This is a genomic window from Agrobacterium sp. SUL3 (assembly GCF_001263295.1).
Classification (GTDB): Bacteria; Pseudomonadota; Alphaproteobacteria; order Rhizobiales; family Rhizobiaceae; genus Agrobacterium; species Agrobacterium tomkonis.
The window spans coordinates 1-55,906 of record NZ_KQ414508.1 but is presented as its reverse complement, the minus strand read 5'-3'; the positions used below and the strand labels follow the sequence as shown (position 1 = coordinate 55,906).

The following is a 55,906-nucleotide window of genomic DNA, read 5'->3' as shown; positions in this document are numbered from 1 at the left end:
CGGACGCAGCATGTGCTGACACCACAGGCGCTAGAAAGACTGTCGCAGAGCGTCGATATCATCGACATCAACCGCATCTGCGACTTTCACGATCCATCGATAAAAGACCAGCTGGAACGGACGGATATTCTCCTGACCGGCTGGGGCTGCCCCGATATTGGCGCACGGGAACTGGCGTTGATGTCACGGCTGAAGCTGATTTCCCATGCTGCCGGCACGGTGAAATATTTCCTCTCGCAGGCGGTCTTTGAGCGCGGCATTACCGTGTGCAGTGCGGCGGAGGCCAATGCGCAGCCGGTCGCCGAATTTACGCAGGCGATGATCCTGCTTGCCGGCAAGCGCGTATTCAGCTTCCGACGGTTTTATGGAAAAGACCGCGGGCGGGAAAACGTCGATCACCTGCAATCGCAGGCCATCGGCAATCTCGGCCTGACGGTCGGCGTGGTCGGCGCATCGCGCATCGGGCGTCGGGTCATCAATCTGCTGAAACCCTTCGATCTCGACATCATCCTTTTCGACCCGTTTTTAAGCGCTGCGGAGGCGGAGCGACTTGGCGTGCGGCTGGTATCGCTTGATGCGCTGATGGCAATGAGCGACGTCATTTCGCTGCATGCGCCGTCGCTGCCGCAGACCCGGCATATGATCGGCGCGGAAGCACTCGCCCGGATGAAAGATGGCGCAACCCTGATCAACACGGCGCGCGGCGCTCTGGTGGATGAGGAAGCACTGCTGACTGAGCTAAAAACCGGGCGTATCGAAGCCGTCATCGATGTGACCGATCCGGAAGTGCCGCCGCCGGACTCTGCCTTCTACAGCCTGCCCAACGTATTCCTGACACCACACATCGCCGGCGCCGTAGGCCTCGAACGCGCCAGGCTGGGCGACATGGCAATCGCGGAAATCGAACGCTTTTGCCAGGGTGCTGCACTTGAACAGCAGGTGCGGCCGGAACATCTGGAACTGATTGCATGAGAATTTTCGAGCCGGGCCTCTGCTCCGTCACCTTCCGCTCCCTGTCGCCGCAGGCGGTCATCGACCTTGCCGTCGCAAACGACATCAAGGCAATCGAGTGGGGCGCGGATATCCATGTGCCGCCAGGCGATCTCGAAAACGCAAGGGATGTGGCCGAGCGGACCGCTAAAGCGGGCCTCACCGTCTCTTCCTACGGCTCCTACATCTTCGCGCCGGATTTTACGCGGCAAGATTTGACCGCTGTTCTCGAAACCGCCAAAGCGCTCGGCACCGGCCATATCCGCATCTGGCCGGGCCAACGCAAACGGCCCTCCACCGACTACTCTCCCGCCGAGCGCCGCAGGGCCACCGAGGCGCTGGCAGAGATCGCCCGCCATGCGCAAGATTACGGCATGACGATCGGCCTCGAATATCACCCCAATTCACTGACGGACACCCTGCCCTCGACCCTGCAACTGGCGCAGGATTTGGCCGTGCCCAACCTGTTTTTCTACTGGCAGCCGGCACCCGGCCTGCCGCTCGAAAAGGCTCTCGCTGAAATATCGGCAATCGGCCCACGCATCTGCCATCTGCACGTCTTTGCATGGCTTGCCGACACCAGCCGCCTGCCGCTTGCCGACCGTGCGGATTATTGGCGGTCGTGCGTCGAGGGGTTGCCGGAGAGCGGCTGGACGAAGACGGCTTATGCGATGCTGGAATTCGTCAAGGGTGATGATGTCAGTCAGTTTGCGGAAGATGCGGTGGCGCTACGCGAGATTCTTGATAGGTTATAAACCCGACCGACCTATGCGCTCCTCTGCAGACAAACAGACCACGCCATGACGCCACGTATCAAAAACATTGTAACGAAGCGGCCAGGCATTCTTAAAATCAACTGGACAGATGGCGGCCAATCAACGGTCGATCTCTCCGGATGGATAGCAAGCGGCGGAGAATTACTAACTCCACTTCTTTCAACGGATGTCTGGAAAACCGCAACGATTGCCGATTATGGAGCGAGCGTGGAATGGGATAGCCAGAACCTAGAAATAGATGCCTATCATCTCTATCAAATCGTCAAGCATCAGCGACTAGCTGAAAACTAGAACAATCTCGCCCGATAAGCATCAATTGCATCCATCAAGGCTTGTTGCTTCTTCCTTGCCGCCTCGGGCCGGCCGCTCACTAGCATGGCTGCGATCCAGTACCAGCCGAAAACCCATTGCGCAGCTAACACGACTACTAAAAGGATAGGGAGACCAGCAATCAGCAGAAAAACTTTTGCGATATCGTCGGAGTATGATTGCAGCAAAATATACGGCAATACGAACGGCATTGCCATCATAAACCACCAGAATGATACTACCGCCCATATCGGAAAGACTGCTATGAATGGCGTCCGTTGCGCCTTATTGAGCGACCAAAACTCGCTGAGATGACGATAATATGTCACTCGTTGCCATAATCCGCGCATTCATCTCTCCAGCCCCAATGCCTCCAAATTGACGAGATTTGCCTTGTTTTGCAATCGGACTTTACAAGCGCATCTGTCATTGCAGTTTGCGGCCGTTCAAAGGAATGATGTCATCACCCATATTCCGTTACCCCGGACCTGCTCCGGGATCCAGGGTGAGCAAGCTTTTGATCGCGTGAGGCTTTTTTTGCTACACAGAAGCACTGGATGCGAGCTCAAGGCCGGCATGACGGAATAGTTTTTTTCCCCTTGCCGTCAACACGTTGATACAAGTGTCATATCCGCCGCCCATCCGCCCCGAACAGATGTGTCTTGGCCAGATCGAATGCAAAGGGAATGGTCTCGCCGATGCGGATCTGGCGCTGGCCGTCCAGCAGCACGGTGGCCGGTTGGCCGTCCGGGGTATTGGTGTAGACCACCGTCGAGCCGCCGAGATGTTCCACGAGCTGGATGGAAGCTTCGCCGAGCGAGGATTGCGCCTGCGGGTTGACGTGTTCAGGGCGCACGCCAAAGGTCAGCGGTTCGCCTTCGCCGGCCGCAACCGGCTTTTCCAGCACGATGCGCTGGCCGGCCACCTCGATGGTGCGGTTGGAACTATCGCCTGAAATCACTTTGGCGGAGAGGAAGTTCATCTTCGGCGAGCCGATGAAACCGGCCACGAACTGGTTGGCTGGATTATTGTAAAGATCGAGCGGCCGGCCGACCTGCATGATGCGGCCATCGCGCAGCACGACGATCTTGTCGGCCATGGTCATGGCTTCCACCTGGTCATGCGTCACATAGATCATGGTGCTGCCGAGCGTCTGGTGCAGCTTGGCGATTTCGACGCGCATCTGCACGCGCAATTCCGCATCAAGGTTGGACAAAGGCTCGTCGAACAGGAAGATTTTCGGCTCGCGCACGATGGCCCGGCCAATGGCGACACGCTGGCGCTGGCCGCCCGAAAGTGCCTTCGGCTTGCGCTGCAATAGCGGGCCGATCTGCAGGATATCGGCGGCCTTCTGCACCCGCGCCTCGACTTCCGGCTTCTTGTAACCCGCCGTTTCCAGCCCGAAGGCGAGGTTCTTGTAGACGCTCATATGCGGATAAAGGGCATAGGACTGGAAAACCATGGCGATGCCGCGCTTGGAGGCGGCTGTTTCGTTGACCCTTTCGCCATCGATGCGAAGATCACCCTCGGAGATTTCCTCCAGACCGGCAATCATGCGCAAAAGCGTGGATTTGCCACAGCCCGAGGGGCCGACAAAAACGGTGAACTCACCCGGCTCGATCTTCAGATCGATACCGTGAACGACCGGAAAAGCGCCGAACCGCTTGACGATTTTTTCGAGCGTAATGCTGCTTGCCATGCTGTTTCTCCCGACTGTCGCGCCGCATGCAGGGCAGCAGCGACAGTGTTGATGGTCTTATAAAATGCGTTCCCGATCCGGGTTCCGTTCAGCGTTTCATTCCCGTCGTGGCGATGCCTTCAATCAGCAGCCGCTGGAAAAACAGGAAGAACAGGAAGACCGGCACCAGTGACAGGTTGGACATGGCGAAAAGCGAGGTCCAGTCCGAGCTGCCGGTGGAATCCACGAAGGATCTGAGGCCGAGCTGCACGGTGTAGGTGTTGATGTCGTTCAGATAGATCAGCGGCCCGAAGAAATCGTCCCAGGTCCAGATGAAGGAAAAGATGGCGGCCGTCGCCAGCACCGGCAGCGATAGCGGCAGCATGATCTTCCAGTAGATGCGGAAGGGCGAGCAGCCGTCCATGACAGCCGCCTCGTCCAGTTCACGCGGGATACCGCGGAAGAACTGCACCATCAGGAAGATGAAGAAGGCGTCCGTCGCCAGATATTTCGGCACGATCAGCGGCAGCGATGTGTTCACCCAGCCCATTTCCAGAAACAGGATATATTGCGGGATGAGCACCACGTGATAGGGCAACATCAAGGTGCCGAGCATCAGCGCGAACCAGAAATTGCGCCCGCCGAACCGCAGCCGGGCAAAAGCAAAGGCCGTGAGCGAGCAGCCGACCACGTTTCCTATGGTGGCGAGCACGGAGATGAAGAAGGAGTTCCAGAAGAACTGCCCGAAACTCACCTGCAGCCCCGTCCAGCCGCGAATATATCCGCCGACATCGACCGCCGAGGGAATGAGCGAGGAAGAGCCGAACAGCTCATCCTGCGGCCGGAACGAACCTGATATCATCCACAGGATCGGATAGAGCATCGCGAAGGAGGCGATGATCAGCGCCGTGTGGAGCATCACCGATTTCAGCGGCGTGCGTTGCGGGCCTTGTCCCGGCCGGGGAGCGGTAACAGCATCAGTCATCGTAATGTACCCAGTATTTCGCGCTGAGGAACGAGAAGGCCGTGAACAGCGAGATGATGATCACCAAAATCCAGGCCAGCGCCGAGGCATAACCCATGCGGAAGAAACCAAAGGCTTCCTGATAGAGGTAGAGCGTGTAGAACAGTGTCGAGTTGATCGGCCCGCCGGTGCCTTCGGAAATGATGAAGGCGGGCGTGAAGGCCTTGAAGGCGTCGATCGTCTGGATCACCGCGTTGAAGAAGATCACCGGGGTCAAAAGCGGCAGGGTAATACGGAAGAACTGCCGCACCTTGCTTGCACCGTCGATTTCGGCGGCTTCATACATATCCTGCGGGATTTGTCTCAGACCCGCGAGGAAGATGATCATCGGCGAACCGAACTGCCAGACCGACAGGATGACCAGCGTGTAGATCGAATAATCCGGGTTGGAAATCCAGCTCGGCCCTTCATAACCGAAAGCCTGCCAGAGGATCATGTTGACGAGACCGTCAGAGGCGAAAAGCTGGCGCCACAGCACGGCAATCGCAACGCTGGAACCCAGCAGCGACGGCAGGTAGAATATCGCCCGGTAAAGCGTCAAACCCTTGATGCCGCGATTGAAGGCAAGCGCCACGAGCAGCGCGAAGATGAGCTTCAGCGGCACCGACAGCAGCACATAGGTAAAAGTCACCTGCATGGCGGCTGCAAATTTCGGATCGGCCGTGGCGATGCGCACATAATTTGCCGCCCCCACCCAGTCCGGCGACTGCAACAGGTCGTAATTGGTGAAAGACAGGTAAAGCGACGCGAGCGCCGGGCCCAGCGTCAGGCCGAAGAAGCCGATCAGCCAGGGCAGGAGAAACAGGTAGGCGTGAATATTGCGGTCGAACATCCGCCTCACGCTGCCCCGCTTCGGGAGAGCCGCGCCACGGCTCTCCCCCACAAGAGTTTCAGATCGAAATGCCATACGCCATCACTTCCGTTTGATAACGGTTTCAGATTCCTTGACGAGACGGTCACCGCCCTCTTCCGGCGAAATCTTGCCGAAGCCAACTTCTTCCGCCGTGCGCTTCAGGACGAAGGCGAACTCGCCCGCACCCGGAGGTGGCGCCGGCGGCAGATCGCCGACGCCGGGGGTAATCTCGGCAATATATTCCACCATGCTCTTGCTGACCTCATCGAGCTTGGGGGTCAGCGCGTTGCGCATGGCTTCCGAGGCCGGAACGCCACGTTCGACGCCGAGAATATCGATGCCCTGCGGGTCGGCGACCAGGAAGTTGATGAACCCAACCGCCTGCTCGATGCCGGCGCTGCCATTGGCGACGCTGATGAGCATGGAAGGCTTCAGATAATGGCCGGAAGGGCCATCCTTCGTGCTCTTCGGATAGGAGCTAATGGCAAGCTTGGCCTTGTTGAGCTTCTGATACCCGACGAACTGGTTGGAATGGGCGAATGCGGTTGCCGCCTTGCCCGTCGTCAGCGGGTTGGTTTCGATATTGAGCTGGTCGAGCGCCTGCACATCGGCCGGCACACAGGCGCCGCTCTTGCGCAGATCCGCCCACAGGGTGAACCACTTGGTCGCATCCGTCGGATCGAAACCAATGCCGCCATCCTGTGTATAAAGCGATTTGCCGTTCTGCCGCAGCCAGTTTTCAAAGCTCGGCTCCACGCCGCTGGCATCGGCCGTGGCGTAATAACCGGGCTTCGGCTTGTTCTTGCTGAGCTTGGCGGCGTTTTCGGCAAACTCCTCCCAGGTCTGGCCGATGGACGGCGGTGTTGCGCCGGATTTTTCCCAGGCCGCCTGATCGAAGAAAACGGCACTGGAATTGACGCCGAGATTAATGCCGTAAAGCTTGCCATCGACCCGACCGGAATCGATGTTCATCTTGCCGAAATCTTCGATCTTCAGGCCCTTGCCGATATATTCATCTAGGGGTGCCAGCGCGCCGCGACGGCCATATTCGAAAATGTAACGATAATCCATCTGGATCAGGTCGGGCGCATTGCGGCCCGCCACCTGCGTGGCAAGGCGCGGCCAGTAATCACTCCAGCCGGCAAATTCACCGGCAATGTCGAGATCGGGCTTGACCTGCTTATAGGCCGATATCGCCTTGTTGGTGCGATCGGCGCGCTCCTGCGACCCCCACCACAACATGCGAAGGCGCGCGGCCTGCGCCTGCGCCGACCCCCCTCCCAATGCTGCAAGCGACAGGGCCGCAAGCCCTGCTGAAAGCACACCTCTCCTGTGAAGCATCATGGGCATTGGCAACTCCTCCCTATTGACTGCCAATTGATGATGAACGTAAACGACACTTGCCGTTTTATAACTAATTGGTTACATGGGAACACTGATCGCAAACATTGTCAAGCGGGTGTTGAAATGGAAGAAACCACGAAAAACCATCAACCCGATCCGGCTCCGGAAAAAGCGCCTGCCCCCAAGCGCAAACGCGCCACCGCACAGGTTCGCAACCCGGAAAGAACCCGGGCCGCCATCCTTGAAGCCGCCCGCCGCGAGGTGGCCGCCAAGGGGCTGGCAGGCGCAAGAATAGATGTCGTCGCCCGCCGCGCCGGCACCAACAAGCGCATGATCTACCATTATTTCGGTGACAAGGATGCGCTTTATCTCGCCGTTCTGGAAGACGCCTATCGCCATATTCGCCACACTGAACGGCGGCTCGATCTCACCCGCAAGCCCCCATCGGAAGGGTTGCGGGAACTTGCGCTTTTCACCTGGCATTATTTTCTCGACCACCCGGAATTCCTGAGCATCCTCGCCACCGAAAACCTCAATAAAGCCCGCTATCTCAAGCAATCTCCGACGATTGCGGCCATGCACTCGAATTTCATTTCCGAGCTTGAGGACGTGCTGCGGCGCGGCAGCGATACGGGCGAATTCCGCGACGGCCTCGATCCGATCGACGTCTATCTGACCATAGCGTCGCTCGGCGCGTTCTATTTGTCGAACCGGTTTACGCTGTCGACGATCTTTCAGCGCGACCTGACCGACCCTGCCGAGCTGGAACGCTGGGGCCAGCACATCGTCGACACCCTGCTTGCTGCAGTGCGGCCGATCTGAACGAGCAGAACCGGATTATCCTTTAACAACAGTGACGACGCGCCATTCGCATCCGCGAAGCGCGTCGTTTCCTTTTGCGACGCGGCACAAAGCCGTTATTCCGGCCACCGCCACGGCATGTGATTTTCCTGCCAAAAACATCTTGACAGATCGCATCCTTCACGACCACAAATAACCAAATGGTTACAAATTGCCATGTTTGACGGAAGCGGCTTTCGGGAAAAGGCCGCCTTGGGAGGAAATTCATGAAACGTATCGGCGTCATCATGCACGGCATCACCGGCCGCATGGGTTACAACCAGCATCTCGTGCGCTCCGTTCTCGCTATTCGCGATCAGGGCGGCGTGCTGTTGAAGAACGGCGAAAGGGTCATGCTCGACCCCATTCTGGTCGGCCGCAATGGTGCGAAGATCGAGGAAATCGCCAGGAAGCACAATGTCGCCCGCTGGACGACCGATATCGATGCGGCGCTGGCAAACCCTGACGATACCCTGTTCTTCGATGCCGGAACGACGCAGATGCGCGGCAGCCTGCTGGAGAAAGCCATCAAGGCCGGCAGACACGTTTATTGCGAAAAGCCGATTTCCGACACGATGGAAGAGGCGCTGGCGATTGCGCGGCTGGCCGAAAGCGCCGGCATCAAGCACGGCGTGGTGCAGGACAAGTTGTTCCTGCCCGGCCTGCGCAAGCTGGCCATGCTGCGCGACAGCGGCTTTTTCGGCAAAATCCTGTCGGTGCGCGGCGAGTTCGGTTACTGGGTTTTCGAAGGCGACTGGCAGCCGGCGCAGCGTCCATCGTGGAACTACCGCCTGAAGGATGGCGGCGGCATCATTCTCGATATGCTCTGCCATTGGCGTTATGTGCTCGACAATCTGTTCGGCCCGGTGAAATCGGTAAGCTGCCTTGGCGCCACCCATATTCCGGAACGTTTCGATGAGCAGGGCCGCGCCTATAAGGCGGATGCGGACGACGCGGCCTATGCCACCTTCGAGCTGGAAGGCGGCGCCATCGCCCACATCAACTCCTCATGGGCGGTGCGGGTGCGCCGCGACGATCTCGTGACGTTCCAGGTGGACGGCACCCACGGCTCGGCAGTGGCTGGCCTGACCAAATGCTTTACCCAGCATCGCACCAACACGCCGAAACCGGTGTGGAACCCCGACCAGCCGCAGACCATCGATTTCTACAAAACCTGGCAGGAAGTGCCTGATAACGTCACCTACGACAACGGCTTCAAGGCGCAGTGGGAAATGTTCGTGCGCCATCTCGTCGACAACGACCCGTGGCCCTACGGCCTCATGGAAGGCGTCAAGGGCGTGCAGCTGGCGGAACTGGGGCTGAGATCGTGGAAGGAACGCCGCTGGCTCGACGTTCCCGCCATTTCCTGAGGAGGCTGACGTGAGCGAACTCAAGCTTCCGAAGGAAGACCACAGCATCGAGGTCTACAGCCTATCAGGCACGCCGGTCGCGGTTGAAAACCGCAGTGCGGCGGATTTCAACCGCATCGCCTTCGCCGCCGCCCATGTGGTGGCCGATCCGCTTGCTGATAACGACCCGTGGCTTAACCCCGCCATCGACTGGGACGCCACCCTGCGCTTCCGCCATCGCCTGTGGGACCTCGGCCTCGGTGTCGCCGAGGCCATGGACACGGCGCAGCGCGGCATGGGGCTGGCATGGCCGCAGGCGCAGGAACTGATCTCCCGTTCGCTGAAGGAAGCGGCTACCCGCAAGGATGCGCTGATTGCCTGCGGTGTCGGCACGGACCATCTGAATGGCAGCGGTTACGATCTAAACCAGATTATCGATTCTTACCTGGAACAGCTTGATTTTGTTCAGGGAGAAGGTGGGCGCGTAATCCTGATGGCAAGCCGCGCGCTGGCCGCCGCCGCCCGCTCGCCGGATGATTATCTCAAGGCCTATACCAGAGTTTTATCCCATGCCGACCAGAAAGTGGTGATCCATTGGCTGGGCGAAATGTTCGATCCGGCGCTTGAGGGTTACTGGGGTTCTGCCGACCACATGGAGGCGATGGAAACCTGCCTTGCCATGATCGAGGAGAATGCCGACAAGATCGACGGCATCAAGATTTCGCTTCTTTCCAAGGAAAAGGAAATCATCATGCGCCGCCGCCTGCCGGCAAGCGTGCGCATGTATACCGGTGACGACTTCAACTATGCGGAACTGATCGCCGGTGACGAAAAAGGTCACTCGGACGCACTGCTCGGCATTTTCGATGCCATTGCGCCGGCGGCCTCCAAGGCGCTCGCCAGCCTGAATCGCGGCGCGGACAATGAGTTCTTCGACATTCTGGAACCGACGGTGGCGCTTTCGCGCCATATCTTCAAGGCGCCGACCCGCTTCTACAAGACCGGCGTGGTGTTCCTCGCCTATCTCAACGGGTTGCAGGATCATTTCACCATGGTCGGCGGGCAGGAAAGCACCCGCTCCACGCAGCATTTCGCCGAACTTTTCCGGCTGGCGGACAAGGCCAATGTGCTGGCCGAACCGGATCTCGCCACACATCGCATGAAGGCATTCCTGGCCGTCAGAGGCATCGCTTGAGGCGAGACGTTGGAGCAAAGAAGGGGAGATACAAAGATGAGTCTTGAAGGCCTTTCCATCAATTTTGCCACCGTTCGCCAGGGCGGTGCTTTCGGTGCCATTGTTGATGCCTGCCTTGCGCATGGCATCACCGCCATTTCGCCCTGGCGCGAACAGGTGCACGGCGTGGGGCTTGCGGAAGCCGCCCGCATTGTCGAGCAGAACGGCCTGCGCCTTTCCGGCCATTGCCGCGGCGGCTTTTTCCCCGCCCCCGATGCGGAAGGCCGCCGCCGCGCCATCGAGGACAATAAACGCGCCGTCGATGAAGCCGCCGCCATGAAGGCCGATTGCCTCGTGCTGGTCGTGGGTGGCCTGCCCGCCGGCTCACGGGACCTCAAAGGCGCGCGACAGATGGTGGAAGACGGCATGGCCGAGCTTCTGCCCTATGCGCGGGACGCCGGCGTGCCACTGGCCATCGAACCGCTTCACCCCTTTTACGCCGCTGAGCGCGCCTGCTTCAACACACTGAAACAGTCGCTTGATCTCTGCGACCGGCTGGGGGAAGGCACCGGCGTTGCCATCGACGTCTACCACGTCTGGTGGGACCCGGAACTGGAGGAACAGGTGGCGCGTGCGGGCAGAAACGGGCAAATTCTCGCGCATCATATCTGCGACTGGCTGGTGCCCACCACCGATCCGCTCAATGATCGCGGCATGATGGGTGACGGCGTGATTGACCTGAAGGCATTTCGCGCCATGATCGAGGCCGCCGGCTTCCACGGCCCGCAGGAAGTGGAAATCTTTTCGCATCGCTGGCAGGCGCGGCCGATGGACGAGGTTCTCGCCACCGTGGTCGAGCGCTTCAAGACTGTTTGTTGAGATATCCGGGAGAGAGACAATGCCTGAAAGGGTGAAACGCAAACGTTATGCGCTGGTCGGAACCGGCAATCGCGGCACCACCATGTGGGGCCGCGAACTGCTGGCCGGCTGGAGCGACTATGTCGAGCTGGTCGGCATTTGCGACCTGAACCTGATGCGCGCCGAACGCGCCCGTACCATGATGGGATCGAGCGCACCGCTCTACGACGATTTCGACCGGATGATGCTGGAACAGCGCCCGGAACTGGTGATCGTCTGCACGCCTGACGACACGCATGACGACATCATCATCCGCGCGCTCGAAGGCGGGGCCGATGTCATCAGCGAAAAGCCCATGACCACCACCCCGGAAAAGATCGATCGCATTCGCGCGGCGGAGGCCAAAAGCGGCCGCCGGGTCGACGTTTCCTTCAACTATCGTTTCTCTCCCACCGCCGCGCGTATCAAGGAACTGATTGACGAAGGCGCCATCGGCACGGTCACGTCAGTCGATTTTCACTGGTATCTCGATAATCAGCACGGCGCGGATTATTTCCGCCGCTGGCACGCCTTTACCGAACATTCCGGCAGCCTGTTCGTGCACAAGGCCACCCACCATTTCGATCTGCTGAACTGGTATCTCGATTCCGACCCTGTGGAAGTGAAAGGTTTCGGACAGCTGCTGCATTATGGCAGGAACGGTCCGTTCCGCGGAACGCGCTGTCGCACCTGTCCGCACAAGGATGAATGCGATTATTTCATGGATCTCGGCGCCGATCCCTTCCTCGATGCGCTTTATGAAGATCCTTCGAGCATTGACGGTTATATGCGCGATGCCTGCGTTTTCCGCGAGGAGATCGATATCCCGGATACGATGAGCGCCTCGATCCGTTATGCGAGCGGCGTACAGGTTTCCTATTCGCTCAATACCTATATGCCGATCGAAGGTCATCATATCGCCTTCAACGGCCATAAGGGCCGCATTGAAATGCGCCAATATGAAAAGCAGCCCTGGACGGAGCCACCGGCAGACGAAATCCTGCTGGTGAAAAGCTTCGGCGGCGGGGTCGAGCACATCTGGGTGCCGCATGAGCCGGGCGGCCATTATGGCGGCGACAACCGCATGCGCGACATGATCTTCAAGCCGGGTTCGAACGACCGGCTGCGGCAGCGGGCCGGTTCGCGGGCCGGCGCGATGTCGGTTCTCTGTGGCGTGGCGGCGCTGAAGAGCGCCCGCGAGGGCGGCTCCGAAGCGGTGAAATCACTGCCGCTCTAGAGAATCTTCGGCGCGCGGCCCCTTCGATAGCGGGACGCGCGCTGCAACTGGCAAAAAGAACGGACGATATTCCGCAGATTACGCGCTTCTTCCTTACCGGTAAGATGATCACCGGGGGAAGAGAGAGTGAATTATGTCCAGTTTTGAATCCTTCGTTCCGCTTATCATCATCGGCGTCAGCCTCTTTGTTTTCTTCAAATGGGTTGGGCGCGACATGAACAGGGACGAGAAAAAACCGCGATCCCGCCGCTGACGGCTTAGCACCTGCCCACAGCCGGGCACTGCTGCGGAACCTCGCGCTTCTCCCGGCGTTTTCCTTGCAAAGGAGAACACGCCATGACGCAGCAGAAAAAGCCGAAAACAGAGGAAAAAGGCCCTTCCAAGGCCAGTGACATTCCGCCTGCCGGCCCACACGCCAAACCCTCCCTCACCGATTATGACAAGACGCCGGGCGCGGGCAGCCTGCCGGACAGCGACAACTCGAAGGATGTTTCGCCGGGCGCCGGTTGACACGTATTCCGTGCGGCGCGCGACGGCAAAGCATCGGAGAAAATGTTTTAAAATAATTACTTACAAGAAATACTAAGATGAACTAACGTATTTTCCGCCGCGCCCTCGTTGCAAAATTGAAAATTCCGGCTATATTTGCCCAATCGACCATTGCTTGTGACCGACGCTCCAGCCTCCGTGCTCTCGTTGGATTTCCTCTCAAATAATCGATCCAATCCCGCAAGGTATCGCGGGAACCACAACGATTGCTACGAAAGGAAATCGTTATGAACACTGGTACTGTAAAGTGGTTCAACGCCACCAAGGGCTTCGGCTTCATTCAGCCTGACAACGGCGGCACGGACGTTTTCGTTCACATCTCCGCAGTTGAGCGCGCTGGTCTGCGTTCGCTGAATGACGGCCAGAAGGTCACCTACGACATCGTTCAGGACCGTCGCTCGGGCAAAAGCTCCGCCGACAATCTGCGCGCTGCCTGATTTTTCATTCGCGCCGCTGGCGTCAATACGACAGCGGAGCGGAATGATTCTGAGAGGTCGGGTTCAGCCCGGCCTTTTACTTTTTTTGGCCATGGGAGGCCCTCATGCGCAAAAATCTTTACCGCTCCGGCGATGCGATTGTCCTCAAGGCGGGCGTCCTTGGCAGCAATCAGCCCAGCGGGCCTGGCCGGATCATTATGGTTTTGCCGGAAACGCAGGGTTTGGTTCGTTTCAGGGTTCGTTTTCAGAACGAGAACTTCGAACGGAACATTGCATCCGATGAAATCGATACCGCTTCGTCCTCATCAAAAGGACTGGACGCGGAAAGTTTAGCACCCCGTGCTTCGGGATCCAGCTGGATCAACTCGAACACGATCAAAGTCAGAAAATAGCAGCAACGGCTGCTTTAAGGAGATATTTTGCAGGTCATCGTCAGAGATAACAATGTCGAGCAAGCGCTTCGCGTCTTGAAGAAGAGAATGCAGCGCGAGGGTATTTTCCGCGAAATGCGTGCTCGTGAAGCTTACGAAAAGCCGTCGGCAAAGCGCGTTCGTGAAGAAGCCGAAGCCGTGCGCCGCCACCGCAAGCTGGCGAGAAAAAAGATGCAGCGCGAGGGACTGCTGCCGGCTCCTAAAAAGGCTGCCCGCACCCGCTAATTGCTAATCCTGCCTTCCCGCAAAGGAGAACGTCATGACCGAACCCAAAGAGGCTGTTTTCAAACCCGAAAAACTGTCCTCTCAGGATAAGGCGTCGATGACGGACAAGGCGGCAAGACAGATTATCACTGCCGAATCCGACCAGCGTGCGCGCAAGACGGAACGGCTTCGCCAGCTTCGCGAAGCGCAGGAGGCGGCAACCGCCGCCACTCCGCACCCACCCGCCAAAAGGCCATCCGGTAAAAAATAGCGCTGCTGCGCATTTTGCCGCCGTCCACTCGAAAAACCTCTTGAACCTTATACGCAACAGGCGCACCTTTCGCCTGTCAGCAACCTGTCGAAGGGCGCTGGTGATTGAGGGCAGACAGCCCTTGCCCCAAACGAAAGGAGGACGTCATGTCTTCCGAGTTTTATTCACCAAGTCTTTCACGCAACCTCGTCCGCACCGGCGGCACGGGGTATCGGGAAAATGCGTCGCTGCGCCTGCTGCTGAACGCGGCTGAAGAAACGGCCATTCGCCAGGATCGCGACGCTTATTTTGCAGCCTTTCCGGATTTCGGCGTCCAGACCGACGTGTCGAAGAGAACCGTTCCCGCGGGCCGCATCCGCCTGTCCAAACCGACCCTGTCCTTCGGGAAACAGTCACTCACGGGACCTTGCCTGTCCTGACGGTGAAACCGCTTCCCGACCCCTGCCCGCCTTGAGCGACGATGCCCAGGCGTCACATCAGATACTGCTTCAACACGAGGAGAACACCATGGCCAAGGGTCAATTGCGCAGCAACAAGGAAGTCCGCAAACCGAAGAAGGACAAGACCAAAGCCGCGGCGGCAGCGCCGACCGGTTCGCAGGTCAAGTTCGCAAATGCCACGACGGCGGACGGCAAGAAGAAATAACGAAGAGGTCTCAGCTGGCCGCCGGCAAATTATAGAGGGTAAAACATCCTTTTAACTGCCGGACTTGTTTTGGCCACATTGCCCACCTATATAGCTCATATGCAACTGCTGGTGAGCGCGAATAAAATTGTCGTTCGCAGTTGTTTTTGTCGCTTTAGACTTTTGACCACGGATGTACTGGCACTGGTGTTGAAAGCGATATGAGGAAGGTCGGTGCAATATTGCCCCGGCCTTTTTTGTTGCCCGCAATACCGCAGATTACAAATATCTCCGAACGGGTCACCGGCATTCGAATTAACTTGCCTATCAGCCCCAAAGGGCGCACGATTCCCCATCGGTAATTTATGGGCGTTACCGCCGTCAGGCTGATATGCCGTCCCAAAAGCCCCCCGTCCTGCGCATGTCGTTGACCGACAGGACCGTTTTGCAATTTTACACGACATGCACGGCAGCATCGTCCGGGACACCGGAAATGGTTTTCTTTGGAAGAGCCCGTCGTTTCAAAACGTTGAAGCGTCCTTTGCACAGCGTCCGGATGGACGCGTGACGCTCCGGCTTTGTGTACTCCACAGAAAGGAGGACGTCATGTCTTCCACATGCGACAATTGCATCATCTCATCAAGAGACCTGAAAATGCTTCAATCGGTGCTCGAAGGTCTCGGTTATGACCACCACCTCGTCGATGATGAGGCCCTTCTTTATAATAATGCGGCCCGCAAGGTGATCCAGCTGTTTCAGGACGGATTGACCGACCCTGCCGATCTTTCCGAGGAAATGCTTTTTCTGTTCGGCGTTCACAAGCATGAACGCGTGAAAGCCTGGAAGCCGCTGCCGCGTTACGCGATCCAGGGTTTGCCGCCGCTTTACCGGTGAGGAAAATGCTGTCTCGCGCCCTGCAGGAAAAGCAACCTTCAAAATCACCGATGAAAATAACGGCTTGGCAAATGCCTTATATCAGGCAAGACTGAAATGGAGCGTCCTGCGTGCGTTCAAGCGCAACACGGGACGCTCCCCGTATGGAATTTGCAGCATCGGACATCGGGGAACCGCGACTGGCTTGCGGCAATGTCCGAACGGGGTTTCATATCGGCAAGTTTTGCGTCTGCGTGGAGGGTGGAGTATGACGTATGACTGGAGCGGCCGCAGGATGCGGCGCATGCGAGCGGCGAAACTGACGATCATCAGCCTCGTCGCGGCTTTCGTGCTGACGGCTCCGATCTTTGCCCATTACTGACGCCGTAGAAATTTAGCCTTTGATCAAACCGTCCGGCTGATTTCGGGCGGCTTTTTTCAGACGGTTCTTCAGCCATTTTTGAACGGGCTGATCATAATTCACCGTCAGCCACCATGACAGGCAGGTCGTCCCGACCAGGAAAGCGATGCCGGCCGGCAACGCCATGTTTGTCCCATCGACCGCGGGCATCAGAAGCTCCGTCCAGGCCAGAAGCGGAATATGCAGAACATACACCGCATAGGACGCCGTGCCCAAAAACACCGACACCAGTGCTGTCCTGCGACCCGGAACCGTCTGGCTTGCGACGAACAAAAGCAGCGGCCAGATGAGCAGCACGACCGTAAGATCGAAAAACGGCCGAAGCTCCCGCGTCATCGGCACGGCGAGGATGAAGCAGACCAGCAGAAGACAAAGAGCAGCCTGTACCGGCCGCAGCTGCGGCACGCGGTTACGGTAACGATAAATCAGCACGCCGACGAAAAACGAGAAAAATACCCGTCCCATGCCGGCATACATTTCATGCCAGCGAAAACCCGCATGCAGCCGGCCAAACTCAGCGGCGGCCACCATCAGCACAATGGCGCTGACGGCCAGCACCGCAGCCGTCTGTTTCGTCGTGGCCCGCACGCCCCAGCGGGCATAAAACGCATTCACCACCAGCTCATTGAACAGCGACCATGCCGGGCTGACGAGAAACAGCGCGCCGTTGAGGGTGAGCGTGAAGGGAGCGGGCAGAAAAAGAAGCCCCGTCACCAGAGCGAAAGCCAGCTCGCCGGGATCGATATGGCGATGGAGATCATCGATCGGCGTTGGCAGACCCAGCACATAAAGACAGATGAAATAGGCAGCCATCAGGGCCAGCCCCAACCCGTAAAGTGGATAAAGACGCGCAAAGCGCGCCTTCATGAAAAAACCGGGGGCAATCGACCCCTCGAGCAACTTCCTGCTATAGGCATGCGCCAGCACGAATCCGCTCAAGGCAAAGAACAGATCCACCGCAAGATAGCTCGACGCCGTGCTTTTTCCGAAAAGCTGCTCGGCGTGACGGTGAACGATGAAGAGGGCAGCCACACCCCTTATGCCGTCGAGCAATATGAAGCGTTCCGGGGACGATTGGACCATGGCATTGAGGCTCGGTGGGGCTGAACGATGTTATTCCACAAAAACGAGGTTTATCGCGCAACGGTTCATCGCTTCCAGTCACAAACTGTTTAACGCAGCATACATTGCGCAATATTATGAAACACGTCCCCTTGGCCGACACTCTTCCGCAGACGTTAAAGGCATGCTACGTCCGGATGTCATCGATGCTTTGCCCCTTTGACTTTGCGCATCACGCCCCGCGAAAACCGGCTTCGATTTTTGTGAGGGATGCTCTGGCGCAAATTCAGATCGGGCGGATCGGAGACAGGCAACTTTCGCGGAGTCCCATTATGTCCAGCATTGCAGACCGTATCAGAAAAATCATCGTGGACCAGCTTGGCGTAGATCCCGCCACGGTCGTCGATGACGCCAATTTTGCTGACGATCTCGGTGCTGATTCCCTCGAAGTCGTTCAGGTCGTCATGGAAATCGAAGAGGAATTCGGCGTGGAAATTCCCGATTCCGCCGCAAACACCATCCTGACCGTGGGTGACGCCATCCGCTTTATCGAAAAAAACAAGGCTTGATTTGAGGCTTGGTTTTGGGGCCCGCCCGGCAGCGGCGGGTTTACCCCCCGCTAACAGCGCCGCAACGGGTCGAGTTTCGACGCAGGCGGCGCGGCCTGTGCCAGACCGTGATATTCACCAGAGCGACGTCTAGAAATACGGCCGGGCGTCATCCTCCCGGCGTATCTTTCGCTGGGCGCAAAAGATATATGATAAAATTAGTCATGTTTATTGCCACGGGGTGATTTTTCACCTATGCAGCCCGGGATCGCTCAATCCTTCCGACCGGGAACCCGCCTCATGTGGAGCAAGCCCACGTCCCGCGCACTCATCGATGATGCCGTACAGCTCTATTATGAGGAACTGTGCAAGGCCATGACCCGGCGTGGACACACGACTGCCATTTCGCAGGAGATCGTTCACGATCTCTACGTGCGGCTGACCGGCAAACCCCGGCTCCCGGAAAATACCTCGCTCATCCGCGCCTTTCTGGTGCGCGCCTGCGCCAATCTCGGCATTGACCGGCGTCGCCGCGAACAGTTCGAGCGCAGGCTGTTTTCCGGCAGCATGGAAGAAGCGCTTATTGCCCCGCAGCCGGTCACCGATGCGGACAGCCTGGCCGACCGGGAACATCGCCTGAAAGTGCTGCGCCGCGCCGTCATGTCCATGTCGCTACAGCGCCGGCAGGTCTTTCTTGCCAGCAGCATCGGCAACCTGAATTCGGTCGATATCGCCGCGCGAAGCGGCATCAGCAAGAACATGGTCGATCGTCATCTGCGCAAGGCCTATCTGCATTGCCTGGAATGCCTGGAGGAAACGCTGTGACGGGATTGGCAAAAAGCGCCTCGACGTTGCGCGAAGAGGCCGTCGACTGGTTCCTGCGACGGCGGGAAAGCCCGGACGACCCCATGCTCGCCGCGCATTTCGACGCCTGGATCGCCGGGGATGAACGACATGCAAAGGCCTATGAGCGTGTCCGATGTCTTATGGGCGACGCCGGCGCCCTTCTGGCGGGTGATCAGGCGTTTCTGGCAAAGGCAACGCGCAGACGCGGCGGCGGCAAAGCCAAAGCGGCGGCGGCCACCATTGCCGGCGTCTCGCTGCTTTCCGCCTTTTACCTCGCCGACATGCCCATGCGTCTGCGTTCCGACCATATGTCCGGCACGGCGGAACGGCAGGTCGTCACCACTCCAGATGGCTCGACCATCACCCTGAACGCCCACTCCGCCATTGCACTCCGTTTCTCCAAAGAGGAGCGGCGCGTTGTGCTGCTGCGCGGGGAAATCTTCGTGGAAGTCGCTCCCGATGCGGCGAGGCCTTTTTCCGTCGAGGCGGCAGGCGGCGCGACCACCGCGCTCGGGACGGCCTTCGACGTCGATATGCGCAATGAAGCGACGAGCGTGACGGTGCTGGAACACAGCGTGCAGGTGGAAACGGGCAAGCAGGGCCAGAATGGCCGAGTTCATGAAAACCAGCGCGTCGATTATTCGCCCGACGGCCAGCTTGGCAGCATCGAAACCGTCGACCCCTCCTCCGTTGCCGCATGGCGCAACGGCCGCTTCATCTTCGAGGACAGGCCGCTTGCCGAAGTGGTGGAAACCTTCGAGCGTTATCTGCCCGGCCGCATCGTCGTGACGCGGCCGAGCCTGCGGCAAAAGCGGCTGTCGGGCAATTTCGACCTTTCCAACCCAAATGCCGCTCTTGCGGATCTGGCCGCCGCGCTTGAAATCGGCGTCGTCAAAGCCGGCCCTTATCTGACGGTTCTTTATTGAGTGAAATTTCTTCGCCGGGGGTGTCCTTAAAAAACGGGCCCATTCGTTCGTGGAGCAGAACAATATCTGCCGCCCCGGAGAGGTGCCCGAAATGACCAGACCACAACCCGCTTTTCGCCACAGGACACGCGCCCGCGCATCGTTGTTTTCGCTTTTGCTTGCCAGCGCGGCCGTGGCGGCTATTCCCGCACAGGTCTCCGCACAGCAAACCCAGAAGGTTGCGATCAACCTGCCCGCCGGCAACATGGCGACCGCGCTCAATCGTCTCGCCAGCCAGTCCGGCCTGCAGATGGTCTATGACGCCTCCGTTGCCAGGGGCCTGAAAAGCGCTTCCGTATCTGGAACCATGACGCCGGCCGAGGCGCTGGAGCGGCTGCTTTCGGGAACCGGCATTCGTTACCAGTTCATCGGCGAAAAAACCGTCCGTATGGAAATGGCCAACCGTTCCGCCACAGCCTCCGAGAGCGGTGAAAGCACCGTGCTTCAGCCAATTACGCTCAAGGGCGGACGCGTCTTCAACGGCGATGCCCCAAGCGTGGTCGAGATCGATCAGGCCGCCATCGAGGCCGCACAGTCCAACTCCCTGCCGCAACTTCTTCAGAAAACCCCGGGCGTCAGCTCCAGCGGCGGCGTGCGCTCGCAAGGGCAATCCACGTCCATTCGCGGCTTTGCCCGGCAGTCCGATGTGCGGCTGCTGCTGGATGGCGCACCGAAGAATTTCGAGCGTTACGACCAGGGCACCGTCTTCATTGACCCGGAACTGCTCAAGCGCGTGGAAATCCAGAAAGGCGCGACATCCGTCCGCTACGGCAATGGCGGTTTCGGCGGCACCGTCATCATGGAAAGCAAGACAGCTTCCGACATGCTGAAGCCGGGCCAGAGCTTCGGCGCATGGGGCAAGACCAGCTTCCAGTCGGCCAACAAGCAGAAGCTCGGATCGGCGGCGATTTACGGCAAATCCGATTTCGGCGGCCCCGTGACCTATGACGGGCTTGCCTCGGTGATCTGGCGCAAGAGCGACAATATGCGCGTCGGCGGCGGTCAGGTCTATGACGCTTCCAACGACAAGATCACCTCTTTCTCCGCCAATGCCGGTGCTGCCTATGACGGCCATGAGCTGCGCGCTTCGGTCATCTACGGCAAATCTGGCGATTACGGCCCGCTTGCCGCCAATCGCGGTGATCTCGGCCTGACGGCCTATTCCATCAAGACCTATGGTTATGATCTGGCGCGGCTGAGGGCACTGGCCTGGCGTGACATGGAGGATTTTTCCTCAACGCTGAAATATTCCTATGACGGCGACAGCGACCTTGTGAATTTCAAGGCGATGGCGAGCTTTTCCGCCACCAGCCTCGACATGACCCGTCCGGCCATTCCGGGTTTCGTTCCGACAGGCTCGCTGGGCGGCATGCAGGACGACACGAAATATACCGACTTCAAGCTTGAGGCGGAAAACACGTCCAATTTCGAGCTCGGCGGCGTGTCCCACGTCGCCAACTACGGTGTGCAATATATGCGCCACGAGCGGGACTCGTGGATGTACGACATCGCCAACCGCACCAGCGCCCAATATAATTACGGTCGTTATGCCTCATGGATCAAACCGGAAGGCAAGCAGGAAACCATCGCCGCCTTCTTCCGCGACGAGATCAGCCTGACCGACACGTTCAAGGTGACGCCGGGCATCAGGTTCGACCATATCCGCTCGCAAGGCGTGCCCAATGCCGCGCCGCGCTACAACACGCCGGCCGCCGGTCACGATTATTCGGCCGTGTCCCACAGCGGCGCGACGCCGGCTCTCAGCATGCGCTGGGAAGCGGTGCCGGGCACCACCTTCTTTGCCGACTGGGCCTATGCCATGCGCGCGCCCGTCATCGACGAACTCTATTCAAGCCAGAGTTTCGCAACCACGGCGTCGGGAACCTCCCGTAACTTGAAGGTGGAGCGCAATAACAACTTCAATCTGGGTGTTTCCCAGCGTTTCGATGACGTGTTCCAGAACGGCGACAGCCTGACGGCCTCGATCGGCGGCTTTTATAACAACGTTACCAATCCCATCACCCGGCGGTTCGGCAGCGCCAACCTTGCCCGCGTCAAGAATGTGCCCTTCTACTGGAACACACCGTCCTACAAGATTTACGGCCTCGATTTCTCGGCAAGTTACGATTCCGACTACGTCTTCGGCAATCTCGGCCTCTCCTGGATGAACGGTTCCCGCAACGGCGCGATCAACGACGTCTATGGTCCCGATACCTATATGAATGACCTGTCGCCGCTGACCGCCAACCTTCAACTGGGTTACAAGCTGCCGGACTGGGATCTGGCGCTGAGCTGGAACGGGCAGTTCGTGGCCCATCAGGAGCGCACGCCCGTCAATCAGGGCACGGGCTCTTTTTATGCCCGGCCGGAAAGCCTTGGTTACGCCGTGCATGGCATCGCTCTCGACTGGACACCGAAGGAAGGCATGATGGCCGGGCTGGAAGTGCATGCCGCAGTCGAAAACCTGTTCGACAAATATTACTTCCCTTATCTCAGCGATGGCATCGCTGCCCAGCCGGGCCGCAATTTCAAGCTGTCGATCAGCCGCAAATTCTGATCCCCATAAGAGGCGGAAACCAAAGGGGCGGAAACCGTTTCCGCCCCCTCGCCCGTTTTTCAGTCCACAAGCAGACTTTCGGCGTAGGCCATCATCAGCGGCCCGACGCCTTTGGCGTCATCGGAGACAACCGGCTCGGTCAGGTAATAGTTCGGGGTGCCATCACGATAATTGCCCTCGAAGCCGCCAAGGCCCGCGACATGGACGATGCCGGCAAGGTGGGCGACACCCTCCTCGTCAGCCTTGAGCCGCGTCTCCAGCAACGCATCAAGCGCGCGACGGCCAGCCGCGCGGGCAACATCCGCCTCTTTACCTGATAGAAGCCGCAGCCGGCTCGCCCGCAGCAAGGCATAGGCGAACATAGCGGAGGCGGAGGTTTCCTCGTAATTGCCGGCAAGGGCCGGATTATCGAGCACCTGCATCCACAAACCGTTTCGCGTCTGCCGTGCAACAAGTCCGGTCAGAAGCAGACGCGTCTTTTCCCGAAGCTCCGCCGTCCTGTCATCATCCGGCAGGATGACCAGCGCATCCACCAGCGCCATGGCAAGCCAGCCCACCGCACGCGCCCAGATGGCCGGCGATTTGCCGCTTGCGGGATCGGCCCAGCGCTGGTCGCGGCTTTCATCATAACCATGGACGTAAAGTCCGCCGGCATCGGCCGTCAGCGCAAGCGCGGTTGTGAATTGCCGAAGCGCATCATCGATCAGTTCGGTGCGGCCAGTTGCCTGCGCATATTCAATCTGGAAAGGCAGCCCCATATAGAGCCCATCCAGCCAGACCTGATGCGGGTAACGCTTCTTGTGCCAATAATTGCCCGCCTTGATGCGCGGATGGCTGCGGAGCTGGCCTGCCAGATGTTCTGCGGCAGCCAGATAACGCGCCTCACCCGTTTCCGCCGCCAGCGGAAAGAGGACGCGCCCGGCGAGAACATGATCGATATTATATTCTTCCGGCGCGTAACCGGCGAGCATTCCATCGGCCGATATCTGCGCATCAGCCAGACGATGAAGATGCTCGCTCCAGCGCCGGTCACCGCTCGCCTGAAACAGAAGCTGCAGCCCCCGATAGATACATCCATCCTCGTAACACCAGCTACCACCCTTGTAGTGCCGGTATCGTTTCGAGAATTGGTCAAAATAATCAGTGGCTTTCATAAGTTTTCTCAACAAATTTCCATGGCGCACCGGGCCGGCATACGAAAAACCTTTCACTCAGGAAGGGACGGTGAAGCATCCCCGCCCAATCGTCCCCGACCGAAATTATGCCGCAGCGAATGGCGATAGCTTGAACAGGACTTCAGGATTATCCACCAGTGCACGTTGGCGCGCAGCCTCATCCGGCAGCCAGCCAAGAACCAGTTCTGCAAGCCTTGCATCATCGGGATAGGCTGAGGTTTCCCTGATGGAATTATGTGGCCAGTTGGTGCCCCAGACGATGCGTTCCGGCGCATGGGCCGCAATCACCCGTGAAAAGGCGGCGACGTCCTCATAGGGCCAGCTCTCACGCGAACTTTCGTAAACGCCGGCAAACTTGAACCAGAGATTGCCGCGATCGATGAGTTTTAGAAGTGCTGCCATTTCCGGGCCATCGGTTTTGATGCCCTTGAAGAACTTGCCATGGTGATCAAACACCCAGCGCGAGCGGATTTTCTGAAGGCGCGGCAGGTGATCGAGCAGCGTATTGCCATCAAACTGCACCGCCACCATCCAGTCCGCCGCCTGCGCGCGCTCATCCACCACTTCCAGTTCGGACAGGTTCACCGCACCACCCGGCAGGTCCATGATGCGCGCCCCGACGGTACCGGCAGCGGTGAGGATTTCCATGTCCTTTTCCGTGGTGCTCGCATCAATGATGACAACCGCGCGGGCCGCCTCGCCGATTTCAGCAACGCAGGCAAGCGTATTGGCATTGTCACGCTGATGGGCATTGCCCTGGGTGATGATGACCCGGTCGATGCCGAGCCATTGCATCAGCTTGCGATAGTCGGCGGGACCGGGAAGCGAGCCCGGCGGCAGGCCCGGCCCGCCCGGCAAGGCGGGGTAGCCGGGCAGATAGAGATGCATCTGCGTATCGACGGCGCCTCTTGGAAAAGCAGGCTTCGGCGCTTCACCCGTCAGCTGGCGTTCAAGCTCACTCATGCGTCCGGCATCCTGAATTCGGTAAGGGCATCCCGGTTGATTTCTATGCCGAGACCCGGACCATCGGGAATGGCGACTACACCATTGACCGCCTCGATCGGCTTGCTCAGCACGGCCTGCCGGAACGGATTATGCGTGCGGTCGAATTCCATAATCGGTTCGATTGGGTTGACGCGCACCGGATCGGGCGTCATCGCCGCCATGAATTGCAGGGCGGCGGCAATCTGCACACCGGTGCCCCATACATGCGGCACGATGCGCACGCCATGCAGCGTGGCGAGCGTGGCGATCTTCTGCGTTTCGGAAAAACCGCCGCAGCCGCAGAGATCGGGCTGGAGAATATCCACGGCACCGGCGGAAAGCGCCTGCCACATGCCATATCGCCCGTGCCAAGTCTCGCCACCTGCAACCGGGATCGGCTGACCGGCCCGCACGCGGGCATAGGCATCGAGCTGTTCGGGAACCACCGGTTCCTCGAACCAGTCGATGCCATATTCGGCAGCGCGGTTGCCGAGCATGATGGCTTCGGTGACGGTATAACCGTGATTGGCGTCGATCATCAGCCGCATATCCGGCCCGATCGCCTCGCGCACGGCGGCGATGACCCGGAGGTCTTCTTCGATGCCGAAGCCGATCTTGATCTTGCAGGCATGAAAGCCTTCCGCCCGCCGCTCGGCCATCTCCGAGGCATTGTCGGAAACGCGGTCGACACCATCACGCTTGAAGCTGCCGGTGGCATAGGCGCGCACGCTTTCGCGCCAGCGCCCGCCAAGCAGCATCGAGATGGAAGCACCGTAGTGTTTGCCCTTGATATCCCAGAGCGCGATATCGATGCCGGACAAAGCGGTGAGGCTGAGGCCGCGCTGGCCCTGATCGCGCAGGGCATTATAAAGCACGGCCCACAGCTTTTCGGTCTGGCGCGGGTCCTGGCCGATGAGCCAGCCGGCATAAGCCTGAACCACGGCGGCGTTCGGTCTGGCCGGGCCGAGGCATTCGCCCCAGCCGACCGTTCCGTCATCGCATTCGATCTCCACCAGAATATGGGCGCGGCGGTCGAAGCGCATGGAAGCGCTTTCAAACGGCGTGTCCAGCCGGTGTTCGAGCAGATGCGTGCGCACCGCAGTGATTTTCATGGCTCGCCTCCCGTTATGCCGTGATCAGGCCCCCGTGTGATCAGGCTTTACGCTTGTGCGTGCCGATCAGGGCTTCGAGCATGCCGATTTCCTCATTGGTCAGGTCCTTCAGCGGCGCACGCACCGGACCGGCATTGAAGCCCTGCAGGCGAACACCAGCCTTGACGGCGGAGACGGCATAACCCTTGGCGCGGTTGCGGATGGCCATGAACGGATAGAAGAAATCCGTCAGGATGCGTTCGCAGGTGGCGCGTTCGCCGGCACGCAGCGCCGCATAGAACTCATTGGCAAGGCCGGGAACGAAGTTGAAGACCGCCGAGGAATAGGTGGTGAAACCGGCGCCGAGATAGGCTTCGGCAAACAGTTCCGCCGTCGGCATGCCGCCGAGATACATCAGGCGGTCGCCCATCTTGGCGGTGATCTGGCGCACGAGACCGATATCGCCGGTGCCATCCTTGAAACCGACAAGGTTCGGGCACTCGTCGCAGAGACGCGCCAGCGTATCGGCCTGCAGCACGGAATTGTCGCGGTTATAAACCATGACGCCGATGCCGACCGACTGACAAACCTTCTTGATGTGGGCATAGAGCCCTTCCTGCGGCGCATCGATAAGGTAATGCGGCAGAAGCAGAATGCCATCGGCACCGACCTTTTCCACCGAGCGGGCAATGTCGACGGCGATCTCGGTGCCGTAACCGCAGCCGGAAACGATGGCGGTTTCGCCGGCCACTTCCTTGGCGGCGGAAACGATGGTGGGGATTTCATCCGGCTTCAGCGAGAAGAATTCGCCCGTGCCGCCGGCGGCAAACAGCACCGGGGCTTTATAACCGGCGAGCCATTCGACATGCTCCCTGTAGCTATCGGCCGCAAAACGACCCTCGGCATCAAAATGGGTGACCGGGAAGGACAAAAGACCGGAGCCGAGCGCCGTCTTGATTTGTTCAGGGTTCATCATCGAAATTCCTCTGCAAGTTCACTGACTGAAAGCCACCTAAGCCGCTTGCCGCATCTTTGTCAACAACTCATCATACATCTTGTATGATGAATTTCGAAAATCTGTCACAGATTATCGCGCCAGCCAGCCACCATCGACATTGAGAATGGCGCCATGCACGTAATCCGCCGCCGGCGACGCCAGAAATACCGCCGCGCCGGCAATATCCTGCGAGTGCCCCCAGCGGCCTGCCGGAATGCGCTCGAGAATGGCCTTGTTGCGGGCGGCATCCGCACGCAACGCCTCGGTATTGTTGGTTTCGATATAACCGGGTGCAATGGCATTCACATTGATGCCCTTGGCGGCCCACTCATTGGCCAGAAGCTTGGTTAGACCAGCCACGCCGTGTTTCGCCGCCGTATAGGACGGCACGCGAATGCCACCCTGAAACGACAGGAGCGAGGCGATATTGACCACCTTGCCGGAGCGGCCTTTCGCCAGCAGCTCTTTTGCGAAAGCCTGCGTGGTGAAAAACAGCGCCTTCAGATTGACGTCCATCACCTCATCCCAGTCGAGTTCGGAAAACTCGACGGAATCGGCGCGGCGGATGATGCCGGCATTGTTGACGAGAATATCGAAACCGGCGTCAGCAAAACTGTCCTTCGCCGCCAGCGGATCGGCAAAATCGATGAGCAGCGCACTCGCATTGCCGCCATCCTTTGCGATGAGATCAAGGGTTTCATCCGGCGCGCGACGGGCGGCGCAGACCACCTCTGCGCCAGCGGCGGCGAGACCCACCGCAATCGCCTGGCCAAGACCGGTATTTGCGCCTGTCACAAGCGCCTTGCGCCCTTCAAGCGAAAAGGGGTTTCTCATTTCAGATCCCCCGGCTGAATGAAGTCCATGTCGGTATAATCGACATTGTCGCCCGCCATGGCCCAGATGAAGGTGTAAGAGCCGATACCGGCGCCCGAATGGATGGACCAGGGCGGCGAAATGGCGCCTTCCTCATTGGAAATGAACAGATGGCGGGTTTCCTGCGGCTCACCCATCAGATGCAGCACACGCGACTTTTCATCCATGCCGAAATAGAGATAGGCCTCCATGCGGCGGTCATGAATATGCGAGGGAATGGTGTTCCAGACCGAGCCGTCCTCCAGCATCGTATAACCCAGCACCAGCTGGCAGCTTTCCATGACCAACGGATGAATGAACTGGTTGATGGTGCGCTTGTTGGAGGTTTCCGTCGCGCCCAGCTTGACTTCCTTGCTATTGGCAAGCGTGACGAGCTTGGCCGGCAGGCTGCGATGCGCCGGGCAGGAGGTGATGTAGAATCGGCCAGCGCCATCAAAGGTGACAGCACCGCTACCGGCACCGAGATAAAGCACATCGCCGCGATTAAGCGTGTAGGTCTGCCCGCCCGCGCTGACGGTGCCGCTCTCGCCGATATTGACGATGCCCATTTCGCGCCGATCGAGGAAGGACGGCGTCTTGGTTTCCTCCACCTTGTCCAGCGTCAGCGCCGCGCCATTTGGCACCGCACCGCCCATGACGAACCGGTCATAGTGTGTATAGATCAGCCTGATTTCACCGGAACGGAACATGTCGTTGGCGAGGAAATGCCGGCGGAGCCCTTCGGTATCCAGCGTCTTTGCATATTCCGGGTTCACGGCCTGCCTTGTTTCGACGGTCAACATCAAACTCATCCTTCATGATTGTTGCGTATGGCACATAATATATGTTATCCGCTTTTTGTACGATCTGTATGACAAGGTCAAGAGGCGCCGCCATATCTCGACCGCGTTGCAGACGGCAAAGCTCAGGGAGAATGGCAATGAAACGGCTTCTTGTTACCGGTGCGGCGGGCCAGCTTGGCCGCGTCATGCGTGAGCGCCTCGCACCCATGGCCGAGCTATTGCGTCTTGCCGATCTCTCCCCGCTCGATCCGGCAGGGCCGAACGAGGAATGTGTGCAATGCGACCTTGCCGATGCGGATGCCGTGAATGCGATGGTTGCCGGTTGCGACGGTATCGTTCATCTGGGCGGCATATCGGTGGAAAAGCCCTTCGAGCAGATCCTTCAGGGCAATATCATCGGGCTTTATAATCTTTACGAGGCCGCCCGCGCCCACGGCCAGCCGCGGATCGTCTTTGCCAGTTCCAACCATACGATCGGTTTTTACCCGCAAACCGAGCGGCTCGGCCCCGACGTTCCCGTGCGGCCGGATGGACTTTACGGCGTCTCCAAATGTTTCGGTGAAAACCTCGCCCGCATGTATTTCGATAAATTCGGGCAGGAGACGGCGCTGGTGCGCATCGGCTCCTGCACGCCGGTGCCCAACAATTACCGCATGCTGTCCACCTGGTTTTCCCACGACGATTTCGTGTCGCTGATCGAGGCGGTGTTTCGCGCACCCGTTCTCGGCTGCCCGGTCGTCTGGGGCGCGTCGGCCAATGATGCGGGCTGGTGGGACAATTCGCATCTCGGCTTTCTGGGCTGGAAGCCGAAGGACAATGCCGAGGCCTTCCGGAAGCATATAGCCGAGACGACCCCGCCGCCGGACCCGAAGGATGCGTTGGTGCGGTTTCAGGGCGGCACGTTTGTCGACAAGCCGATCTTCAAGCAGAGCTGAGTGATCAGCGGGATTGCAAGCCGGGCCGCGAATAACGTATCGAGGACTTCCGGAAGCAACCCCGCATCCTTTTTAGAACGGCGACACAGATGACAAAAGCGACAACCTCCGAACCGGCAGCTCCGCAAGCCAAGACGCTTGTGGTGAAGGTTTCGGAGGAACTCCGCAGCCAGATCGCCAAGGGCCGCTACAAGACGGGCGACCGCCTGCCATCGGAAGCGCAGCTGACGCAGGAATTTGGGGTGAGCCGCACCGTGGTGCGCGAGGCCATCGCCTCGCTGCGCTCCGACGGTCTGGTCGAGCCGCGTCAGGGCGCCGGCGTCTTCGTGCTGGAGCCCGCACCCGTCGAGCGGCGGCCGTTTCACAATATCGATCTCGCCCGGGTTTCCTCGCTGATTGAAATGCTGGAACTGCGCACCGCCGTGGAGGGCGATGCCGCCGGTCTTGCCGCCATTCGCCGCTCGCCGGCGCAGGAAGAAAAGATCATCGAGGCCTTCGATGCCTTCCGCGCCAGCGCCGCCAGGGGCATTCCGACAGCCGAGGCCGACTTCGCCTTTCATCTTGCCGTGGCCGAAGCGACCAACAATCCCCGTTTCAGCGAGTTTCTGCAGGTGCTCGGCCCGACAGTCATTCCGCGCCGCGCCGTGGCCGATAATGGCGCAGAAACCGTGCTTTCACCCGCCGATCTCAGCCGTCTCGTCGGCGAGCATGAAGCGATCCTGATCGCCATACAGGATGGCAACGAGGATGCGGCGCGCAGCGCCATGCGCAACCACCTGAAAAGCAGCCAGACGCGTTATCGCGCCATGCTGCGTGCGCCGCGCTGAAAATCAATATTGCAAGACAGAGGAGAACGACATGCAGCAGCTTCCCAAATTCCCCACCGTTTCACCCGATGACGGCGTGGAACGCACCGTGCTTTCCGAAGCGCCCGAGCTGATGGTCGTGTCATTCCGGTTCAAGACCGGCGCAGAAGGCAAGCTGCACAGCCACCCGCATGTGCAGTCCACCTATGTCGCCAGCGGCAGTTTTCGCTTTTACCGCGACGGTGACGCCTATGACCTGCAGAAAGGCGACAGCCTTGTCGTTCCCGGCCATATCGAACATGGCTGCCTGTGTCTGGAAGAGGGCGAGCTGATCGACTGCTTCACCCCGCGTCGCGACGACTTTCTCTGAGCCGGCGCTTAGTTCACGGATAAATCCCTGAGAGGGCGTGGCAGGTTGTTCATGCACTCCGCACCTGATGATGTGACGAGGAACTGATCCTCGATCATCAACGCCCCCAGCCCTTCGCCATAGAATGGCGCTTCAAGTGCGACCACCATGCCGGGAAGGATGATTTCCGGATTGCCATGGGAAAAGAACGGCCATTCCTCGATACCGACCCCGCCGCCGACGGAATGGCCGAAATGACCGCGATAATATTCGCTGAAGCCGCCCTTGCGCATCGAAGCCAGCATGGCGGCGTGCACCGCGCCGAATGTATTGCCGGGGCGGAGCGCTTCCAGTCCACAGGCGAAGGCTGCCTCCAGCGCCCTGAAAATATCGGCAGCAAGAGCCGAGACCGGCCCCCATGCGAAGGTTCTTGCGCCATCCGACGAATAACCGTCTACCAGCGTGCCGACATCGGCCTTGATCAGTGCGCCCGGCGTGACCGCCGCCGCCATATCCGACAGGGCCGGACCGACGGAAATATAGTCCCAATGCCCGCTCAGCGAAAAACCGGATTTTGCGGCATGTGCCTGCGCGCCGGATTTCCAGGCGGCGGAGAGTTGACCAAGCGCTACTCCCGGTCGAACGGCGGCTGCCATCTCGACCAACCCTGCCTCGGCAGCGGCTGCCGCCTGCTTCAGAAGTTTGATCTCGCGTTCGGATTTCACCGCCCTCAGACGTTTCAGCACCGTCGAACCATCAATCCAGTTCACGTCGGGCAGCGCCTGCCGCAGCGCTGAAAAATCGGCGGCGGGCATGAATTCAAGGTCCGCACCAATGCGCGCCGCAGACAGCCCGCGCTCCCGCAGCAGATCGGAGAGTAGGCCGAAACAGGCGGCACGATCGAATGTCTCCGGCCGCGGCCCACCAGAATTGTTGCGGCGATAGGCATCATCCACCTGCGTGGCGGTTTCCACATCCGAAAGATCGACCATATCGATCCAGATGCGATGACAGCGCAGATCGACATCAGGCGCCGCCTTCCCGACGAGCGGAGCGGCATGATCACTGACGACGGCGGCAATCCCCGCCCCGGCATCGGCCGGCACCAGCGCGATTGCCGAACCCGCCCTGCCCCACATGGTCGCCACGCCGGCATGCGCACCGACGGCATAACGAAAGGCTTCGGGCTGGAACAGCACCAGCGCATCAATCTCCGCCTCCCGCATCAGCTGCTGCGCACGGCTTCGGTCGATATCGCTCATGGGAACCCCGGTGATTGTTTGGCGGCAGGTTTGTGAACCTACGCTTTAGCAGTCACCGGGAGAGGAAAGAAGGTGGAAGATGACATCTCCATCCTGAGATTCGTCAGTTGGAGCGAGCGGATGCCCCTTGTTTCTTCTCCCCGCCGGGGAGAAGTCCGCGGCAGCGGGATGAGGGGGCGAGCTCTCCGAAATTCGGCAACGTTACCCCCTCATCCGACCCTTCGGGCCACCTTCTCCCCCTCGGGGAGAAGAAATATGCCGCAACGCCTTGCCCTATCCGAACGAGCGGCGGATAAATCCGCCGCTCGTTGTCTTTCAAGCCTCCAGCCACTTCACCTGCTCACCGGTCAGCACGATATCCAGCGCCGAAAGGCTGTCCTCCAGCTCGGCGATGGTGCGCGGTCCGATCAGCGGGATGACCGGGAAAGGCTGCGCGATGACATAAGCGAGCGCGATGTGGATCGGGTGGCGGCCCAGTTTTTGCGCAAGCTCGATTGCCCGGTCGCGGCGCACGAAATTGCGATCTGAATACCAGACGCGGACGATTTCCTCATCGTCATGCTTGTCGCGCCCTGCCCTGTCCGTGAAAAATCCGCGCCCCTGGCTGGACCAGGCAAAATTGGGAATCTGGCGGGATTGCAGCCATGCCTTCCACTCATCGTCAGATGCCGCAACGCAGCCCGCCCAGATGGGATCAAGCATTTCGGCGAGCGAGAAGTTGTTGGAAAGCGCGCCGGGCGCCTGTTTGCCGTTCTTCTGCGCATAGGCGGCGGCCTCGTCCATGCGCTCGCGCGTCCAGTTGGAGCCACCGAAAATGCCGCGAATGCGACCGCGCCGGACTTCGGCATCCATGGCATCGACAAATTCGCCGACCGGAATGTCCAGATTATCGCGATGCATGAAATAGGCATCGACATAATCCGTCTTCAGCCGCTCAAGCGACTGATCGAGCTGCTTTGCGATCATGTCAGGATAGCAGAGCGGCGAATGCGCACCCTTGCCGATCAGCACGATCTCCTCACGCGGCACCTTGCGGCTGGTGTGCCAGTCGCCGAAGATCGCCTCGGTCCTGCCTGCGCCATAGACATAGGCCGTATCGAAGAGATTGCCGCCCGCCTCATAGAAGGCATCCAGTGTCAGCGATGCGGAGGCGAAATTGGGGAAGAATTCGAAACCGAGCGCGACCACGGAAGCGGGTTTGGCAAGGCCCGGAATCTGCCGCTTCGGCACTGCGTTTCCGGCCACGACCTTGCCGCCGGTAATATTGGCAACGCGCGACGTTGCTTTTTCGACGCTGTATTCCAGCCCGACGGAAGCGCGCCATTGATCCATGACACGAAGATTGCCGAGGCTGTCGGCCCAGGCCATGCCGGGTGCATCAAATTCCTTTTTACCCTGCCGTATCGCTTCGCCCGCCGCATCGACCTCGAAGGAATAAAGCCAGCGATCCTCCGGCAATTCGATGGTTTCGACCTTGTCACCCCTGACGATATCAATCCGCCCGGTGCCGCCCTTGTGGCCGGCAGCAAACCAGAAATCCTTGACCTCGATGCGCCCTTCCGAGCCGATGATGCGCAGCACATTATCCTGCGCCGCCATGATCGAGCATGAGACTTCGGCGACGATGCCGTTTGAGAATTTAAGCACGGCGGAGGCCCATTCATCGACGCCCGACTGGCCGAGATGGGCGGCGCCCGCCACCTTTTCCGGCTCGGCAAAGGGTTTTCCGTCCACGGCGCCGGCGATCATCCGCACCATGGAAACCGGATAACCGCCGACATCCAGAATGCCGCCGCCCGCCATTTCATTGGCGAAAAGCCGGTGATCGGCCCGGAACGAGCCCATGTTGAAACCGAAGCTGGAGCGGATGATGCGGATATCGCCAACCGCACGGCTCTTGACCAGTTCCAGCAATTTCGCCGTCTGCGGGTGCAGGCGATACATATAGGCTTCGCCCGCGAAGACGCCGGCCTTTTTCGCCTCGTGGAAAATGGCGTCGGCATCATAGGCGGAAAGCGCGATGGGCTTTTCCACCAGTACGTTTTTACCTGCCCGGATCGCCTTGATCGCCCATTCGGCATGGCCGGTATGGGGTGTGGCGACATAGACGGCATCGATATCGGGATCGGCCAGCAGCGCGTCGTACCCATGGATGATGCGCGCACCGGGGAAGGCCTCCGCAAGGCCGGGCTTGTCCGGGTTGCGGGTGGCGATGGCCTCTAACCTGCCGGTGCGGGAATGGGCTATGCCATCAGCAAAAGTCCTGGCGATGGTGCCCGGGCCGATGATGCCCCAGCGGATCGGTTGTTCGGTCGTCATGAAATCCTCGTCCTTCATATCAGTCTTGGGTGCTTGGGAAAGGGTTCAGCGCAGGCGTTCGCCCTTGCTGTCGAAAAGAAAGGCCTTGCGGGCGGAAAGGCCGACCGTCAGCCGGTCGCGATTGCCGACATCGCGCGATTCCGGCCGTTCGATGATCAGCTGCTCGCCGCCTTCGGTTCGGGCATAGACATAGCTGGTATTGCCGAGATGCTCGGCGACATCGACATGAACGGTGAGATCGGCATCACCTTGCCCCGCATCGCAAAAATGTTCTGGCCGGATGCCAAGCGAGACCCTGGTGCCGTCGTTCAAACGGTGTCTTATCGGCAGGTTGAGCCGCACCGCCGGATCGCTGTCGAGCGCGAGCGTAACGTTCTCCGCACCGCTGCCGATGATGGTAGCGTCGAGAAAATTCATCTTCGGCGAACCGACGAAACCGGCGACAAAACGATTGGCGGGGTCGTCATAGAGATCGAGCGGCGCTCCGACCTGTTCGATATTGCCCGCCCGCAGCACCACGATCTTGTCGGCCAGCGTCATCGCCTCGGTCTGGTCGTGGGTCACATAGATCATCGTCGTGCCCAGCTGCTTGTGCAGCCGCGAGATTTCCACGCGCATCTGCACCCGCAGTTCCGCATCGAGGTTCGACAAAGGCTCATCGAACAGGAAGACCTGCGGTTCGCGCACGATGGCGCGGCCGATGGCGACACGCTGCCGCTGGCCGCCGGAAAGCTGTTTCGGCCGGCGCTCCATCAGCTCGTTGATCTGCAGGATTTCGGCGGCGCGGTTGACACGCTTTTGCGTATCGGCCTTCGGGTTGCCATTCATTCTAAGGCCGAAGGACAGGTTTTCGGCCACCGTCATATGCGGATAAAGCGCATAGGACTGGAATACCATGGCGATGCCGCGGTCTGCCGGATCGGCATCGTTGACCGTCCTGCCGCCGATGCTGACATCGCCATCCGATATGTCTTCCAGCCCGGCGATCATGCGCAGCAACGTGGACTTGCCGCAACCGGAGGGGCCGACGAAGACGACGAACTCACCATCGGCAATATCGAGGTCGGCGCCATGGATGACTTCGAGCGCGCCATAACGCTTGACGACGTTCTTGAGCGAAAGTTCCGCCATGCGGCCTCCCTTACTTGACTGCCCCGGCGGAAATGCCGGCGATGAAATGACGTTGCAGAGCCACGAAAACCACGAGGATGGGCGCTGTGAGCAGCACCGCGCCGGCCATGATGCCGCCCCATGACACTTTGGTGAGCCCGATGAGGGTGCCAAGCGCCACGGGTGCGGTCATCATTCCTGGGCGGGAATTGATGAGAAGCGGCCAGAGATAATTGTTCCACGAGGCCAGGAAGAGAATGATCGACAGCGCCGCCATGGTGGGACGCGCCAATGGCAAAGCGATGCGCAGGAAGATTTGCCACTCCTTGACGCCCTCCACCCGTGCCGCATCGAAAAGCTCGGTCGGCATCATCGAGAAGGATTGCCGCATGAACAGCACGCCGAGCGAGTTGAACAGCGGCGGCACGATCAGGGCCACCCAGGTATTGGCGAGCTTGAATTCACGCGCCACCATGATGAATTGCGGAATGACGACGACCGCGAAAGGCAGGGTTATTGTGCCGAGAATGATGGCGATCACCACGCCGCGCCCGGCAAAACGATAACGCGCCAGCGCCCAGCCCGCCATCGACGTCAGGAACACCGAAAGCACCGTGTAGATGACGGCGACGGTGATCGAGATGAACATGGCCCTGAGGAAGTTAGTGTCCGCCTGCAGGTTGTTGAAATTCTCGACGAAGTTGGTGGAGGGCACCAGCACGATATCGGGGCTGAAAATGCCGTAATCCGGCATGGTCGAAAACACGAACATCATCCACAGCGGAAACAGCCAGATGATGGCGAGCGGTGTCAGCGCCGCGTGCAGCGCGATCTTCTGCCAGAAAAGCGATCTCGATTTCGATCTCATTTCGGCTCCCTCCCGACCCAGAGATTGAGGAGTGAAATGGCGATGGCGAGCGCCGCCATGGTGTAGGCAATGGCCGAGGCGTAACCGAAATTGAGCGAAGTAAAGCCCTGCCGGTAAAGGAACAGCCCCAGCGTTTCCGTGCCGCCGCCCGGCCCGCCCCTGTTGGTGATGAGGAAGGGTTCGGCAAAAAGCTGCATGGTGCCGATGACCGACAGGACAACGCAGAACAGGATGATGGGTTTAAGCAACGGCAGGGTGATATAAAAGAACTGCTGGCGCTTGCTGACCTTGTCCAGCGTCGCCGCTTCATAGACATCGCCGGGGATCGATTGCAGCCCGGCCAGAATGATGATGGCGTTATAACCCGCCCAGCGCCAGGTCACCGCGATGATGACGAGCGCCATGGCCGCATTGGCATTGTCGAACCACGAGATGGGCGAAAGGCCAACTGATGTGATGAGCTTGTTGATGATGCCGAAATCGGCGCTGAACATCAGCCGGAACACCGCCGCATAGGCCACCTCGCCGACAACGACAGGCGCAAAAAAGGCAAAACGATAAAGCGGCCGCGCCTTCAATAGCGGCGAGTTCAGCAGCACCGCCATGACGGTGGCAAGCGCGATCATCACGGGCACCTGAATGACCAGAATGATCAGCGTATTATAAAGCGCGTTATAAAAGGCCGGATCGGAAACGAGCCGCCCCCAGTTCATGGAGGGCGCAAACCGCCACGGGTTTATGCGCGTATTCTGGAACGACAGCATGAACGAGCTGATGATCGGCCAGACCCAGAAGGTGGCGAAAATCAGGAGATAGGGCGCAAGGAACGCATAAGCGATCCTGTTCCTGGACGGCATGACGACCTCCATGTGCCGGACGATGGCCGGATAAATGGAAAAGCTTCAGAAAGAGCGCGCCCCTATGAGGGGAATGCCTTTGCAAAACGGCGCGGCCTATTTCTTCTCCCCGAGGGGGAGAAGGTGGCCCGAAGGGTCGGATGAGGGGGCTAGCTCTCGATTTATCACTAACGTCGCCCCCTCATCCCGCTGCCGCGGACTTCTCCCCCTCGGGGAGAAGAAACTTGTGGCACCCGCTCGGCCCTAACCGCTGGCTTACTCCGCGACGGGCAGCCCCGTCGCCGTTTCGATCTGCTTTGCGGCAAGCCCGGCCCCGGTTCTGGGGAAGTGCCGTCGCAAAACGGTGCGGCATATTTCTTCTCCCCAAGGGGGAGAAGGTGGCCCGAAGGGTCGGATGAGGGGGAAACGTTGCCGAATATCGCTACCCTCGCCCCCTCATCCCGCTGCCGCGGACTTCTCCCCCTCGGGGAGAAGAAACTTGTGGCACCCGCTCGGCCCTAACCGCCGGCTTACTGCGCCACCGGCAGCCCCGTCGCCGTTTCGATCTGCTTGGCCGCATCATCGAGCGCCGCTTTCGCATCGGGATAACCGCCCGCGAAATATTTCGTCTGCGTCGCCTTGTAGATCGCATCCGCATCCGACTGGAACGCCGTGCCGCGGCTCGGCACGATCTTCGGCAGGGTGGCGAGAATATCGGTCCACACCGCCTGCCCGCCCCAATATGGCTGCTTTTCCTTGACGAAAGGATCGTCGATGGCGGACAGCAGTGAGGGGACGAGACCGAAGGATTTCAGCATCGTCACCTGCCCTTCATTGGTGGTGAGCGCGTAATCGATATATTTCCACGCGGCTTCCTTGCGCTCGGATGTCGAGCTGATCGCCAGCGAAGAGCCGCCGAGATTGGCCGCATGCGGACCATCCGGCGTCAGGCTCGGCATCAGATACACGCCCCATTTGCCTGAAAGATCGGGAGAGCCGGAACGCACCGTGCCTTCATACCAGGCGCCATACATCTGGCTTGCGGCCTTGCCGGCCGTATTGGCCTGGATTTTTTCATCCCAGATCGCCGCCGTGATGATGCCCGCATCCTTCATTTCCTTGACCTTTTCAAGGGTCGCGACGCAGGCAGGCTTGTTGATGGTGATGTTCTGGCCATCGGTCGAAAAGTAACCGCATCCCTGCTCATTGGCGATCATGCGGAACCATTCGCTGTCGCCGTTGAAATCGGCCTGCGCCATGACGGTGCCGGGATTGGCGGCCATGACCTTCTTGCCGGCAGCAATGAAATCATCCCAGCTCTTGATGGTGGCCGGGTCGACACCTGCCTTCTCATAGAAGTCGCGGCGATAAAAAACCGCTACAGGGCCGGAGTCCCACGGAACCGCATAGGCGACGCCGTCAACCTCCAGCTCCGTGCGTTTGAAATCCGGGAAAAGCGCCTGTTTCTCAGGCGTGTAGCCAAGCTCGGTCAGATTGGCGAAACAATCGGGAAAGCGGCTCCAGAACAGTTCCGCCTCGAAATTCTCGATGGTGACGATATCCGGAAGACCATCGCCACCGGCTGCGCAGGCGGCCAGCGTCTTGTCAAAAACCTGATTGTTTCCAAGGTCTTCAACGACGATCTTGATATCCGGATTCTGCTTGTTGAAGCCCTCTATCGTGGATTTCAGCGCAGAAGCCGCGACATTCCAGCTCCAGATGGTGACGGTTTCGGTTTGCGCGAAAGCCGGGGCTGCGAGAAGCAGCATGGCCGTAGACGCGCCAAGAAATTTCAAGCACATTGAAAACCTCCCTTTTTCAATTGCCGTTCTTCAGCGAACATGGGCACATTACCGGCGGCAGGAAATCTGTCTCGTAAAAAGGGAACATCGATTTGGCGGAAAGTAAGATTGCTGAAAGAGCCTTCTACCAGCCGGGTGCGAGCAGCATCGAAGGCATGCCGACGACGCTGCAGCTTTTTCACAACCATCCGCCCATCATGCTCAGGCCCCACTGGCACGCGCAGGTGGAAGTGAATTACGTGATGTCGGGATCGGTGCATTATCGCATGGGCGATCACGACCTGACGCTCGATGCCGGCCAGATGTGCATTTTCTGGGGCGGTCAGCCGCACCAGATGGACCATTCCTCTGACGATTCCTTTTACGCCGGCGCGCATCTGCCGCTCGTGCATTTCTTCCGCATGCGGCTGCCCGCCGCCGTTTCCAGCCTGCTGATGGGTGGTGCGACGATGGTGAGCGGTGAGACGGACCGGGCGGATGCGGAAAATTTTGGCCGCTGGTTCCGCTACGTCACGTCGGGGGATCCGGCGAAAGCCCAGCACGCGGTAGAAGAACTGCTGCTGCGGGTGGAGCGGATGTTCCTTGAACCCTACTCCGTCATGTCATCCGCCGCCGATGGCAAACGCAGACTGGATGACGAGGGCATGGCGCCCTCCATCGGCGTGGTGCGCATGTGCGACTTCATCGCCGCCAATTTTCTCGACGATATCGACGCGACGGAAATTGCCCGCGCCGCATCGCTTCACCCGAAATATGCGATGAACCTGTTCCGCAAATCCACCGGCATGACGCTGATCAAATATCTGACCCTGCTGCGGCTTTCACGTGCACAGGCAATGCTGATGACGGGCAAGGACAATATCCTGCAGATCGCCATGGAAAGCGGTTTCGGCTCCGTCAGCGCCTTCAACAAGGCGTTTCGCCAGATATCAGGCATGTCGCCTTCGGATTTCCGCCGCGATATGCGGGCGACAGCGGCTTAGGGTACCCTCATTCCTGTGCTCGTCACAGGAATCCAGCCGACGCGCGTCTGCGCGGCGAAAAGAGTCCTTCCAGCCCAAGGACTTGGGCTGGCTGGATCCCTGTGACGAGCACAGGGATGAGGGTGAGTGAGTACCCAAACCCTAGCCACCCATCTCTTCGAAATCGGAAAAAGCAGCACTGCGCTGTCGCGCCGCCTGCCGATAGGCTCGTGGCGAACTGCCCAGCATCCGCCGGAACATGGTCGTAAAGGCCGGGATGTTTTCATAACCCGCATCCAGCGCCACATTGGTCACCGCCTCACCCGCCGCAAGCCTCGGCAAGGAGGCAAAAATGCAGGCCTGCTGGCGCCAGGTGACGAAGCTTACCCCCATCTCCCGGCGGAACAGGCGCGTGAAGGAGCGGCGGCTGATGCCCATGACTTCGGCCCAGTCGTCGATCTCCACCCGGGCCACCGGCTTCTTCAGGAAGTCACGGCAAAGCGCGGCCAGACGCTGGTTATCGGGGAAAGGCAGCCCCAGCGGCCGTTCCGGCAGGCGGTTTACCTCATCCAGCAAAAGCGCCCGCACAAGACCCTGCCGGTGGAAAGCCGACGGCTGGTGCTCCTCGGCCAGCAGTTCCGAAATCAGGCTGGAGGCGAGATCGGTTATTTCCACCACCCTTGGCGCACCGGCATGGAAAAGGTCCGGGTGCACATAGATCGAGTGCATCTCCACCGTCGAGATGGTTTCCGCTTCATGTTGCAGCCCGGCGGGAATAAGCAATCCATGACCGGGCGGTATCATCCAGCGGCCATCCGCGGTGCTGACCAGCACGACACCCCGTCGGGCGCACCAGATCTGCACGCGGCTATGGCTGTGGGGCGGGGTCCGGTGTCCGGTGGGGTAAACACGGCAAAGCGCCAGCACCGGCTCATTGGTGCCGTCGATCAATTTCAGACTGCGTTCATGCTCGTCAAGCGTCAGTCCCGAAGGCTGCCGCGATTTGATTTTTGCCATTTGGCCCACTCACAAAGAAAATCGTCCAGAACACAAATGCAGGCCAGAAACAATATGAATAAAAGCGGGAAGAAATAAAGACATGTTTCCCGTCTTCCGCCGGGAGCCAAAGAGGACTTCATCATGGCCACTATCACCAGCGCCAGCACCAGCTTCAACCCGCAACGCACGGCGTTTTCAATCATCGCAGCCGCCAGCTTCTGCCATATGCTGAACGACATCATGCAATCGCTGCTGACGTCGCTTTATCCGCTGCTGAAAGCCAATTATGCCCTCGACTTCATGCAGATCGGCCTGCTCACCTTCGCATTTCAGGTCACCGCCTCGCTGCTGCAGCCGGTCGTCGGCATGGTGACGGATCGCTGGCCCATGCCGTTCTCGCTGCCGGTGGCCATGCTGTCCACCTGCGCCGGCCTCATCACGCTTGCCTTCGCCCATAGTTTCGAGGTTCTGGTGATCGGCGCCTGCCTCATCGGCATCGGTTCGGCGATCTTCCATCCGGAAGCCTCCCGCGTCGCACGTCTGGCATCCGGCGGTCGCCACGGTCTGGCGCAATCCTTCTTCCAGGTGGGTGGCAATACCGGCACGGCCATCGGCCCGCTGCTCGCCGCCTTCATCGTCATCCCGCTTGGCCAGTCCAGCCTCAGCTGGTTCTCGCTGATTGCGCTCGTCGGTTTTGGTGTGCTTTCCTGGGTCGGCGTCTGGTACACCCGCCACCGCCGCGCAACCGTCGGCAAGGCGCCGGCCAGCCGCACCCTTCCCCTTGCCCGTGGCACAGTCATGATGACGCTTCTGGTACTGGTGGTTCTGACCGCCACCAAGAATGCCTATCTCGCCAGCCTGTCCAGCTACTTCACCTTCTACACCATCGACAAGTTCGGCCTTGGTGTTCAGGATGCACAGGTTCTGCTGTTCCTCTTCCTCGGGGCTTCGGCGCTCGGCGTGTTCTTCGGCGGCCCGATCGGTGACCGTTTCGGCTCGCGCGTCGTCATCTGGTTCTCGATCCTCGGCGTCATTCCTTTCGCGCTGCTGCTGCCCTATGCGAACCTGTTCTGGACCGCCATTCTCGTCGTCGTCATCGGCTTCGTGTTCTCCTCGGCCTTCTCGGCCATCGTGGTGTTCGCGCAGGAACTGGTGCCGGGCCGCGTCGGCCTCATCGCCGGCATGTTCTTCGGTTTCGCCTTCGGTTTCGGCGGCATCGGGGCTGCGGTTCTCGGCATCTATGCGGATAAGGAAGGCATCGAATTCGTCTACCGCATCTGCTCCTATATGCCGCTGCTCGGCCTGTTGACCGTGTTGCTGCCAAAACTGCCGAGCCATCGGTAAAGGCCTTTCGCTGCAAACGTTTCATCGCGGCAGTCACCTGTGCTAATCAGCAGGTGACTGCCGTAATCCGTTCAGCGAAGACTTAAGCCATGCAAATCCCGATAAAATCGATCCTGGTCTTTCACGCCGCCGCAAGGGCGGGCAGCATTTCGAGGGCGGCGGAAGAGCTGAGCGTGACGCCTTCGGCCGTTTCGCAGCAGATCCAGCTACTGGAAGGCCAGCTTGGCACGACCCTGATGGCCCGCACCGGCCGCAAGGTGACGCTGACCGAGGCCGGCGAGCGATATTTCTCGATGATCACCGCCCAGATCGAGCAGATTTCCGACGCCACCGACAGTATTCGCGGCTTCCGTTCGGTCACGACGCTGACGATCAGGGCGACGCCGACCATTTCCAACAAATGGCTGCTGCCGCGCCTCGGCTCGTTTCTGGAGGAGCACCCCGAACTGGAAGTGCGCCTTGACGGCACCAACGAGCCGACCGATTTTTCGCAGGAACTCGTCGACATAGAGCTGCGCCACGGCGATGGCCGCTGGCCGGGTCTCTTCGTGGAAGGGCTGGTTGAGGAGGAATTCCTGCCGGTCTGTTCACCAAACCACCCGGGCGCGGGTAAATTTCTGCCCGAGGAATTGCAGAGCCAGCGGCTGATCCATTCCGTCAAGGCACAGGCGCAATGGAACCATTGGTTCCCTCTGGCGGGCGTGACAGCCGAAAAGCGCTGGCGGCGCGTCCTGTTCGATCGCAGCCACATGGCCATCGACGCCGCCGTTCTCGGCATCGGCGTGGCGCTGGAAAGCACCTTGATGATGGAGCGGGAGTTGCAGGACAAAATGCTGGTCCCGGCCGTGGCCGATGCGCCGCGTATCAAGCTCGTCACGCAATGGATCGTTTGTCCGCATTCCCACCTGCGGCAGAGAAAAGTGACGCTGTTTCTGGAGTGGATGCGAAAACAACGCGACGAGTGGCAAACCCGTCGCGTTGTCTGATGTTTCAGGCTTTCCGTTTCCGCGTCAGTAAAGACCCATCAGCCTGATCGGCGCCAGCGTCAGATCCGGGAACAGCACCAGGGCCAGGATCGCGGCGACAAGAATGGACATCGGCGCAAGCGATCCCTTGATCACATCCTCGATCGACATTTTCGCCACCTGCGCCACCGCAAACAGGCATACACCAACCGGAGGCGTGACAAGCCCAAGCGTGAGGGTGATGACCATGACGATCAGGAAGTGGATCGGATCGACCCCAAGCAAGACGGCCGGCGGCATAAGCACCGGGATCAGAATGAACATGGCGGCAATCGCATCCATGAACATGCCGACGACGATGAGGAACAGGAAGATCAGAACCATCGCCATGGTCGGCCCGGTGCTGATATGGCCAAGGAAAACCGCAACCTGCGCCGGCAGGCCATCAAAGGTGAAGACCCAGGCCGCCAGTTTCGCCGTCGCCGCGATGAACAGGATCGAGCCGGATGTGCGCGCCGTTTCCATGAAGATGCCGAGCAGCGCCGAAAAAGGGATCGTGCGGTAAAGTATGACGGCCAGAAACAGCGTGTAGACAACGGCAATGCCGGCCGCTTCCGTGGGCGTGAAATAGCCGTCGACAATACCGATCAGCAGGATCACCGGCGTCAGCATCGGCAGGATGGCCGCAAGGCCGGTCGTCACCACACGCCGGACATTGAAAGGCGTGGGCGGATTGAAGCCGTTCCGCACCGCATAGATGTGATTGTAGACCATGAAGACGAATGCGAGGAACAATCCCGGCACCAGCCCCGCCACGAGCAGGGTTCCGATGGAGGCATTGGCGACGGAACCGGCGATGACGATGAGGATCGATGGCGGGATGATCGAGGAAAGGGTGGAGGTGCAGAGCGTCAGGCCGACGGCATATCCCTTTGGAAAACCGTGGCGCTCCATGGCCTTGATCTCGATGGCGCCGATCGAAGCGATATCGGCGACCGACGAACCGGAGACGCCGCCGAAAATCACCGACGAGGCGACATTGACGTGGCCGAGACCGCCGGGAAGCCAGCCGACAATCGCCTCGGCAAAGTCGAACAGCCGTTCGGCGACCTTGCCCCGTTCCATCAGGACGCCGACAAGAATGAAAAGCGGCACCGCAACCAGAAGGAAGGAGTTCATGCCCGAAAACATGGTTTGCGCCAGAAGGTCCATCGGCATCGACGTATAAAGCGCGATGGACGCCAGGCTGGCGAGACCAAGTGCAACGGCAAGCGGAACGCCGAAAGCGCTCATGAGAAGGAAAAGTCCAAGCAGCGTCAGGCTCATGGCCGTTTCTCCATATTTCCAACCACCAGATCGGCATCGGCGAGAGGCTGCAGGCCTTCCGGCAGTTCGATGCGGTCGCGATGCTGGCGCAGGGATTCCACGATGGCGGCAATGCCGAGAGCCGCGCTGAGCGGAATGATGATGCCGATCATCCACATCGGCGTGGCAAGCGTCGCGGCGGCTTCATTCATCACATATTGCTGGCGCACCAGCGTCCAGCCCGTCCAGATCATCAGGCCGAAAAAGACGACCGACGACACGACGTAGATGGGCAGCGCAAGACGCCGCACACAGGCCGGCATCAGCGCGATGAACACCGTTACCCGCGCCATGTCGGCGGTGCGGAAGCTGCCCGCCACGCCCAGGAACACCATCCATATGAAAAGATACCGTGTCGCCTCCTCGGTCCAGGAGACCGGAGTGCCCCACATTCGGGTCGACACCTGCAAAAGCACGACGGCCAGAACCCCGATAGCGGCCAGACCGGCCAGCACGTCGGTCGCCAATCTGATGACCCTGCCGAAAAATGATGACGTTTCGTCCATAAAACTGTCCTCCCAACCGGACCGGCTGCGCGCCGGCCCGGAAGACCTGATGGCCTTACTTCTTGCCGACGGCGGCAATGGTCTTGTCAAAGAAAGCCTGATCCTTCACCAACCCGGCAAAGACCGGATAGAGGCCCTTTGAGACTTCCACGAACGCCTTCTGCTGCTCCGGCGTCAGGCGATTGACCTCCATTCCGTGTTTCTGCAGTTCGGCGATCGTCGCTTCGGCGCTCGAGGCGTCGTTTTGCACCTTCCACACTTCCGCTTCCTTCGCCGCCTCCTCGACGGCCGCCTTGTGCGCATCGCTCAGGGCGTTGAACTTGGCGGGGCTGATGCCCAGAACCCAGCCGTCACCCATATGGTTGGTGATCGAGACGTATTTCTGCACCTCGTAGAATTTCGCCGACAATGGGACGTTGATGGGGTTTTCCTGGCCGTCGACGACCTTCAGCTGCAGGGCGTTATAAACCTCGGCAAAGGCGAGCGGCGTCGGTGCGGCGCCCATCTTCTTGAAGAATTCCACCCAGAGCGGATTGTTGGGAACGCGGAACTTCAAACCCTTGAGATCATCCGGCGAGGTTATCGGGCGCTTGGAATTGGTCATCTGGCGGAAGGGGCGCGGCCACAGATCCACCGCCTTGATGCCGATCTTTTCCAGCCCGGCAATCAGCTCCTTGCCCTGCTCACCTTCCAGATAGGTGCGAAGCTGTGCTTCATCGTCAAAAAGATAGGGAATGGAAATCGCCGAAAAACGCGGGTCGAAATTCGCATAAAGCGATGTCGCCAGAAGCAGCATGTCGAGCGATCCGCCCGCCAGCTGCTTGACGGCACCCGATGGATCACCGCCGTAAAGCGAGCCGTTCGGGAAGACCTTGACGGTGACTTCGCCATTCGTCTTGGCGGACACCAGCTCGGCGAACTTGTTGGCGGCAAGCGTGATTTCGGAATTGTCCGGATCCGGCGTCGAAAGCGTGAGCGTTTCCGCCTGCGCAATCGATGCAACCAGCATGGTGGCGGCAAGAGCCAGCCCGTAAAGTTTTGAAATTTTCATGTGTTCCTCCCTTTGTTGTCTCTAGACTGTTTCGAGCGTTCCTCCGAACGCATTCATGCGCTTAATTTCAAGGATCACACCGCTGTGATCAAGCTCACCCGCACCATGCTCGACCATGGAACGGAACAGCCGGTCAACCTCCTCGCCGACCGGTAATCTGAGGCCACGGCTCTTGGCGAAAGCCAGCGCCGTGGAGGTATCCTTCACCTGATATTTCGCCGGCCCGCCGGGGCGAAAGTTGCTCTCCACCATGCGTTTTCCGTGCTGCCGGAAGACGGTGGAGTCGGCAAAACCGCCAAGCAGGGCCTCGCGCACCTGCGCCGGGTCGGCTCCCCCCGCTTCAACCAGCGTCAAGGCTTCGGCGACGGCGCAGATTGTCGAGGCGACGATCAGCTGGTTGGCAAGCTTGGCCAGAGAACCGCAGCCCACCGGACCGACATGGGTGACGCGGCCAAGGCAATTGAGGAGTGGCCGCAATGCATCCACATCCCGCTGCTCACCGCCGGCCATGATGGCGAGCGTTCCTTCGATCGCTCCCTTTTCTCCGCCCGAGACCGGCGCATCGATATATCTGACGCCGCGGGCCCTGGCCGCTTCCGCCTGTTGCCGTGCGTTATCGACTGGGATGGAACTCATCACCAGCAGGATAGCACCGGGCTTCATGGTGGAAACGACGCCCGAGGCACCGAGCAGCACCTCGTCGCAGACCGGCCCGGAACTCAGCATACAGAGCACGACATCGGCTTCGGCCGCAGCTTCGGCAGCCGTTGCCGCCGGCTGCACACCCTTTTTCGCCAGAACCGCAGCCTTGTCAGCGCTGCGGTTCCAGGCCTTGACGGAAAACCCGGCCTCCGCCAGACGCCCCGCCATGGGGGCACCCATGATACCCGTTCCGATAACGGCGATCTGGCGAATGTCAGCCATCGTTTCCATCTTTCAGAGCCATTGCCGGTTTAAAAAACGTACCGGCAGTTCTTCTTCGATGAGGGCGGGGAAAGCCGCGCGGAACCGGTCGAGATGCGGTGTTTTCAGATGGTCGTCGAAAGCCTCTCTGCTGTCATAGACCTCATAAAACACCACATTGTTTCCGGTTTCCGGCCGCACCACGTCGAATTGCCGGCAACCCGGTTCGTCCTCGACCGAATGCTTGGCGTCATCGCGCGCGGCGTCGAGAAAGGCATCCATCGCATCGGGTTTAACCCGAAATTCCGCGATCACCACGAAGGCTCCCTTCGACATGTCCTCTCCCCCGCCCATCAAGCCGCGGCGTCTTTTTGCGGACGGAAGCGGTTTTCCATGTCTTGACGCAGCTTCACCACATCAAGGTCATTGATGAGCTCCACATCGTCGAAGCTGACGATCTGGTCCTTCTTGATGGCGCGCTTCAGCTTGACATTATGGGCAAGGCCGATCGGCAGCGCCTTGATATCAAGGCTGCGGGTGGCGGGAATGGCGTTTGCCCAGACCGCGTAACCGCCCTCACCGTCCAGCATCTCGCCGGGCTGCATGTCCTTCTTTGCCGTGGCGACGGCATCACCGCGGAACTCCTTGGAGCAACCGGTGGCCTCGTTGCGCAGGACGGCGGAAAGCACGCTGATCGATGTTTCAAGGCCGATGATGTGGAACGGACGCCACATGGAGGCGTACCAGCCCGACGGATCGGTCAGCAGGCCATATTGCTTGAAGCAGGCGCGGGCATATTCATTATGCGCCTTGAAGGTGACGAAAACGCCGTAGCGGATGTTGTTGAACACCTCGCGCCCATCCGGCTCCTGGCTCGCGGCGATGTCGACGAGACCGGAGCGCGCCATGCGGCCGCCATCGGCAGCGGGGCGGAAGACGCGGGCCAGATCGTGCAGGCCGGCGGGCGGGAAGGCCAGACCGTCATCCGGGCAATCCAGCCCCGTGCCGTTGGCGACCGCCGCCATTTCGATGGCCGCCTTGGTGCCGTCGGTGAAGGAATTGTACATTTTCGGATTGAAGTCGCCCTTGGCCACTTCCTCGTCCGTCCAACCGAAATAACCCCAGACCGTGTCCGGCGTCGAATAACGGTAACGCGGCTCGAAATTCATGCCCTTGCCGGCGGAGACGACCTCGAAACCGGTGGCGCGCGCCCAGTCAACCAGCTCGCAGATCAGCGCCGGCTGGTCGCCGTAAGCCATCGAATAGATCAGGCCCTTGGCGCGGGCCTTTTCGGCAAGGATCGGCCCGACCATGACATCGGCTTCGACATTGACCATGACGACGTGCTTGTTGTGGTCGATGGCGCCCAGTGCATGGCGCGCACCGGCCAGCGGATGGCCGGTGGCCTCGATGACACATTCGATTTCGCCGCAGGCGAAAAGCTCGTTCACATCATCGGTCACATAGGTCTTGCCGCTTTTCAGCGCATCGGCGCAGCTCGTCGCGTCATAACGCTCCTTCGGCCAGCCGACGCGGCCAAACGATTCCCTCGCCTTGCCGACATTGAGGTCTGCGACGGCGACCATGTGGAAACCGGCGATGCGCTGCGCCTGCGCCAGCACCATGGAGCCGAACTTGCCGGCGCCGATGAGACCGACCCTGACAGGTTTGCCACCGGCTGCACGCGCTGACAGAAGAGAATGGAGATTCATGTTTTGACATCCTTCGCTGGGGAAATTGCTGGCGAGAGTGTCCAGTCTGCCCGGCGAAGGCCATGCGATACCGAGGCTGCGAAGGCGTGACCCTCGCGGCAGCGGCAACATGACGTTTCTGCGTTCCTCCCGGATCCCGGCACGCCTTTGCGCCGGCTCTCGCGGTCGCCTCCCAAAGCAACCTTGGGAACAGAGTAGGAGCGTTCAAATATTAGTTCTATTTAGAAAATCAGATTTTTTGTTTAGTTTTTCTAACAAGCCATCAGGCCGATTTACGCAGCATCAGATCGGCGCTGAGCAGGATGCGTTCCCGCATCCGGGTGGCGGCATCATCCGCCTCCTCGTTCAGCTTCTGCAACAGAAGCTCGATCGACAGCCTGCCGATCTCGTTATAATTCTGCGCCACCGTGGTAATCGGCGGGCAGGCATAACGCGACAACGGATGATCGTCATGACCGGCAACCCTGAGATCGTAATCTGCGCCGTGACCGACCTTGATGCCCTTCTGGAAAGCGGCGGCGATGACGCCGAAGGCAATACGGTCATTGGCGCATAAAATGGTGCGGGATGGCAAATGCCCTGCCCCATCCAGCAGCCGGCTCGCTTCATCAAAAGCGAAACGCTCGAAATCCCAGGTGACGATGCCGGGCACATCGATCACATGCGGTTCGAAACCAAGACGCTGCATCGCCTCCTCATAGGCCGTGCGGCGTGTCGCGGCATTGGTGTTGACCTGCGGCATGTCGAAGAAACAGGGCGGCTCGCCCGAACGGCAGAGATAATCCACCATCAGCCCGACGCTCTGGCGATTGTCGGTGCCGACAAAGGCCGAGGTCTCATCCAGCGGCGAATCGACATAAACGATGGGAATGCTGGCCGCGAGCTGCTCCAGCGTGGCGCGATGGGATTTGACGCCAAGCGGGGCGATGATCGCACCGGCGACATTCATCGACTTGAAGGTGCGGATGGCCCGGTCTTCGATTTCCGCCTTGCCATCCGAAGACAGCACGAAGGCAAGGAACCCAGCCTCATTGGCGATGAGTTCGATACGGCTCGTCAGCGCCATATAAAACGGGTCGGTGGAGTTCGGAATGATGATGCCGATGATATTGGAGCGGCGGCGGTTGAGGTTGACGGCGAAGATATTGGGCCTGAATCCCGATTTCTTCAGCGCATCCTCGATGGTGTCCCGCGTCTTCTTGCGGACCGAGGCCGGATCATTGAAGTATTTCGAAACGGTCGGGCGGGAAAGGCCGACGAATTCCGAAAACTCTTCCATCGTCCTGATAGATTTGGCCAAAGTGCTTGCCCCCATGAAATATTACATGTGGTACTTTATATCGACCGGCCTTCGCACGAAAAGCCGGTCGACTGCGGTTATCAACCACCAAACGATCATTCGGCTGCAAATTGCACTTTCATCGTGGCCGGATCGGATGGTTTCTTCGTAAAGAACGGCAGCATCTCCGAAAGCGGCAACCGGTGCGAGACGAGCCGCGCCATGACATCGCCATCCGTTTCCAGAATGGCGAGCGCCTGCGGTATGTTACGGTTCAGCGAATGCGAGCCGACAAGCTTCAGCTGCCGCCGGAAGATTTCGAAAGGCGCCACCGAAATGCGGGCATCCGGCGCGCAGACGCCGAAAAACAGCGCGGTGCCGCCATCCGCAACCAGCGGGATCATCGCTTCCGCAACGGGGGCAATACCCGTCGCATCGGCCACAAGATCAAAAGACTTCTGCTGCCGCAGGAGCGCTTGCGAGCCGGAAACCGCCACCTTGAGCCCGAGACTTTCGGCAAAGGCCAGCCTGCTTTCATTGATATCGGCCATCGTTACCGTAGCAATGCCGCGTGCTTTCAGCGACAGGGCCAACAGCAGGCCGATGGGACCGGCACCAAATACAAGCGCACTCTCCGGCACCACGCCACTCTCACCGACGCCAGCGCTCCGCATGCCGTTGACGACGCAGGCGAGCGGTTCGGCCAGCGCTGCGACATGATAGGGCATGGAACCGATGCCGTGCAGGTGATCCGCACGCACCACGCTGAATTCCGCGAAACCGCCATTGTGGGAAACGCCATAAGCCTTCAGCGTGCTGCAAAGATTGGTCAGCCCCTTCCTGCAACTGGCGCAGGTGCCACAGGGCAGATTGGGGTCGACCACCACCCGGTCACCGGCCTTGATATCAGTGACATCGGAAGCCACGGCCGCAACTTCACCGGCATATTCATGGCCGGGAATGACGGGAAACGCACCGTCACCATAACGCGCGTGCAGCACATCGATATCGGTGTGGCAAAGCCCCGAAGCCTTGACCCGCACAAGCGTGTGGCCTGGCGGCAGATCGGCGACGGGGAGTTCCGCCAGCACGGCGCGTCCCTTCTCGACGAATTGAATGGCATGCATGGTCATCTCCAGCTTTTCAGCTCATCCAGTTGCCGCCATCGACATTATATGTCTGGGCGAGAATATAGTCGCTGTCGGCGGAGGCGAGGAAAACCGCCAACCCCTTGATGTCATCAGGCGTCGCGAAACGGCCGATCGGCACGGATTTGGCCACCGCCGCCTTCTTCTCGCCGGGCTTCAGGCCTTCCCATTTGGCGAAATGCGCATCGACCACTTCCCAATGCTCGCCATCCACCACGCCGGGTGCAATGGCGTTGACATTGATGCCGTGCTTGACGAGCGCCAGCGCCGCCGACTGCGTGGCGGAAATGATCGCCGCCTTGGAGGCGCAATAAAGCGTGACGAGCGCCTCGCCGCGCCGTCCGGCCTGGCTTGCCATATTGATGATCTTGCCGCCGCGCGCCCGCGCGATCATCACATTGGAGACGGCCTTCATCATGAACAGCGGCCCCTTGAGATTGATGTCGAACACCCGCTCATAGCTCTCTTCGGTAATGCCATTGATCGGCGCCATGTCGAAGATCGCGGCATTGTTGACGAGAATGTCGATACCGCCGAATTCCTGATCTACCGCCTTCACCACGGCGTCGATCTCGGAAAGATCGGTCACATCCAGCTTCACGGCCTTGGCTGCAGGGCCGATGGCGGCGGCGGACGCCGTCGCGCGGGCGATATCGATGTCAGCGATGATGACCTTTGCGCCCTCAGCAGCGAAAGCCTGCGCAAAACCAAGGCCGATACCGCGGGCGGCGCCGGTGATCAGCGCAACCTTGTTGTTCAATCTCATGTCGATCTCCGTGATGCATGGCGGGTCAATTGGCCATGCTCGTTTCCGTTAGGTGTGTTTTGTCGATGAACCCGAACGCGGAACACCGGGTAAAGATTTGATAGCCGGCGCACCCCACACTCCCTCATTCCTGTGCTTGTCACAGGAATCCAGCCGACGCGCGTCTGCGCGGCGAGAGAGTCCTTCCAGCCCAAAGACTTGGGCTGACTGGATTCCTGTGACAGGCACAGGAATGAGGGAAGAACTGGCCCTCAATCCCCACCCATGCCGCCCGCTGCCAAAAGGCGAACGGGCGGCACGCCGGGAGGACGCGGCTACTTGATGTAGCCCGCGCGGGTCATGTCACGCTCGACCTGCTTCTGCGCGCCTTCGAGCGCCGCATCGACGGTCTGTTGGCCGGAAAGGGCGGCCGCGATCTGCTGGCCGACAACCGTACCGATGGACTGGAATTCCGGTATGGCCACGAACTGCACACCGGTATAAGGCACCGGATCCTTGGTCGGCTTGGACGGATCGGCAGACATGATCGCCTTCAGCACGGTATCCGCAAAGGGCGCCGCCTTCTTGTATTCCGGCAGCTCATAGGTGGATTTGCGCGTGCCCGGCGGCACGGCCACCCAGCCTTCGCTTTCACCAACCGTCTTCACATAGGACTTCGAGGTCGCCCATTTTACGAAGGACTTGGCGGTTTCAAGCTTCTTCGTGCTGTTGGGAATGGCAAGGTTCCAGGACCACGACCAGCTCGAACCGTTCGGCGTTACCTCCACCGGAGCACGGGTAAACGCGGTCTTGTCGGCGACCTGGCTCTGCTTGGGGTCATAAACGCGGCCCGCCGCCGAGGTGGCGTCGATCCACATGGCGCAACGGCCGGAGGAAAACAGCGTCTGGTTTTCGTTGAAGCCGTTGGCGGCCGCACCGGGCGGGCCGTAGGAGGTCATCAGCGCCACATAATCCGCAATCGCCTTTTTCCACGGCTCGCTCGTCAGCTGCGGTTTCCAGTCCATGTCGAACCAGCGGCCGCCATAGGTGTTGATCATGGTGCCGAGGAAGGCCATGTTTTCGCCCCAGCCCGGCTTGCCGCGCAGGCATATGCCATATTGCTGTTTCGACTTGTCGGTCAGCTTGGCGGCGAAATCCTTGATCTGGGCGTAGGTCGGATTATCAGGCATCTTCAGGCCGGCGGCGTCGAACAGATCCTTGCGGTAAAGCGTGAACGAGCTTTCGGTGTAGAACGGCACGGCGTAAAGCTTGCCATCCACCGTCAGGCCCTTTTTGATCGGGTCGAGCAGATCGGCGTAATCGTAATCGTCGCCGAGATCGTCGACCGGCGCCAGCCAGCCCTGCTTGCCCCAGATCGGCGCTTCGTAACCGCCGATGGTCATGATGTCGAACTGGCCGCCATTGGTGGCGATATCGGTGGTGACGCGTTCGCGCAGAACATTCTCTTCCAGCACGATCCAGTTGATCTTATTGCCTGTTTCCTTCTCCCAGGCGCTGGAAAGCTTCTGCATGATGATCATGTCGCCATTATTCACGGTGGCGATGTTGATTTCTTCCGCCTGCGCCAGCCCGGCCAAAAGGCCCGCTCCCACCACAGACGACGACAGAATTCCAATGAATTTGCTCATGAGACCCGCTCCTCCTTTACGGATGTCCACGCATAACAATACATGCGTAAATTTTTTATCTCGCAAAACCACACCGATTGTCAACATCCAAAATAAATGATGGCGCCGCCATGCTGGCCCGAAATGTGTACAACACTTTGTTTATAAAAACATATTTTCACAATCATTTATTATTTCACGCATTTTTCTTGCTGCATTGCAGCAGATTTTTCATCAATTAATATCTTGACGCGCGTAAACTTTAATTGATATTCGAAAAATCAACAGACCGAAATACACCCGCCCGGCAGGACGGCAGCACACGCTTATGGAGGAAACGATGAGGCAGGCATCTGCACTGGCGCCGCAGACCCAGGGCCCGACCATCACGGCCGGGGAAATCCTCGTGGAGATCATGGCGACGACGGTGGGAAATGGCTTTCTTGAGCCGCAGACGCTGATCGGCCCTTTCCCGAGCGGCGCACCCGCCATCTTCATCGATCAGGTGGCGCGCTGCGGCGGAACCGCCGGCATCATCGCGGCAGTCGGTGACGATGATTTCGGCCGTCTCAATGTCGAAAGGCTGCGCCGCGACGGCGTCGACGTCTCGGCCATCGCCACTATTTCAGATCGCCCGACCGGCAGCGCCTTCGTGCGCTACCGCGAGAACGGCGCGCGCGACTTCGTTTTCAACATCGCCCATTCAGCGGCCAGCGAAACGCTGATGACGGTCGAGGCGCAGGCTCTCATCAAGAAGGCGGGCCATGTTCACGTCATGGGGTCGGCCTTCGCGATAGCCGGCATCGGTGAAATCATTCTCGAAGCCATCAAGAGCGTCAAGGCACGCGGCGGCTCGGTCTCCTTCGATCCCAACATCCGCAAGGAACTGGCGCAGGGTGATGCCGGCCGCAGGCTGATCGACGATCTGCTTGCCGTCACCGATCTCCTGCTACCGTCAGGCGAGGAACTTCAGGCGGCCTCCGGTCTGGACGATGAGGATGCTGCGATAGAGAAGCTGCTCGCCTCCGGTGTCGGCGAAATCGTGCTGAAACGCGGTGCGAAGGGCGCAAGCCATTTCAGCCGCGCCCATGGGCGCATCGACGCCCCCGGCCTGAAGGTCACGGAAATCGACCCGACCGGTGCCGGCGACTGTTTCGGCGCAACCTACCTCACCTGCCGCCGCCTCGGCATGCATCCTGAAAAAGCGCTCGCTTATGCCAATGCATCGGGCGCCCACAACGTCATCAGGCGCGGCCCGATGGAGGGTGCTGCCAGCCTTGCCGAACTCGACGCCTTCATCGCCGCGCAATTGTCGGAGGAAGTCCCATGACCGCCATTCTGGAAAATCTAGCCGCCGCGCGCCGCGCCGGTAAACCTGCGGGCATCACGTCTGTCTGTTCGGCCCACCCCGTTGTCCTGCGCGCCGCAATCCGCCGCGCCGCCGCCAGCAAGACAGCTGTGCTGATCGAGGCGACCTGCAATCAGGTCAATCATCTCGGCGGTTATACCGGCATGACGCCGGTGGATTTTGTTGCCTTCGTCAACAGCATCGCCTCGGAAGAAGGGCTGCCCGCCGAACTGCTGATCTTCGGCGGTGATCATCTCGGCCCCAACCCCTGGCGCCGGGAAAAGGCCGAGGACGCGCTGACAAAAGCCGCCGCCATGGTCGAAGCCTATGTTTCAGCTGGTTTTCGCAAGATCCACCTCGATGCATCCATGGGCTGCGCCGGTGAACCGGCGGCTTTAGACGACGTAACGATTGCCAACCGCGCCGCGAAACTCGCAGCCGTCGCCGAAAAGGCCGCCACCGATGCCGGCCTGCCCAAACCGCTTTACATTCTCGGCACCGAAGTGCCGGTGCCCGGTGGTGCAGACCATGTGCTCGACACGGTTGCGCCGACCGAACCACAGGCGGCGCGCAACACCATCGATCTGCACCGCGAAATATTCGCGCAGCACGGCCTTTCGCAAGCTTTCGAACGGGTCATCGCCTTCGTCGTACAGCCCGGCGTGGAATTCGGCAGCGACAATGTCGTCGCTTATGACCCGCAGGCAGCGCAGAGCCTCAGCGCCGTGCTGGACGGCGAACCGCAACTGGTCTTCGAAGCCCATTCGACCGATTATCAGACGGAGACAGCACTTACCGCACTCGTGCATGACGGATATCCGATCCTCAAAGTTGGCCCCGGCCTCACCTTCGCTTACCGGGAAGCGCTTTACGCTCTTGATATGATCGCCTCCGAAATGGTCGGCACCTATGGCGACCGGCCGCTGGCGCGGACCATGGAAAAATTGATGTTAAGCGCACCGGGCGACTGGCAGGGCCATTACCATGGCGACGACATCACGCTCCGATTGCAGCGCCATTACAGCTACAGCGACCGCATCCGTTATTACTGGACGCGGCCGGAAGCGCTTGCAGCCGTTTCCGCCTTGCATAAGGCGCTGGATGGGAAGACAATTCCCGAAACCCTGCTGCGCCAGTATCTCGGTGAGTTGCCGCTCGCGGCAGTTGCGGGCAGGACGATGGAGGAGGTTCTGGTCGCGGCGGTGGATCAGGTGCTGGCGACCTACCATGCAGCGACGGGCGAAGCCCGCCACTAGAGCGGCTTTCCGTCCTTCCAGACGCACAAAGGACGCTCTAGCCCTTTTAATCTGCGCATCGTTACGCACGAAAATCGAATACGATTTTCTGCCCGATGCACCAAGACAATCGTTAAATCCGGCTGCACCGGCGGGCAACGCCGCGGCTATCGGTCAGGGAGGGGACTACCAATGGCAACCCGAAACACGAGCGGTCTTGCGCGGGTAATGCTTGCGCCATCGGTGCTGTTATTGCTGGTGTGGATGA

The 55,906-nt window shown here is 59.7% G+C and carries 57 protein-coding genes (1 of these 57 cut by a window edge); 28 read left to right on the top strand and 29 right to left on the bottom strand.

The window, feature by feature from the left end:
- The 3 genes in view from AKG12_RS18905 to AKG12_RS30330 are tightly spaced (at most 45 nt apart) and all read left to right on the top strand, a layout consistent with a single transcriptional unit that may run on beyond the window.
- Window positions 1-972, top strand: the 3' portion of a protein-coding gene (locus AKG12_RS18905) for a hydroxyacid dehydrogenase (RefSeq protein ID WP_052820037.1). Its footprint begins 45 nt before the window's first position; the window shows 972 of its 1,017 coding nt (coding positions 46-1,017); its start codon lies beyond the left edge, outside the window; it ends in the stop codon at window positions 970-972.
- Complete coding sequence (locus AKG12_RS18900; protein WP_052820036.1) at window positions 969-1,745, top strand: sugar phosphate isomerase/epimerase family protein; 777 nt, start codon at window positions 969-971, stop codon at window positions 1,743-1,745. Before AKG12_RS18905 ends, AKG12_RS18900 begins: the two co-directional genes overlap by 4 nt.
- 45 nt (window positions 1,746-1,790) lie before the next feature.
- Window positions 1,791-2,057 carry a hypothetical protein gene (locus tag AKG12_RS30330; protein ID WP_137002550.1) on the top strand — a complete coding sequence of 89 codons (267 nt, stop codon included), beginning with the start codon at window positions 1,791-1,793 and terminating at the stop codon, window positions 2,055-2,057.
- On the opposite strand, the gene AKG12_RS18895 is transcribed toward AKG12_RS30330, so the two are convergent.
- From AKG12_RS18895 to AKG12_RS18875, 5 genes are all read right to left on the bottom strand, one after another.
- Window positions 2,054-2,425 (bottom strand): hypothetical protein, encoded by a 372-nt coding sequence (locus AKG12_RS18895; protein WP_046800422.1) that lies wholly within the window; start codon window positions 2,423-2,425, stop codon window positions 2,054-2,056. The genes AKG12_RS30330 and AKG12_RS18895 overlap by 4 nt on opposite strands.
- Before the next feature lie 275 nt (window positions 2,426-2,700).
- The gene (locus AKG12_RS18890; protein WP_046800421.1) at window positions 2,701-3,774 is read right to left on the bottom strand and encodes an ABC transporter ATP-binding protein; all 1,074 of its coding nucleotides are present in this window, start codon (window positions 3,772-3,774) and stop codon (window positions 2,701-2,703) included.
- An 88-nt stretch (window positions 3,775-3,862) separates the two neighbouring features.
- Window positions 3,863-4,738: a carbohydrate ABC transporter permease gene (locus tag AKG12_RS18885; RefSeq protein WP_046800420.1), complete on the bottom strand. Its 876-nt coding sequence runs from the start codon at window positions 4,736-4,738 to the stop codon at window positions 3,863-3,865.
- The gene (locus AKG12_RS18880) at window positions 4,731-5,609 is read right to left on the bottom strand and encodes a carbohydrate ABC transporter permease (protein ID WP_285277765.1); all 879 of its coding nucleotides are present in this window, start codon (window positions 5,607-5,609) and stop codon (window positions 4,731-4,733) included. Before AKG12_RS18880 ends, AKG12_RS18885 begins: the two co-directional genes overlap by 8 nt.
- An 81-nt stretch (window positions 5,610-5,690) precedes the next feature.
- Entirely contained in the window at window positions 5,691-6,980 is a 1,290-nt protein-coding gene (locus AKG12_RS18875; RefSeq protein ID WP_052820034.1) for an ABC transporter substrate-binding protein, read from the bottom strand.
- Window positions 6,981-7,097: 117 nt separating this feature from the next.
- On the opposite strand from AKG12_RS18875, the gene AKG12_RS18870 reads away from it, so the two are divergent.
- From AKG12_RS18870 to AKG12_RS18820, 13 genes are all read left to right on the top strand, one after another.
- Complete coding sequence (locus AKG12_RS18870) at window positions 7,098-7,796, top strand: TetR/AcrR family transcriptional regulator (RefSeq protein WP_046800417.1); 699 nt, start codon at window positions 7,098-7,100, stop codon at window positions 7,794-7,796.
- Window positions 7,797-8,041: 245 nt separating this feature from the next.
- Window positions 8,042-9,184, top strand: a complete 1,143-nt coding sequence (locus tag AKG12_RS18865; protein WP_052820033.1) for a Gfo/Idh/MocA family protein — start codon at window positions 8,042-8,044, stop codon at window positions 9,182-9,184.
- 10 nt (window positions 9,185-9,194) lie between these two features.
- The gene (locus tag AKG12_RS18860) at window positions 9,195-10,358 is read left to right on the top strand and encodes a dihydrodipicolinate synthase family protein (protein ID WP_052820032.1); all 1,164 of its coding nucleotides are present in this window, start codon (window positions 9,195-9,197) and stop codon (window positions 10,356-10,358) included.
- A 36-nt stretch (window positions 10,359-10,394) separates the two neighbouring features.
- Window positions 10,395-11,216: a sugar phosphate isomerase/epimerase family protein gene (locus AKG12_RS18855; RefSeq protein ID WP_046800414.1), complete on the top strand. Its 822-nt coding sequence runs from the start codon at window positions 10,395-10,397 to the stop codon at window positions 11,214-11,216.
- A 19-nt stretch (window positions 11,217-11,235) separates the two neighbouring features.
- Window positions 11,236-12,471, top strand: coding sequence for a Gfo/Idh/MocA family protein (locus tag AKG12_RS18850; protein ID WP_052820031.1), 1,236 nt, complete (start codon window positions 11,236-11,238; stop codon window positions 12,469-12,471).
- 336 nt (window positions 12,472-12,807) lie between these two features.
- The gene (locus AKG12_RS30775; RefSeq protein WP_197283335.1) at window positions 12,808-12,981 is read left to right on the top strand and encodes a hypothetical protein; all 174 of its coding nucleotides are present in this window, start codon (window positions 12,808-12,810) and stop codon (window positions 12,979-12,981) included.
- A gap of 266 nt (window positions 12,982-13,247) precedes the next feature.
- Window positions 13,248-13,457: a cold-shock protein gene (locus AKG12_RS18845; protein WP_046800412.1), complete on the top strand. Its 210-nt coding sequence runs from the start codon at window positions 13,248-13,250 to the stop codon at window positions 13,455-13,457.
- Between the two features lie 104 nt (window positions 13,458-13,561).
- Window positions 13,562-13,849, top strand: coding sequence for a hypothetical protein (locus AKG12_RS18840; RefSeq protein WP_052820030.1), 288 nt, complete (start codon window positions 13,562-13,564; stop codon window positions 13,847-13,849).
- A gap of 27 nt (window positions 13,850-13,876) precedes the next feature.
- A complete protein-coding gene (rpsU, locus tag AKG12_RS18835; protein ID WP_046800410.1) occupies window positions 13,877-14,113 on the top strand; it encodes a 30S ribosomal protein S21 in 237 nt (78 codons plus the stop codon).
- Between the two features lie 34 nt (window positions 14,114-14,147).
- Window positions 14,148-14,363, top strand: coding sequence for a hypothetical protein (locus AKG12_RS18830; protein ID WP_046800409.1), 216 nt, complete (start codon window positions 14,148-14,150; stop codon window positions 14,361-14,363).
- Between the two features lie 146 nt (window positions 14,364-14,509).
- Window positions 14,510-14,782, top strand: coding sequence for a hypothetical protein (locus AKG12_RS18825; RefSeq protein ID WP_046800408.1), 273 nt, complete (start codon window positions 14,510-14,512; stop codon window positions 14,780-14,782).
- A gap of 88 nt (window positions 14,783-14,870) precedes the next feature.
- Window positions 14,871-15,008, top strand: a complete 138-nt coding sequence (locus AKG12_RS30770; protein ID WP_167379179.1) for a hypothetical protein — start codon at window positions 14,871-14,873, stop codon at window positions 15,006-15,008.
- Window positions 15,009-15,593: 585 nt separating this feature from the next.
- Entirely contained in the window at window positions 15,594-15,881 is a 288-nt protein-coding gene (locus tag AKG12_RS18820; protein ID WP_046800407.1) for a hypothetical protein, read from the top strand.
- A gap of 373 nt (window positions 15,882-16,254) precedes the next feature.
- On the opposite strand, the gene AKG12_RS18815 is transcribed toward AKG12_RS18820, so the two are convergent.
- A complete protein-coding gene (locus AKG12_RS18815; RefSeq protein ID WP_052820029.1) occupies window positions 16,255-17,364 on the bottom strand; it encodes an acyltransferase family protein in 1,110 nt (369 codons plus the stop codon).
- 311 nt (window positions 17,365-17,675) lie between these two features.
- Between AKG12_RS18815 and AKG12_RS18810 the strand changes: the two genes are divergently transcribed.
- The 4 genes from AKG12_RS18810 (at window position 17,676) to AKG12_RS18795 (ending at window position 22,259) form a co-directional block, all read left to right on the top strand.
- A complete protein-coding gene (locus AKG12_RS18810) occupies window positions 17,676-17,912 on the top strand; it encodes an acyl carrier protein (RefSeq protein ID WP_046800405.1) in 237 nt (78 codons plus the stop codon).
- A gap of 279 nt (window positions 17,913-18,191) precedes the next feature.
- A complete protein-coding gene (locus tag AKG12_RS18805) occupies window positions 18,192-18,716 on the top strand; it encodes an RNA polymerase sigma factor (protein ID WP_052820028.1) in 525 nt (174 codons plus the stop codon).
- Window positions 18,713-19,663: a FecR family protein gene (locus tag AKG12_RS18800; protein ID WP_052820027.1), complete on the top strand. Its 951-nt coding sequence runs from the start codon at window positions 18,713-18,715 to the stop codon at window positions 19,661-19,663. The genes AKG12_RS18805 and AKG12_RS18800 overlap by 4 nt, the downstream gene beginning before the upstream one ends.
- Before the next feature lie 91 nt (window positions 19,664-19,754).
- A complete protein-coding gene (locus tag AKG12_RS18795) occupies window positions 19,755-22,259 on the top strand; it encodes a TonB-dependent receptor (protein ID WP_285277763.1) in 2,505 nt (834 codons plus the stop codon).
- 59 nt (window positions 22,260-22,318) lie between these two features.
- On the opposite strand, the gene AKG12_RS18790 is transcribed toward AKG12_RS18795, so the two are convergent.
- The 6 genes from AKG12_RS18790 to kduI form a co-directional block, all read right to left on the bottom strand.
- Complete coding sequence (locus tag AKG12_RS18790) at window positions 22,319-23,413, bottom strand: glycoside hydrolase family 88/105 protein (RefSeq protein WP_052820026.1); 1,095 nt, start codon at window positions 23,411-23,413, stop codon at window positions 22,319-22,321.
- 105 nt (window positions 23,414-23,518) lie between these two features.
- Complete coding sequence (locus AKG12_RS18785) at window positions 23,519-24,397, bottom strand: amidohydrolase family protein (protein ID WP_052820025.1); 879 nt, start codon at window positions 24,395-24,397, stop codon at window positions 23,519-23,521.
- Window positions 24,394-25,530, bottom strand: a complete 1,137-nt coding sequence (locus tag AKG12_RS18780; RefSeq protein WP_052820024.1) for a D-galactarolactone cycloisomerase — start codon at window positions 25,528-25,530, stop codon at window positions 24,394-24,396. The genes AKG12_RS18785 and AKG12_RS18780 overlap by 4 nt, the downstream gene beginning before the upstream one ends.
- Before the next feature lie 40 nt (window positions 25,531-25,570).
- Window positions 25,571-26,482, bottom strand: a complete 912-nt coding sequence (kdgD, locus tag AKG12_RS18775) for a 5-dehydro-4-deoxyglucarate dehydratase (RefSeq protein ID WP_052820088.1) — start codon at window positions 26,480-26,482, stop codon at window positions 25,571-25,573.
- A gap of 114 nt (window positions 26,483-26,596) precedes the next feature.
- On the bottom strand, window positions 26,597-27,340 hold the full coding sequence (gene kduD, locus AKG12_RS18770) for a 2-dehydro-3-deoxy-D-gluconate 5-dehydrogenase KduD (protein WP_052820023.1): 744 nt from the start codon (window positions 27,338-27,340) through the stop codon (window positions 26,597-26,599).
- A complete protein-coding gene (gene kduI, locus AKG12_RS18765) occupies window positions 27,337-28,161 on the bottom strand; it encodes a 5-dehydro-4-deoxy-D-glucuronate isomerase (RefSeq protein WP_052820022.1) in 825 nt (274 codons plus the stop codon). The genes kduD and kduI overlap by 4 nt, the downstream gene beginning before the upstream one ends.
- A 137-nt stretch (window positions 28,162-28,298) precedes the next feature.
- Here kduI and AKG12_RS18760 point away from each other — a divergent pair, with 137 nt between their 5' ends.
- The 3 genes from AKG12_RS18760 to AKG12_RS18750 all read left to right on the top strand — a co-directional run bounded on the left by AKG12_RS18760 (window position 28,299) and on the right by AKG12_RS18750 (window position 30,272).
- Window positions 28,299-29,096 (top strand): NAD-dependent epimerase/dehydratase family protein, encoded by a 798-nt coding sequence (locus tag AKG12_RS18760; protein WP_052820021.1) that lies wholly within the window; start codon window positions 28,299-28,301, stop codon window positions 29,094-29,096.
- A gap of 89 nt (window positions 29,097-29,185) precedes the next feature.
- A complete protein-coding gene (locus AKG12_RS18755; protein ID WP_046800397.1) occupies window positions 29,186-29,923 on the top strand; it encodes a FadR/GntR family transcriptional regulator in 738 nt (245 codons plus the stop codon).
- A gap of 31 nt (window positions 29,924-29,954) precedes the next feature.
- Window positions 29,955-30,272 (top strand): cupin domain-containing protein, encoded by a 318-nt coding sequence (locus AKG12_RS18750; protein ID WP_046800500.1) that lies wholly within the window; start codon window positions 29,955-29,957, stop codon window positions 30,270-30,272.
- A gap of 8 nt (window positions 30,273-30,280) precedes the next feature.
- On the opposite strand, the gene AKG12_RS18745 is transcribed toward AKG12_RS18750, so the two are convergent.
- The 6 genes from AKG12_RS18745 to AKG12_RS18720 all read right to left on the bottom strand — a co-directional run bounded on the left by AKG12_RS18745 (window position 30,281) and on the right by AKG12_RS18720 (window position 38,448).
- Window positions 30,281-31,513, bottom strand: coding sequence for a M24 family metallopeptidase (locus tag AKG12_RS18745; protein ID WP_052820020.1), 1,233 nt, complete (start codon window positions 31,511-31,513; stop codon window positions 30,281-30,283).
- Window positions 31,514-31,828: 315 nt separating this feature from the next.
- Window positions 31,829-33,832, bottom strand: coding sequence for an aldo/keto reductase (locus AKG12_RS18740; RefSeq protein ID WP_052820087.1), 2,004 nt, complete (start codon window positions 33,830-33,832; stop codon window positions 31,829-31,831).
- Window positions 33,833-33,877: 45 nt separating this feature from the next.
- On the bottom strand, window positions 33,878-34,963 hold the full coding sequence (locus AKG12_RS18735) for an ABC transporter ATP-binding protein (RefSeq protein ID WP_046800395.1): 1,086 nt from the start codon (window positions 34,961-34,963) through the stop codon (window positions 33,878-33,880).
- 10 nt (window positions 34,964-34,973) lie between these two features.
- On the bottom strand, window positions 34,974-35,810 hold the full coding sequence (locus AKG12_RS18730) for a carbohydrate ABC transporter permease (RefSeq protein ID WP_046800394.1): 837 nt from the start codon (window positions 35,808-35,810) through the stop codon (window positions 34,974-34,976).
- On the bottom strand, window positions 35,807-36,667 hold the full coding sequence (locus AKG12_RS18725; RefSeq protein WP_003523586.1) for a carbohydrate ABC transporter permease: 861 nt from the start codon (window positions 36,665-36,667) through the stop codon (window positions 35,807-35,809). The genes AKG12_RS18730 and AKG12_RS18725 overlap by 4 nt, the downstream gene beginning before the upstream one ends.
- 509 nt (window positions 36,668-37,176) lie before the next feature.
- A complete protein-coding gene (locus AKG12_RS18720) occupies window positions 37,177-38,448 on the bottom strand; it encodes an ABC transporter substrate-binding protein (RefSeq protein WP_052820019.1) in 1,272 nt (423 codons plus the stop codon).
- A gap of 86 nt (window positions 38,449-38,534) precedes the next feature.
- Here AKG12_RS18720 and AKG12_RS18715 point away from each other — a divergent pair, with 86 nt between their 5' ends.
- Complete coding sequence (locus AKG12_RS18715) at window positions 38,535-39,431, top strand: helix-turn-helix domain-containing protein (RefSeq protein WP_197283336.1); 897 nt, start codon at window positions 38,535-38,537, stop codon at window positions 39,429-39,431.
- 141 nt (window positions 39,432-39,572) lie between these two features.
- Here AKG12_RS18715 and AKG12_RS18710 read toward each other — a convergent pair whose 3' ends face one another.
- Entirely contained in the window at window positions 39,573-40,427 is an 855-nt protein-coding gene (locus AKG12_RS18710; protein WP_052820017.1) for an AraC family transcriptional regulator, read from the bottom strand.
- Window positions 40,428-40,550: 123 nt separating this feature from the next.
- Between AKG12_RS18710 and AKG12_RS18705 the strand changes: the two genes are divergently transcribed.
- On the top strand, window positions 40,551-41,753 hold the full coding sequence (locus AKG12_RS18705; RefSeq protein ID WP_052820016.1) for an MFS transporter: 1,203 nt from the start codon (window positions 40,551-40,553) through the stop codon (window positions 41,751-41,753).
- An 89-nt stretch (window positions 41,754-41,842) separates the two neighbouring features.
- The gene (locus tag AKG12_RS18700; protein ID WP_052820015.1) at window positions 41,843-42,739 is read left to right on the top strand and encodes a LysR substrate-binding domain-containing protein; all 897 of its coding nucleotides are present in this window, start codon (window positions 41,843-41,845) and stop codon (window positions 42,737-42,739) included.
- A gap of 24 nt (window positions 42,740-42,763) precedes the next feature.
- Here the strand turns inward: AKG12_RS18700 and AKG12_RS18695 are convergent, their stop codons facing one another.
- The 10 genes from AKG12_RS18695 to AKG12_RS18650 all read right to left on the bottom strand — a co-directional run bounded on the left by AKG12_RS18695 (window position 42,764) and on the right by AKG12_RS18650 (window position 53,076).
- Window positions 42,764-44,044, bottom strand: coding sequence for a TRAP transporter large permease (locus AKG12_RS18695; RefSeq protein WP_046800388.1), 1,281 nt, complete (start codon window positions 44,042-44,044; stop codon window positions 42,764-42,766).
- The gene (locus tag AKG12_RS18690) at window positions 44,041-44,589 is read right to left on the bottom strand and encodes a TRAP transporter small permease (RefSeq protein ID WP_052820014.1); all 549 of its coding nucleotides are present in this window, start codon (window positions 44,587-44,589) and stop codon (window positions 44,041-44,043) included. The genes AKG12_RS18695 and AKG12_RS18690 overlap by 4 nt, the downstream gene beginning before the upstream one ends.
- Window positions 44,590-44,644: 55 nt before the next feature.
- Window positions 44,645-45,640 carry a DctP family TRAP transporter solute-binding subunit gene (locus AKG12_RS18685; RefSeq protein WP_052820013.1) on the bottom strand — a complete coding sequence of 332 codons (996 nt, stop codon included), beginning with the start codon at window positions 45,638-45,640 and terminating at the stop codon, window positions 44,645-44,647.
- Between the two features lie 21 nt (window positions 45,641-45,661).
- On the bottom strand, window positions 45,662-46,564 hold the full coding sequence (locus AKG12_RS18680) for an NAD(P)-dependent oxidoreductase (protein ID WP_052820086.1): 903 nt from the start codon (window positions 46,562-46,564) through the stop codon (window positions 45,662-45,664).
- Window positions 46,565-46,576: 12 nt separating this feature from the next.
- Entirely contained in the window at window positions 46,577-46,879 is a 303-nt protein-coding gene (locus tag AKG12_RS18675) for a putative quinol monooxygenase (protein ID WP_046800497.1), read from the bottom strand.
- Window positions 46,880-46,896: 17 nt separating this feature from the next.
- Entirely contained in the window at window positions 46,897-48,255 is a 1,359-nt protein-coding gene (locus tag AKG12_RS18670) for an NAD(P)H-dependent oxidoreductase (RefSeq protein ID WP_052820012.1), read from the bottom strand.
- A 262-nt stretch (window positions 48,256-48,517) separates the two neighbouring features.
- The gene (locus tag AKG12_RS18665) at window positions 48,518-49,534 is read right to left on the bottom strand and encodes a LacI family DNA-binding transcriptional regulator (protein WP_046800384.1); all 1,017 of its coding nucleotides are present in this window, start codon (window positions 49,532-49,534) and stop codon (window positions 48,518-48,520) included.
- Between the two features lie 116 nt (window positions 49,535-49,650).
- Window positions 49,651-50,661, bottom strand: coding sequence for a D-altritol 5-dehydrogenase (locus tag AKG12_RS18660; protein WP_052820085.1), 1,011 nt, complete (start codon window positions 50,659-50,661; stop codon window positions 49,651-49,653).
- Between the two features lie 16 nt (window positions 50,662-50,677).
- The gene (locus tag AKG12_RS18655) at window positions 50,678-51,448 is read right to left on the bottom strand and encodes a galactitol 2-dehydrogenase (RefSeq protein ID WP_052820011.1); all 771 of its coding nucleotides are present in this window, start codon (window positions 51,446-51,448) and stop codon (window positions 50,678-50,680) included.
- Window positions 51,449-51,762: 314 nt separating this feature from the next.
- Window positions 51,763-53,076, bottom strand: coding sequence for an ABC transporter substrate-binding protein (locus tag AKG12_RS18650; RefSeq protein ID WP_052820010.1), 1,314 nt, complete (start codon window positions 53,074-53,076; stop codon window positions 51,763-51,765).
- A 319-nt stretch (window positions 53,077-53,395) separates the two neighbouring features.
- Between AKG12_RS18650 and AKG12_RS18645 the strand changes: the two genes are divergently transcribed.
- Both AKG12_RS18645 and AKG12_RS18640 read left to right on the top strand, forming a co-directional pair.
- Window positions 53,396-54,385: a tagatose kinase gene (locus AKG12_RS18645; protein ID WP_052820009.1), complete on the top strand. Its 990-nt coding sequence runs from the start codon at window positions 53,396-53,398 to the stop codon at window positions 54,383-54,385.
- A complete protein-coding gene (locus tag AKG12_RS18640; RefSeq protein WP_052820008.1) occupies window positions 54,382-55,659 on the top strand; it encodes a D-tagatose-bisphosphate aldolase, class II, non-catalytic subunit in 1,278 nt (425 codons plus the stop codon). Before AKG12_RS18645 ends, AKG12_RS18640 begins: the two co-directional genes overlap by 4 nt.
- Window positions 55,660-55,906 lie beyond the last annotated feature (247 nt).

Excerpts from the sequence above, each read along its gene's own strand:
- AKG12_RS18900 (WP_052820036.1), top strand. The coding sequence starts at position 969 with ATGAGAATTTTCGAGCCGGGCCTCTGCTCCGTCACCTTCCGCTCCCTG.
- AKG12_RS30330 (WP_137002550.1), top strand. The coding sequence starts at position 1,791 with ATGACGCCACGTATCAAAAACATTGTAACGAAGCGGCCAGGCATTCTT.
- AKG12_RS18895 (WP_046800422.1), bottom strand. The coding sequence starts at position 2,425 with ATGCGCGGATTATGGCAACGAGTGACATATTATCGTCATCTCAGCGAG.
- AKG12_RS18890 (WP_046800421.1), bottom strand. The coding sequence starts at position 3,774 with ATGGCAAGCAGCATTACGCTCGAAAAAATCGTCAAGCGGTTCGGCGCT.
- AKG12_RS18885 (WP_046800420.1), bottom strand. The coding sequence starts at position 4,738 with ATGACTGATGCTGTTACCGCTCCCCGGCCGGGACAAGGCCCGCAACGC.
- AKG12_RS18880 (WP_285277765.1), bottom strand. The coding sequence starts at position 5,609 with ATGTTCGACCGCAATATTCACGCCTACCTGTTTCTCCTGCCCTGGCTG.
- AKG12_RS18875 (WP_052820034.1), bottom strand. The coding sequence starts at position 6,980 with ATGCCCATGATGCTTCACAGGAGAGGTGTGCTTTCAGCAGGGCTTGCG.
- AKG12_RS18870 (WP_046800417.1), top strand. The coding sequence starts at position 7,098 with ATGGAAGAAACCACGAAAAACCATCAACCCGATCCGGCTCCGGAAAAA.
- AKG12_RS18865 (WP_052820033.1), top strand. The coding sequence starts at position 8,042 with ATGAAACGTATCGGCGTCATCATGCACGGCATCACCGGCCGCATGGGT.
- AKG12_RS18855 (WP_046800414.1), top strand. The coding sequence starts at position 10,395 with ATGAGTCTTGAAGGCCTTTCCATCAATTTTGCCACCGTTCGCCAGGGC.
- AKG12_RS18850 (WP_052820031.1), top strand. The coding sequence starts at position 11,236 with ATGCCTGAAAGGGTGAAACGCAAACGTTATGCGCTGGTCGGAACCGGC.
- AKG12_RS30775 (WP_197283335.1), top strand. The coding sequence starts at position 12,808 with ATGACGCAGCAGAAAAAGCCGAAAACAGAGGAAAAAGGCCCTTCCAAG.
- AKG12_RS18845 (WP_046800412.1), top strand. The coding sequence starts at position 13,248 with ATGAACACTGGTACTGTAAAGTGGTTCAACGCCACCAAGGGCTTCGGC.
- AKG12_RS18840 (WP_052820030.1), top strand. The coding sequence starts at position 13,562 with ATGCGCAAAAATCTTTACCGCTCCGGCGATGCGATTGTCCTCAAGGCG.
- AKG12_RS18830 (WP_046800409.1), top strand. The coding sequence starts at position 14,148 with ATGACCGAACCCAAAGAGGCTGTTTTCAAACCCGAAAAACTGTCCTCT.
- AKG12_RS18825 (WP_046800408.1), top strand. The coding sequence starts at position 14,510 with ATGTCTTCCGAGTTTTATTCACCAAGTCTTTCACGCAACCTCGTCCGC.
- AKG12_RS30770 (WP_167379179.1), top strand. The coding sequence starts at position 14,871 with ATGGCCAAGGGTCAATTGCGCAGCAACAAGGAAGTCCGCAAACCGAAG.
- AKG12_RS18820 (WP_046800407.1), top strand. The coding sequence starts at position 15,594 with ATGTCTTCCACATGCGACAATTGCATCATCTCATCAAGAGACCTGAAA.
- AKG12_RS18815 (WP_052820029.1), bottom strand. The coding sequence starts at position 17,364 with ATGGTCCAATCGTCCCCGGAACGCTTCATATTGCTCGACGGCATAAGG.
- AKG12_RS18810 (WP_046800405.1), top strand. The coding sequence starts at position 17,676 with ATGTCCAGCATTGCAGACCGTATCAGAAAAATCATCGTGGACCAGCTT.
- AKG12_RS18805 (WP_052820028.1), top strand. The coding sequence starts at position 18,192 with ATGTGGAGCAAGCCCACGTCCCGCGCACTCATCGATGATGCCGTACAG.
- AKG12_RS18795 (WP_285277763.1), top strand. The coding sequence starts at position 19,755 with ATGACCAGACCACAACCCGCTTTTCGCCACAGGACACGCGCCCGCGCA.
- AKG12_RS18790 (WP_052820026.1), bottom strand. The coding sequence starts at position 23,413 with ATGAAAGCCACTGATTATTTTGACCAATTCTCGAAACGATACCGGCAC.
- AKG12_RS18785 (WP_052820025.1), bottom strand. The coding sequence starts at position 24,397 with ATGAGTGAGCTTGAACGCCAGCTGACGGGTGAAGCGCCGAAGCCTGCT.
- AKG12_RS18780 (WP_052820024.1), bottom strand. The coding sequence starts at position 25,530 with ATGAAAATCACTGCGGTGCGCACGCATCTGCTCGAACACCGGCTGGAC.
- kdgD (WP_052820088.1), bottom strand. The coding sequence starts at position 26,482 with ATGAACCCTGAACAAATCAAGACGGCGCTCGGCTCCGGTCTTTTGTCC.
- kduD (WP_052820023.1), bottom strand. The coding sequence starts at position 27,340 with ATGAGAAACCCCTTTTCGCTTGAAGGGCGCAAGGCGCTTGTGACAGGC.
- kduI (WP_052820022.1), bottom strand. The coding sequence starts at position 28,161 with ATGTTGACCGTCGAAACAAGGCAGGCCGTGAACCCGGAATATGCAAAG.
- AKG12_RS18760 (WP_052820021.1), top strand. The coding sequence starts at position 28,299 with ATGAAACGGCTTCTTGTTACCGGTGCGGCGGGCCAGCTTGGCCGCGTC.
- AKG12_RS18755 (WP_046800397.1), top strand. The coding sequence starts at position 29,186 with ATGACAAAAGCGACAACCTCCGAACCGGCAGCTCCGCAAGCCAAGACG.
- AKG12_RS18750 (WP_046800500.1), top strand. The coding sequence starts at position 29,955 with ATGCAGCAGCTTCCCAAATTCCCCACCGTTTCACCCGATGACGGCGTG.
- AKG12_RS18745 (WP_052820020.1), bottom strand. The coding sequence starts at position 31,513 with ATGAGCGATATCGACCGAAGCCGTGCGCAGCAGCTGATGCGGGAGGCG.
- AKG12_RS18740 (WP_052820087.1), bottom strand. The coding sequence starts at position 33,832 with ATGACGACCGAACAACCGATCCGCTGGGGCATCATCGGCCCGGGCACC.
- AKG12_RS18735 (WP_046800395.1), bottom strand. The coding sequence starts at position 34,963 with ATGGCGGAACTTTCGCTCAAGAACGTCGTCAAGCGTTATGGCGCGCTC.
- AKG12_RS18730 (WP_046800394.1), bottom strand. The coding sequence starts at position 35,810 with ATGAGATCGAAATCGAGATCGCTTTTCTGGCAGAAGATCGCGCTGCAC.
- AKG12_RS18725 (WP_003523586.1), bottom strand. The coding sequence starts at position 36,667 with ATGCCGTCCAGGAACAGGATCGCTTATGCGTTCCTTGCGCCCTATCTC.
- AKG12_RS18720 (WP_052820019.1), bottom strand. The coding sequence starts at position 38,448 with ATGTGCTTGAAATTTCTTGGCGCGTCTACGGCCATGCTGCTTCTCGCA.
- AKG12_RS18710 (WP_052820017.1), bottom strand. The coding sequence starts at position 40,427 with ATGGCAAAAATCAAATCGCGGCAGCCTTCGGGACTGACGCTTGACGAG.
- AKG12_RS18705 (WP_052820016.1), top strand. The coding sequence starts at position 40,551 with ATGGCCACTATCACCAGCGCCAGCACCAGCTTCAACCCGCAACGCACG.
- AKG12_RS18700 (WP_052820015.1), top strand. The coding sequence starts at position 41,843 with ATGCAAATCCCGATAAAATCGATCCTGGTCTTTCACGCCGCCGCAAGG.
- AKG12_RS18695 (WP_046800388.1), bottom strand. The coding sequence starts at position 44,044 with ATGAGCCTGACGCTGCTTGGACTTTTCCTTCTCATGAGCGCTTTCGGC.
- AKG12_RS18690 (WP_052820014.1), bottom strand. The coding sequence starts at position 44,589 with ATGGACGAAACGTCATCATTTTTCGGCAGGGTCATCAGATTGGCGACC.
- AKG12_RS18685 (WP_052820013.1), bottom strand. The coding sequence starts at position 45,640 with ATGAAAATTTCAAAACTTTACGGGCTGGCTCTTGCCGCCACCATGCTG.
- AKG12_RS18680 (WP_052820086.1), bottom strand. The coding sequence starts at position 46,564 with ATGGCTGACATTCGCCAGATCGCCGTTATCGGAACGGGTATCATGGGT.
- AKG12_RS18675 (WP_046800497.1), bottom strand. The coding sequence starts at position 46,879 with ATGTCGAAGGGAGCCTTCGTGGTGATCGCGGAATTTCGGGTTAAACCC.
- AKG12_RS18670 (WP_052820012.1), bottom strand. The coding sequence starts at position 48,255 with ATGAATCTCCATTCTCTTCTGTCAGCGCGTGCAGCCGGTGGCAAACCT.
- AKG12_RS18665 (WP_046800384.1), bottom strand. The coding sequence starts at position 49,534 with ATGGAAGAGTTTTCGGAATTCGTCGGCCTTTCCCGCCCGACCGTTTCG.
- AKG12_RS18660 (WP_052820085.1), bottom strand. The coding sequence starts at position 50,661 with ATGCATGCCATTCAATTCGTCGAGAAGGGACGCGCCGTGCTGGCGGAA.
- AKG12_RS18655 (WP_052820011.1), bottom strand. The coding sequence starts at position 51,448 with ATGAGATTGAACAACAAGGTTGCGCTGATCACCGGCGCCGCCCGCGGT.
- AKG12_RS18650 (WP_052820010.1), bottom strand. The coding sequence starts at position 53,076 with ATGAGCAAATTCATTGGAATTCTGTCGTCGTCTGTGGTGGGAGCGGGC.
- AKG12_RS18645 (WP_052820009.1), top strand. The coding sequence starts at position 53,396 with ATGAGGCAGGCATCTGCACTGGCGCCGCAGACCCAGGGCCCGACCATC.
- AKG12_RS18640 (WP_052820008.1), top strand. The coding sequence starts at position 54,382 with ATGACCGCCATTCTGGAAAATCTAGCCGCCGCGCGCCGCGCCGGTAAA.